Source organism: Streptomyces sp. NPDC028298 (assembly GCF_055565895.1).
In genome coordinates this window covers 55,986-112,947 of record NZ_JBVHTL010000012.1, presented here as the reverse complement: position 1 = coordinate 112,947, position 56,962 = coordinate 55,986, and the positions used below count along the sequence as shown (strand labels likewise).

At 71.3% G+C, this 56,962-nt stretch carries 47 protein-coding genes, 1 pseudogene and 1 riboswitch (1 of these 49 running past the window's edge); of the genes and pseudogenes, 25 read left to right on the top strand and 23 right to left on the bottom strand.

What is annotated here, in order from left to right:
• From ACZ4TO_RS38055 to ACZ4TO_RS38040, 4 genes are all read left to right on the top strand, one after another.
• Window positions 1–1,151, top strand: partial view of an AAA family ATPase gene (locus ACZ4TO_RS38055; protein WP_468026609.1) — the 3' end only. The gene continues 2,050 nt to the left of window position 1, outside the view; only the last 1,151 of its 3,201 coding nucleotides appear in the window; its start codon lies off the left edge, out of view; it ends in the stop codon at window positions 1,149–1,151.
• On the top strand, window positions 1,148–2,008 hold the full coding sequence (locus tag ACZ4TO_RS38050) for a S8 family peptidase (RefSeq protein ID WP_382778384.1): 861 nt from the start codon (window positions 1,148–1,150) through the stop codon (window positions 2,006–2,008). The genes ACZ4TO_RS38055 and ACZ4TO_RS38050 overlap by 4 nt, the downstream gene beginning before the upstream one ends.
• Window positions 2,005–2,616 carry a GAF domain-containing protein gene (locus tag ACZ4TO_RS38045; protein WP_382778385.1) on the top strand — a complete coding sequence of 204 codons (612 nt, stop codon included), beginning with the start codon at window positions 2,005–2,007 and terminating at the stop codon, window positions 2,614–2,616. The genes ACZ4TO_RS38050 and ACZ4TO_RS38045 overlap by 4 nt, the downstream gene beginning before the upstream one ends.
• 135 nt (window positions 2,617–2,751) lie before the next feature.
• Window positions 2,752–3,264 carry a GNAT family N-acetyltransferase gene (locus ACZ4TO_RS38040; protein WP_468026608.1) on the top strand — a complete coding sequence of 171 codons (513 nt, stop codon included), beginning with the start codon at window positions 2,752–2,754 and terminating at the stop codon, window positions 3,262–3,264.
• Here ACZ4TO_RS38040 and ACZ4TO_RS38035 read toward each other — a convergent pair.
• From ACZ4TO_RS38035 to ACZ4TO_RS38015, 5 genes are all read right to left on the bottom strand, one after another.
• On the bottom strand, window positions 3,250–4,371 hold the full coding sequence (locus ACZ4TO_RS38035; RefSeq protein WP_385041820.1) for a glycosyltransferase: 1,122 nt from the start codon (window positions 4,369–4,371) through the stop codon (window positions 3,250–3,252). The genes ACZ4TO_RS38040 and ACZ4TO_RS38035 overlap by 15 nt on opposite strands.
• A gap of 1 nt (window position 4,372) precedes the next feature.
• Window positions 4,373–6,517 (bottom strand): prolyl oligopeptidase family serine peptidase, encoded by a 2,145-nt coding sequence (locus ACZ4TO_RS38030; protein ID WP_468026607.1) that lies wholly within the window; start codon window positions 6,515–6,517, stop codon window positions 4,373–4,375.
• Between the two features lie 51 nt (window positions 6,518–6,568).
• A complete protein-coding gene (locus tag ACZ4TO_RS38025) occupies window positions 6,569–8,029 on the bottom strand; it encodes an MFS transporter (protein WP_468026606.1) in 1,461 nt (486 codons plus the stop codon).
• Window positions 8,026–9,222, bottom strand: coding sequence for a radical SAM protein (locus tag ACZ4TO_RS38020; protein ID WP_468026605.1), 1,197 nt, complete (start codon window positions 9,220–9,222; stop codon window positions 8,026–8,028). Before ACZ4TO_RS38020 ends, ACZ4TO_RS38025 begins: the two co-directional genes overlap by 4 nt.
• Window positions 9,223–9,326: 104 nt before the next feature.
• Window positions 9,327–9,605, bottom strand: a complete 279-nt coding sequence (locus tag ACZ4TO_RS38015) for a hypothetical protein (RefSeq protein WP_382778391.1) — start codon at window positions 9,603–9,605, stop codon at window positions 9,327–9,329.
• A gap of 368 nt (window positions 9,606–9,973) precedes the next feature.
• Between ACZ4TO_RS38015 and ACZ4TO_RS38010 the strand changes: the two genes are divergently transcribed.
• Both ACZ4TO_RS38010 and ACZ4TO_RS38005 read left to right on the top strand, forming a co-directional pair.
• On the top strand, window positions 9,974–11,236 hold the full coding sequence (locus ACZ4TO_RS38010) for a cytochrome P450 (RefSeq protein ID WP_468026604.1): 1,263 nt from the start codon (window positions 9,974–9,976) through the stop codon (window positions 11,234–11,236).
• Window positions 11,237–11,449: 213 nt separating this feature from the next.
• Entirely contained in the window at window positions 11,450–12,187 is a 738-nt protein-coding gene (locus ACZ4TO_RS38005; RefSeq protein WP_468026603.1) for a hypothetical protein, read from the top strand.
• Between the two features lie 32 nt (window positions 12,188–12,219).
• Here ACZ4TO_RS38005 and ACZ4TO_RS38000 read toward each other — a convergent pair whose 3' ends face one another.
• Window positions 12,220–13,296 carry an Lrp/AsnC family transcriptional regulator gene (locus tag ACZ4TO_RS38000; protein WP_385041807.1) on the bottom strand — a complete coding sequence of 359 codons (1,077 nt, stop codon included), beginning with the start codon at window positions 13,294–13,296 and terminating at the stop codon, window positions 12,220–12,222.
• A gap of 109 nt (window positions 13,297–13,405) precedes the next feature.
• On the opposite strand from ACZ4TO_RS38000, the gene ACZ4TO_RS37995 reads away from it, so the two are divergent.
• On the top strand, window positions 13,406–14,620 hold the full coding sequence (locus ACZ4TO_RS37995) for a M20 metallopeptidase family protein (protein ID WP_468026602.1): 1,215 nt from the start codon (window positions 13,406–13,408) through the stop codon (window positions 14,618–14,620).
• Complete coding sequence (locus ACZ4TO_RS37990) at window positions 14,617–16,152, top strand: MFS transporter (protein WP_468026601.1); 1,536 nt, start codon at window positions 14,617–14,619, stop codon at window positions 16,150–16,152. The genes ACZ4TO_RS37995 and ACZ4TO_RS37990 overlap by 4 nt, the downstream gene beginning before the upstream one ends.
• A gap of 234 nt (window positions 16,153–16,386) precedes the next feature.
• Here ACZ4TO_RS37990 and ACZ4TO_RS37985 read toward each other — a convergent pair whose 3' ends face one another.
• Together ACZ4TO_RS37985 and ACZ4TO_RS37980 are read right to left on the bottom strand one after the other, a co-directional pair.
• On the bottom strand, window positions 16,387–17,145 hold the full coding sequence (locus ACZ4TO_RS37985) for a hypothetical protein (RefSeq protein WP_451075563.1): 759 nt from the start codon (window positions 17,143–17,145) through the stop codon (window positions 16,387–16,389).
• A 278-nt stretch (window positions 17,146–17,423) separates the two neighbouring features.
• Window positions 17,424–18,362 (bottom strand): alpha/beta fold hydrolase, encoded by a 939-nt coding sequence (locus ACZ4TO_RS37980; protein WP_468026600.1) that lies wholly within the window; start codon window positions 18,360–18,362, stop codon window positions 17,424–17,426.
• Window positions 18,363–18,749: 387 nt separating this feature from the next.
• On the opposite strand from ACZ4TO_RS37980, the gene ACZ4TO_RS37975 reads away from it, so the two are divergent.
• Complete coding sequence (locus tag ACZ4TO_RS37975) at window positions 18,750–19,688, top strand: class I SAM-dependent methyltransferase (RefSeq protein WP_468026599.1); 939 nt, start codon at window positions 18,750–18,752, stop codon at window positions 19,686–19,688.
• Window positions 19,689–19,960: 272 nt separating this feature from the next.
• Here ACZ4TO_RS37975 and ACZ4TO_RS37970 read toward each other — a convergent pair whose 3' ends face one another.
• From ACZ4TO_RS37970 to ACZ4TO_RS37960, 3 genes and pseudogenes are all read right to left on the bottom strand, one after another.
• Entirely contained in the window at window positions 19,961–20,521 is a 561-nt protein-coding gene (locus ACZ4TO_RS37970) for an SMI1/KNR4 family protein (protein ID WP_468026683.1), read from the bottom strand.
• Window positions 20,522–20,563: 42 nt separating this feature from the next.
• Window positions 20,564–20,738, bottom strand: a pseudogene (locus tag ACZ4TO_RS37965) (transposase family protein); the annotation flags it as partial.
• Between the two features lie 66 nt (window positions 20,739–20,804).
• Window positions 20,805–21,017, bottom strand: coding sequence for a hypothetical protein (locus ACZ4TO_RS37960; RefSeq protein WP_468026598.1), 213 nt, complete (start codon window positions 21,015–21,017; stop codon window positions 20,805–20,807).
• Between the two features lie 554 nt (window positions 21,018–21,571).
• On the opposite strand from ACZ4TO_RS37960, the gene ACZ4TO_RS37955 reads away from it, so the two are divergent.
• The gene (locus ACZ4TO_RS37955) at window positions 21,572–22,390 is read left to right on the top strand and encodes a barstar family protein (RefSeq protein WP_468026597.1); all 819 of its coding nucleotides are present in this window, start codon (window positions 21,572–21,574) and stop codon (window positions 22,388–22,390) included.
• A gap of 22 nt (window positions 22,391–22,412) precedes the next feature.
• Window positions 22,413–23,180 carry a hypothetical protein gene (locus ACZ4TO_RS37950; protein ID WP_468026596.1) on the top strand — a complete coding sequence of 256 codons (768 nt, stop codon included), beginning with the start codon at window positions 22,413–22,415 and terminating at the stop codon, window positions 23,178–23,180.
• A 46-nt stretch (window positions 23,181–23,226) separates the two neighbouring features.
• On the opposite strand, the gene ACZ4TO_RS37945 is transcribed toward ACZ4TO_RS37950, so the two are convergent.
• The 6 genes from ACZ4TO_RS37945 to ACZ4TO_RS37920 form a co-directional block, all read right to left on the bottom strand.
• On the bottom strand, window positions 23,227–23,628 hold the full coding sequence (locus tag ACZ4TO_RS37945; protein WP_468026595.1) for a hypothetical protein: 402 nt from the start codon (window positions 23,626–23,628) through the stop codon (window positions 23,227–23,229).
• 348 nt (window positions 23,629–23,976) lie between these two features.
• Window positions 23,977–25,305, bottom strand: a complete 1,329-nt coding sequence (locus tag ACZ4TO_RS37940) for an LLM class flavin-dependent oxidoreductase (protein WP_468026594.1) — start codon at window positions 25,303–25,305, stop codon at window positions 23,977–23,979.
• A 37-nt stretch (window positions 25,306–25,342) separates the two neighbouring features.
• The gene (locus tag ACZ4TO_RS37935) at window positions 25,343–26,395 is read right to left on the bottom strand and encodes an aliphatic sulfonate ABC transporter substrate-binding protein (protein ID WP_468026593.1); all 1,053 of its coding nucleotides are present in this window, start codon (window positions 26,393–26,395) and stop codon (window positions 25,343–25,345) included.
• 109 nt (window positions 26,396–26,504) lie between these two features.
• Window positions 26,505–27,236 (bottom strand): ABC transporter ATP-binding protein, encoded by a 732-nt coding sequence (locus ACZ4TO_RS37930; protein ID WP_451075572.1) that lies wholly within the window; start codon window positions 27,234–27,236, stop codon window positions 26,505–26,507.
• Window positions 27,233–28,126: an ABC transporter permease gene (locus ACZ4TO_RS37925; protein ID WP_468026592.1), complete on the bottom strand. Its 894-nt coding sequence runs from the start codon at window positions 28,124–28,126 to the stop codon at window positions 27,233–27,235. Before ACZ4TO_RS37925 ends, ACZ4TO_RS37930 begins: the two co-directional genes overlap by 4 nt.
• Window positions 28,123–29,019, bottom strand: coding sequence for a TauD/TfdA dioxygenase family protein (locus tag ACZ4TO_RS37920; protein WP_468026591.1), 897 nt, complete (start codon window positions 29,017–29,019; stop codon window positions 28,123–28,125). The genes ACZ4TO_RS37925 and ACZ4TO_RS37920 overlap by 4 nt, the downstream gene beginning before the upstream one ends.
• A 1,230-nt stretch (window positions 29,020–30,249) precedes the next feature.
• Between ACZ4TO_RS37920 and ACZ4TO_RS37915 the strand changes: the two genes are divergently transcribed.
• The 5 genes from ACZ4TO_RS37915 to ACZ4TO_RS37895 all read left to right on the top strand — a co-directional run bounded on the left by ACZ4TO_RS37915 (window position 30,250) and on the right by ACZ4TO_RS37895 (window position 35,838).
• A complete protein-coding gene (locus ACZ4TO_RS37915) occupies window positions 30,250–31,611 on the top strand; it encodes a bifunctional o-acetylhomoserine/o-acetylserine sulfhydrylase (protein ID WP_385041785.1) in 1,362 nt (453 codons plus the stop codon).
• Complete coding sequence (metX, locus tag ACZ4TO_RS37910) at window positions 31,608–32,795, top strand: homoserine O-acetyltransferase MetX (RefSeq protein WP_468026682.1); 1,188 nt, start codon at window positions 31,608–31,610, stop codon at window positions 32,793–32,795. Before ACZ4TO_RS37915 ends, metX begins: the two co-directional genes overlap by 4 nt.
• A 229-nt stretch (window positions 32,796–33,024) precedes the next feature.
• Window positions 33,025–34,014 carry an Acg family FMN-binding oxidoreductase gene (locus ACZ4TO_RS37905; protein ID WP_468026590.1) on the top strand — a complete coding sequence of 330 codons (990 nt, stop codon included), beginning with the start codon at window positions 33,025–33,027 and terminating at the stop codon, window positions 34,012–34,014.
• Between the two features lie 262 nt (window positions 34,015–34,276).
• Window positions 34,277–35,152 (top strand): universal stress protein, encoded by an 876-nt coding sequence (locus ACZ4TO_RS37900; protein ID WP_382778420.1) that lies wholly within the window; start codon window positions 34,277–34,279, stop codon window positions 35,150–35,152.
• Between the two features lie 5 nt (window positions 35,153–35,157).
• Entirely contained in the window at window positions 35,158–35,838 is a 681-nt protein-coding gene (locus ACZ4TO_RS37895; protein WP_468026589.1) for a CBS domain-containing protein, read from the top strand.
• A 143-nt stretch (window positions 35,839–35,981) separates the two neighbouring features.
• Here ACZ4TO_RS37895 and ACZ4TO_RS37890 read toward each other — a convergent pair whose 3' ends face one another.
• Entirely contained in the window at window positions 35,982–36,905 is a 924-nt protein-coding gene (locus tag ACZ4TO_RS37890; protein WP_468026588.1) for a carbamate kinase, read from the bottom strand.
• 370 nt (window positions 36,906–37,275) lie between these two features.
• Here ACZ4TO_RS37890 and ppdK point away from each other — a divergent pair, with 370 nt between their 5' ends.
• Window positions 37,276–39,960 (top strand): pyruvate, phosphate dikinase, encoded by a 2,685-nt coding sequence (ppdK, locus tag ACZ4TO_RS37885; RefSeq protein WP_468026587.1) that lies wholly within the window; start codon window positions 37,276–37,278, stop codon window positions 39,958–39,960.
• A gap of 115 nt (window positions 39,961–40,075) precedes the next feature.
• On the opposite strand, the gene ACZ4TO_RS37880 is transcribed toward ppdK, so the two are convergent.
• The 5 genes from ACZ4TO_RS37880 to ACZ4TO_RS37860 all read right to left on the bottom strand — a co-directional run bounded on the left by ACZ4TO_RS37880 (window position 40,076) and on the right by ACZ4TO_RS37860 (window position 47,302).
• Window positions 40,076–41,146, bottom strand: a complete 1,071-nt coding sequence (locus tag ACZ4TO_RS37880; protein ID WP_468026586.1) for a zinc-dependent alcohol dehydrogenase family protein — start codon at window positions 41,144–41,146, stop codon at window positions 40,076–40,078.
• 169 nt (window positions 41,147–41,315) lie between these two features.
• Window positions 41,316–41,816: a flavodoxin domain-containing protein gene (locus ACZ4TO_RS37875; protein WP_468026585.1), complete on the bottom strand. Its 501-nt coding sequence runs from the start codon at window positions 41,814–41,816 to the stop codon at window positions 41,316–41,318.
• An 87-nt stretch (window positions 41,817–41,903) separates the two neighbouring features.
• Window positions 41,904–44,729: a bifunctional acetate--CoA ligase family protein/GNAT family N-acetyltransferase gene (locus ACZ4TO_RS37870; protein WP_468026584.1), complete on the bottom strand. Its 2,826-nt coding sequence runs from the start codon at window positions 44,727–44,729 to the stop codon at window positions 41,904–41,906.
• 195 nt (window positions 44,730–44,924) lie between these two features.
• Window positions 44,925–45,860, bottom strand: a complete 936-nt coding sequence (locus ACZ4TO_RS37865) for a universal stress protein (RefSeq protein ID WP_468026583.1) — start codon at window positions 45,858–45,860, stop codon at window positions 44,925–44,927.
• A 167-nt stretch (window positions 45,861–46,027) separates the two neighbouring features.
• Window positions 46,028–47,302: a sulfite oxidase gene (locus ACZ4TO_RS37860; RefSeq protein WP_451075584.1), complete on the bottom strand. Its 1,275-nt coding sequence runs from the start codon at window positions 47,300–47,302 to the stop codon at window positions 46,028–46,030.
• A gap of 470 nt (window positions 47,303–47,772) precedes the next feature.
• Here ACZ4TO_RS37860 and ACZ4TO_RS37855 point away from each other — a divergent pair, with 470 nt between their 5' ends.
• From ACZ4TO_RS37855 to ACZ4TO_RS37820, 8 genes are all read left to right on the top strand, one after another.
• The gene (locus tag ACZ4TO_RS37855; RefSeq protein ID WP_382778429.1) at window positions 47,773–48,696 is read left to right on the top strand and encodes an LLM class F420-dependent oxidoreductase; all 924 of its coding nucleotides are present in this window, start codon (window positions 47,773–47,775) and stop codon (window positions 48,694–48,696) included.
• Window positions 48,697–48,914: 218 nt separating this feature from the next.
• On the top strand, window positions 48,915–49,739 hold the full coding sequence (locus ACZ4TO_RS37850) for a DUF1684 domain-containing protein (RefSeq protein ID WP_468026582.1): 825 nt from the start codon (window positions 48,915–48,917) through the stop codon (window positions 49,737–49,739).
• A 94-nt stretch (window positions 49,740–49,833) separates the two neighbouring features.
• Window positions 49,834–49,947, top strand: a riboswitch (SAM riboswitch).
• A 34-nt stretch (window positions 49,948–49,981) separates the two neighbouring features.
• Window positions 49,982–50,098, top strand: coding sequence for a putative leader peptide (locus ACZ4TO_RS37845; RefSeq protein WP_382778431.1), 117 nt, complete (start codon window positions 49,982–49,984; stop codon window positions 50,096–50,098).
• A 455-nt stretch (window positions 50,099–50,553) separates the two neighbouring features.
• Window positions 50,554–52,107 carry an ABC transporter substrate-binding protein gene (locus ACZ4TO_RS37840; RefSeq protein ID WP_468026581.1) on the top strand — a complete coding sequence of 518 codons (1,554 nt, stop codon included), beginning with the start codon at window positions 50,554–50,556 and terminating at the stop codon, window positions 52,105–52,107.
• Window positions 52,108–52,110: 3 nt separating this feature from the next.
• Window positions 52,111–53,070 (top strand): ABC transporter permease, encoded by a 960-nt coding sequence (locus ACZ4TO_RS37835; protein ID WP_451075588.1) that lies wholly within the window; start codon window positions 52,111–52,113, stop codon window positions 53,068–53,070.
• The gene (locus ACZ4TO_RS37830) at window positions 53,067–53,990 is read left to right on the top strand and encodes an ABC transporter permease (protein WP_382778434.1); all 924 of its coding nucleotides are present in this window, start codon (window positions 53,067–53,069) and stop codon (window positions 53,988–53,990) included. The genes ACZ4TO_RS37835 and ACZ4TO_RS37830 overlap by 4 nt, the downstream gene beginning before the upstream one ends.
• Window positions 53,987–55,765, top strand: coding sequence for a dipeptide ABC transporter ATP-binding protein (locus tag ACZ4TO_RS37825; protein ID WP_468026580.1), 1,779 nt, complete (start codon window positions 53,987–53,989; stop codon window positions 55,763–55,765). The genes ACZ4TO_RS37830 and ACZ4TO_RS37825 overlap by 4 nt, the downstream gene beginning before the upstream one ends.
• Before the next feature lie 14 nt (window positions 55,766–55,779).
• Window positions 55,780–56,829, top strand: coding sequence for an LLM class flavin-dependent oxidoreductase (locus ACZ4TO_RS37820; protein ID WP_451075590.1), 1,050 nt, complete (start codon window positions 55,780–55,782; stop codon window positions 56,827–56,829).
• Window positions 56,830–56,962: the final 133 nt, after the last annotated feature.

Here is a 56,962-nt window from a genome sequence, read left to right as displayed (position 1 = left end):
TCGCCCGCGAGGCCGCCCGCCGACTCGGCGAGACGAAGGTCGCCCGCGGTGAGCCCGAACGCGGCCGGGAACTGCTGGCGGACGCGCTCGCCGCGGCGGACCGGGCCGGTGATCCGCTCGGCGCCGCCCACACCCGGCTCGCCCTCACGGCGCTCGACCCCCGCCACGGGTCCGCGGCCGAGGTGGCCGAGGCCGCGCTCCCCCTGTTCACCCGGGCGGGCGACGACCAGGGCATCGCCCGCGCCTGTGTCCGGATCGCCCAGGACCGTCAGCGGCGCGGACTGCACGGGGAGGCCGAGGAACTGCTCCACCGGGCCCTGGACCACGCCGACCGCGCCGACGCCGAGCCCGAACGCGCGCTGGCGCTCGGCGCGGTCGGCATCTCCCTGTGGCGCGGACCCACCCCGGTCGCGCGAGCCGTGGCCCGCTGCGAGGAACTGCTGACCGCCCACGGGTCCGGCCGGCCCACCGTCCGCGCCACGCTCGGCTGCCCGCTCGCCGTACTCCTGGCCCTGCAAGGCCGGCCCGAGGAGGCGCACGAACGGCTGGCCGAAGCGGCACGCCTGGCCCGCGGCCTCGGCTACGCGGAGAGCGCCCTGTTCATCCCGCTGTTCGCCGCGGAGGTCGAGGCGCTGACCGGTACACCGGCCCGGGGTCTGACGCTGCTCGACGAGGCGGCCCGCGCGGGCCGCGAACTCGGCGCCACGGGCGCTCTTCCCGGCATCGCCCGGGAGCGGGCGCGGATCCTGCTGGACCAGGGTGAACCGGCGGAGGCGGCGGCGCTCCCTGACCCCGAGGCGTCCGGCCTGCCTCCCGCCGAGTCCGCCGACGCGTACGGACTGCGAGCCCGCGCCCTGGCCCTCGCCGGTGAACAGGACCTCGCGCGCGCCTGCGCGGACCGGGCCGTCGCGGCGGCCGGCGAGACGGACTCCCCGCTCGTACGCGGCACGGCCGCCCTCGACCGGGCTCAGGTGGTGCGCGTGCTCGGTCCGACCGGCGAGGCGGCGCGGGAGGCGCACACGGCGCGGGAGTACTTCGCCGCCAAGGGACACCGGCCGGGCACGGACCGCGCGTCCGCGCTCGCCGACGAGATGACGGCCACGGTCCGGGACGCGCAACGCCCGGCCCGACGGGAAGGCGGGACCGCATGACCACAGGAACGGCGGCAGGGCTCACGTGGAGCCTGCGTGACCGCTCCCCCGAGGACCTCACGATGCTCGCCGACACGGTGCCCGATGTGCCCGCCGACCCCTCGGAGTGGTCGGACGGCGCCGGGGTGCGAGTGTGCGTGGTCGATACGGGAGTCGAGTGCGGCCATCCCTCGGTCGGCACCGTCCAGGGCTCCTACGAGGTGGCGCCCGCCCCCGACGGAGGCCTGCACGTCGTCGACAGCGGACGGCTGCCCGACGGCGCGGGCGACGGCTGCGGGCACGGAACCGCCTGCGCTGGCATCGTCCGGCGTGTGGCGCCCGCCTGCGAGCTGCACAGCGTGCGGGTGCTGGGCGAGGGCTTCACCGGCACGGGCGAGGCCCTGCTCACCGGGTTGCGGTGGGCCGTCGACCAGGGCTTCGACGTGGTCAACCTCAGTCTGTCCACGACCCGTCCGAAGTTCCTGGAAACGCTACGGGCCCTGGCCGACCAGGCGTTCTTCACCGGGACCACGCTGGTGGCCTCCGCCCACAACACCCCGGTGGAGAGCTTCCCCTGGCGGTTCTCCTCCGTCATCTCGGTCGGCACGCACCGCGAGGACGACTCCGGGCTCTTCCTCTACAACCCGGCGCCACCCGTCGAGTTCTTCGCCCCCGGCCAGAACGTGCAGGTGGCCTGGACGGGCGGCAAGACCATCCGCACCACGGGCAACAGTTTCGCCACCCCCTTCATCAGCGGGATGTGCGCACGCCTGCTCGGCACCCGCCCGAAGCTGACACCGTTCCAGATCAAGCACGCGCTCTACCTCTCGGCCGCGAACGTGCGCATCGGCGAACCAGGAACCCGAGGTGAATCATGACCCAGTCCCCCGGACTCGTCCCCGCCACCGGCGTGGACCCAGCGACGCGCGTCGGCAGCGCGGAGCACGATCTGCTGCAGTCCGTCGTCGACACCGCGCGGGCCATCTTCGGTGCCGCGGCCAGTTCCGTCCTGCTGCACGACCGGGAGACCGACGAACTGGTCTTCCAGGCCGTGGCCGGGGAGGGAGAGGAGTCCCTCGTGGGCTCGCGGTTCCCGGCAGGCCGGGGTCTGGCGGGCTGGGTGCTCGTCTCGGGTGAACCCATGATCGCGGACGACCTGCGGGAACAGAGCATGTTCGCCAAGGACGTCGCGAAGTCGACGGGGTACGTGCCCGACGCCCTCATGGCGGCACCCCTCGCCCATCGCGACCGGGTGCTCGGCGTGCTCGAAGTGCTCGACCCCGCCGAGCAGTCCCGGTCCAGCCTCTCCGAACTCGACCTTCTCGCGCTCTTCGCCCGTCAGGCCGCGGCGGCCCTCGCGGTCATCGACGACCGGCGCCACGAGGAGACTCCGTCGGCGGTCCGCGCGCGGGGCCTGGAGCTGGTGGCCGCGCTGCGGGACGTACTCCTGGAAGGGGTGCCGCCGCAGGGGGCACAGGAAGGGTGAGGCGAGGCGGGGGCTGCCGCACATCTCGTGCGGCAGCCCCTTCCTCACGTCCCGCCATGGCGCTGGGACGGGCGCAGTCCGGGCGGGCGAAAGTGGTTTGCGGGCTCGGATCGCGGGTGGGTAGCGTCACCGACCGTGACCCCGACCCTGCGCACCGAGCGGCTCCTGCTGGAGCCATACGTCCCCGAGGACGAGGACCACTTCGTCACCCTGTTCCAGGACTCCAGGGTGTCGCGGTGGATGGGGGACGGCCAATCCTCCGAGGCCGAGGACCGGGCCCTGTTCGGGCGGATCTTCACGAAGGTCTATGCCCAGGACCTCTTCGACGTCTGGGCCGTCCGCCGCGACGGACTCCTCGTCGGCCATGCCGAGATCAAGCCGACCGACACCGTCGCAGGCCACGAGATCATCTACGCTCTGGCGCCGGCGGCATGGGGGTCCGGTCTGGGTACCGAGCTGGCGGAGGCGATCGTCGCCCATGGCTTCGACACGCTCCAACTGGCCGAGGTGTACGCCACCGTGGCCGCTCCGAACCAGGCCTCGCTGGCCCTGCTGCGCCGGATCGGTTTCGAGCATGTACGGGACATCGAGGAGGAGGACGGGGGCACCACCCGCGTGCTGGCCCGCTCTCGGTCAGCGTGCCGCTGATTCCACGGCGTCGGCGGCACGCGTTTCGCTCTTGCCGTCGGTGAGTGCGGCGCCGATCTCCTCGGCGCGCGCCCGTAGTTGAAGGTCGTGAGCCGTCTCCTCGATGGCGGCCCGCAGCTCTGCGGCGGGGGTCCCGGGCTCCGGAAGCCTTCGGGCGACGCCGGCGCGCAGGCAGGCGGCCGCAAGGACCTGCTGCTCCGAGCCGTTGGGGGCGACGAGCAGAGGCTTGCCGTGGAGGAGGGCGGCGAGCACGGGCGCGGAGGTCGCGTTCGTCAGGACGAGGTCGGCCCGCTCGACGAGTCGGCCCATCCAGGGGCGGCGACCGACGATCAGGTCGGCGTCCGCGGCGGCTTCGGGGGCGCCCGAGCGTCCCAGTTCCACGACGGCCCGGTAAGTACCCTTGGTGAAGGCCGCGTTGAGTCGCGGCCACAGGGAGCCGCCGCCGAAGGTCCGGCCGAGATGGACGTAGGCCAGGGGCTTGGATTCGGGGAGCGGTTCGGCGGACGGGGGCTCCGGCTCCCACCAGCAGGGGCCGACATGTCGTACGACCGGGGGGAGTTCGGCGTCGGTCGGCTCCAGGACGGGGTGGCCGCGCAGCAGGAACCTCGTGCCGAGCAGCGGGGTGTCGGAGTGGCGGTCGTGTCGTGGCGCGAGGCCGGCCACCTCTCGTACCGCCCGATAGTGCTTCAGGGTCTCCGTCAGCCGCCACGAGCGGTCGTGCGTGTCCGCCGGGCCGGCTCCTCCGGAGCGGTAGGGCCACAGGTGTGCGGCGAGTCCGAGCACGACGACCGGCAGGCCGGCGGCCTCGGCTGCCACGAGCGCGCCGTGGTTGAGCACCGAGGTGAGCAGGACATCGGGCCGCAGCCGCCGGACCGCCCGGGAAGCCTCGGTGTACTGCTCGGAGCCGCGTATCGACCAGTGGGCCACGGACAGGGCCGCGTCGTCGGTGGCGGCGGACAGGTCCAGGCCTGCCTCGCTCACCACTGGCGCGGCTCGTGGCCCGGCGAGGACGTGCACCGTGTGGGAGCGGCGGCGCAGTTCGCGGCCCACCGCGAGTGCGGGATACAGGTAGCCCGGGTCGCCGAGCGGGCACAGGAGCACGTTCATGTCAGTGGTCTCCCGGCAGTCGAAGGCCCAGGTGGTGGGCGAAGAAGGCCATGACGTCCGCGTAGAGGCGGGCGCTGCGCGAGGAGGCGCGGGCGCCGTGTCCGACGCCGCGCTCGGTGCGCAGTACGACCGGTGCGTGACCGGTGGCGGCCCATTGCAGTGCGGCGCACATCTTGCGGGCGTGGGCGGGGTCGACTCGTGTGTCGCCTTCGAACACGGCGAGCAGGACGGCCGGGTAGGGCGCGCCCTCGCGTACCTGGTGGTAGGGCGAGTACGAGAGGAGGTGCGCGAACTGAGCGGGGTCCGCGGCGCTTCCGTACTCGTCGCGCCAACTCGGGCCCATGCCCGACCGTTCGTAGCGCACCATGTCGAGCAGGGGTGCCGCGCACACGACGGCGCCGTAGGTCTCCGGGCGGCGGGTCAGCGCCGCGGCGGCCAGCAGACCGCCGTTGGAGCTGCCGAGGACGCCGAGCCGGCCGGGCGCGGCCCATCCGTCGCGGAGCAGGTGGTCCGCCGCCGCGTCGAAGTCGTCGAAGGTGTTGTGCTTGTGCTCGCGGCGTCCGGCGCGGTGCCACTCCTCGCCCTCTTCTCCCCCGCCGCGCAGGCAGGCCACCGCGTACACGCCGCCCGCGCGCACCCAGGGAATGGCCTGGGGGGTGAATCCCGGGGTCATGGAGGCGCCGAAACCGCCGTAGCCGGTGAGGACGGCGGGGCGGGGTCGGTCGGGGCGGCCCGTGGGGGACATGACGAACACGCGCACTTCGGTTCCGTCGCGGGAGCGCACGACCTCCTGGGTGACGTGCACGCCTTCGACGGGGGCCGCTTCGGGAGAACCGCCGGGCCAGGGGCTCAGGTGTCCGGTCACGGCGTCGTAGTGGAGGACGACGGCGGGTGTCGTGTGGTCGGTGTAGGCGAACCACAGCTCGTGGCCTGGTTCTTGACGTGCGGTCAGTGACGTGATCGTTCCCCGTCCCGGCAGGGGTACGGTCCCGGTCCGGGCGCCGGTCCGGGCGTCGTGCAGCGTCACCTCGGCCACGGCGTGCCGGGTTCGTACGACGGCCAGGAGCGGCCGGTCCAGTGCCGGGCCGTCGAGGACCGCGAAGTCCTGCAGTACGGCGTCGGGTTGCTCGGCGACCAGGGTCCGCCAGTGGCGCGGAACGGACTCGCGCGGGTTCGTGGCGTCGCGAGGGACCGTGACGATCCGGCCGCGCGGGGCACCGGCCGTCGTCCTCAGTATCAGCGGTCCCCCACCCGGCCTCGGACGGACGGCGGTGTGGCCGTCGGCGGCGTGCTGAAGGCGGCGCAGCTCGGGCCGGTCGGGTCCGGGCCGGGTCAGGTCGGCGGTCCACAGGTCGGTGTGCGGGGAGGTGCCCTCACTGGCTCCGATGATCAGGAGCCGGCCGTCGGGGGTGGTGGCGACGGTGTAGTACTGGGTGTCGGATCGTCCGGCCCCGAAGACCTCCACGTCCTCCTCTGCCCGCGTGCCGACCTGGTGCAGATACACGCGGCGACGGGGTCCGGCCCCGGCAGGCCCGTCCCCGGGAGGCAGTCGGCGGACGTAGTAGAAGGCCCGGTCGCCCGGCAGCCAGGCCACGGGCGAACGGCGGACCCGGTCCACGGGTCCGTCAACCGTCTCGCGCGTCGCCGTGTCGAGCACACGCAGTACCGAGTGTTCCGTGCCGCCCGAGGAGAGCTGGACGGCCACGAGGTCGCCTTCCCAGGACGGTTCCCAGGTGTCGAGCACTGTCGTTCCGGCCGGATCGGCCACCAGCGGGTCGAACAGGATCCGCGTGCGGCCGGCTTCGCGGACCGCCAGTGCGGCGAGTTCGCGCCCGGGTTCCCTGAGCGTGTGGAACTCCCGTGCCCCGCGGGCCACCGGCGGACGGCTCCCGCCTCCGTCGAGCAGGGCGGTGATCTGCGCGAACAACGGGTCACGGGCCGGCCAGCGGGCCTCCTCCTCGGCGTAGAGCAGGTCCTGGGCGGCGCACCACGCGGTGGTGGCGGGGTTCCGCGGGTTCTCGAGCCAGCGGTAGGGGTCGGCCACCCGCTGTCCGTGGACGATCTCGACCGGACCGCCGCGTGGGGCCGGTGGGTAGGTGTACGGGGCGGGCGCCGGCCTGGCGTCGCGGGGCGGGGACTGGGTCATCGCGGCGCTCCAGGGGGACGGATCACGTCGGTCGCGTGCGGGGGGCGGGGCTCAGGCGTCACCCGTGCCGGGGCGTCGCGCGGGGGACGCCGGGGACGGGTCCTCGGGCTCGGGACCGCCGGGAGGAATCGGCTCGCCGTGCGCTTCGACGGCGGGCCGGCCGGCAGTGCCCGTGCCCGTTCCCGCCCCTGCGCCTGCGAGGGCCGGAGTGTCCGGAGGGGAGGAGGGACGGTGGGTGTCCTCGGACTCGGGCAGGTCCGCGGGACCGGCGGCGTCGGCGGGTCCGGAGGTGTCCTTCGCCTCGGCGGTAACGGCGTCGGGGCTCGTCTCGCGCAGCAGAGGTACCGACGAAATCAGGGTGACGACCGCCGCGGTGCCGGCGAGGGCCAGCCAGGTGTGGCTCGCCCCGAGGGAGTCCACGAAGGAGCCCGCGAGGAGCGGTCCGAGGGAGGCGAGGCCGGCCATCACCAGTCCGGTCGCGGTGCTGACCCTGCCGAGCAGGTCGCGTGGGGCGAGCACCAGCATGGCGCGGCCCACGACGATGCCGGCGGGCGGGCTGAAGAAGACGACCACGACCAGCACGGGACCGATCGTCCAGGGATGCGTGGTCGTGGAGAAGACGGCGAGACCGATCGCCCAGACCATGCCGATCAGCAGGAACAGACGGGCGGCGGGGATCCTCTTGATCAGTCGTGGGGCCGCGGCGGCGCCCAGCATGGCCCCGATGCCCGCGCAGCCCATGACCGCTCCGATCGCCGTCCCGCCCGCGCCACTCTGCCGCAGGGAGACCACCATGGTCGTCTGGGCCGCAGCCGAGACGACGTTGATGCCCGCGGCGAACAACAGCGCTGCCAGGAGCGTCCGTTGACGTGTCAGCCAGCGGAGTCCGGCCGTGAGCCGGTCGTCGCGGTCGGTGGCGGCGACCTGGTGAGGGGGTTTGGTGGCGATCCGCAGCAGCAGGACGGCGGACACGCCGTAGGAGAGGGCGTCGGCGGTGAACGGCAGCATCGGGTCCATCGTGTAGAGCCAGCCGCCGAGGAACGGGCCGATGAGCGAGCTCGTCGCGACGGCGGCCTGACTGCGGCTCAGTGCGTCGGTGAGGTCCTTCTCCGGGACGACGTCGCGGACGGCGATCGTGGCGGCGGGAGCGAAGAGCGCGGTGGCCGCGCCCTCGACCACCGCGACGCCGAGGAGGTGTGCCTGACCGAGGTCTCCCAGTGCCGACGCCAGGGGAATGCTGGCCAGCGCGACGAGCCGGATCAGGTCGGTCCCGACCATGATCATCCGCCGGTCGATCCGGTCGGCGAGCTGGCCCGCCGGAAGGCGCAGCAGGGTCCGGGTCACCAGCGAGAAGGTCGCGACCGTACCGGCCTGCGCCGCGCTGCCGCCGATGGACAGGACGAGCAACGGGAAGGCGAGCAGGGACAGTTGCGAGCCGAGCGTGGACAGCGTCGTACTGAGCCAGTAGCGGCGGAAGTCGGCGTTGGCACGCAGGATGCCGGCGCCCTTCATCGCAACCGCCCCACGGCGTGGAGGCTGTCCAGGACTCCGGCGTCGACCCGGTCCTGGAAGACGGCGCGGACAGCCGCCTCCTCGTCGTACTGGTAGTGGTCGTGGCAGCTCACCCAGCGGCCTTCGGTCTGCTCGGCGTCGAGGTAGCCGTCGGTGATGGTGCCGACCTCCATACCGGGCTTGCCCGCGGTCTCCCAGCAACTGGCCAGTACTCCGTCGGCGTTGACGACCGCGCCGTAGCGGCCGTCGGTGAAGGAGCAGGCCTGGCAGGGGACATGGGCGCGCGGTCGGGCCACCGTGAATCCGAGCTCCAGCGCGCGGGCGTGCCAGCGGACGAAGTCGTCGACGAGGCCGTTCTCGTGCATCAGGTTGTTGGCGTAGCCGACGCCGACGTCCCCGACGCGGGCGAAGTGGATGCCGCAGCGGGCGGGGTCGAGGTGGGCGCCGAGCCGTTCGACCAGGTCGTCGACGCCGTGGCGGTTCAGGTGGGAGACGTTGACGCGCAGCATCCAGCGCAGGGAGGTCTTCTCGATGGCGCGGGCGATGTTGGACACGATGACGTCGAAGGTGCCGCCTCCGGAGCGGCGTACCCGGATGGCGTCGTGGTCGGCGCGGTCGCCGTCGAAGGTCACCTGTACGGAGCCGAGGCCCGCCGCGTTGAGTTCCTTGGCGATCAGCGGTGTGAGCAGGGTGCCGTTGGAGGTCATCGACGCGGTGAGGTCGCCCAGTTCGGCGGCCCTGGTGAGCAGGTCGCGGCAGCCTCGCGGGTTGAGGAGCGGTTCGCCGCCGAAGAGCAGCAGCGACAACCTGTCCATGCCGGCCGCGGCCATGCGTTCGCGGGTGAAGTCCAGTACCTGACCGACGGCTTCGGGCGTCAGCCGGGCGTGCTGGATGCGCGGCGGACGGCTTCCTCCCTTGGGGTCCTGCGCGGTGTTCTGGAAGCAGTAGCCGCAGCCGAGGTTGCAGTCCGTGCTGGTCAGTACGGTCAGCGAGTACGAGTTGTACGGCTTGACGTCGTACAGTCCCGCCTCTCGGAGATAGTGTTCGGCGGAGGGCCGCAGGGTGCCGTCGGGCTCCACCTGGCCGGGGCGCATCAGCGCGTAGCCGCCGGCGCCCAGGAACCACCACCCCCTGCGGGACTGGATCAGACGGGCCCCGGCGGCGGGGACGGCGACGGACTGCGTACCGGGCACGGCAACCTCCGGAGCGAGGGCGGGAGTTGGAGGGCGGGCGCGGCCCGGCCGCGGCGGCGTCAGGCGCCACCGCGACCGGGAGGACCGCGCCGGTGGTGAGCCGATCAGGCGTTGTGCTCCTGGTGGACGACGCACCAGGGGGTGTCCTCCTCGTCCTCCTCGGAGTGGGCGATCACCTCGGGCTCGTCCACGGCGGACTCCTGGTGGACGCCGCACCACGCGACGTTCGACGCGGAGTGCGCGACCACTTCGGGCTCGTCGACGGCGGACTCCTGGTGCACCCCGCACCAGCCGACGTTCGACGCGGAGTGCGCGACGACCTCGGGAGTCTCCTCCGCGGGGGTCTCGGTGGTCTCCTCGTTGGGCTCGACGTTCTCGGCCATGTTGGTCCTCCATACGACGGGCGTTCGGGACGACGGACGGCAGCGGTTCGCCGACCGGCAGGAAGCTAGGAGGAGGGGGTTCGGCACCGGTTCATGGCTGGTTGGGCCGTGGTGAAATGCCTGGTGGGGACGGGGGACCCGGGGGTCCCTCCGCATCAGGACGTCTCTCACCAACTGGCCGGGCCGGCACGACCACATGAGGGCCTCACGCACGAACATCGCGGGGCCGCCGGGTCGTACGGGGCCCGGCGGCAAGGCGGGGCGCCGGCGGCCGCATACCGGAATCCCACCGGTTCCCAACCGGCGGGCAACCGGCCGTTCCTACGGTGGCCGCCGCACACTCCGCGACCGCGAGAGGACGCCTCCGTATGGACACCGAGCCCGTCGTCACGGCCGCGCCGTCCGCCCCGCCGGCACCCGCACCGGCACGGCGGCAGCGGCTGCCGGAGCCGCTGGGGGCAGGGTTCCTGGCCCGTCCGGAGGAGACGCTGGCGGAGATACGGGAGACGTGTCCCGTGGCGCGGATCAGGACGCCCGCCGGACGGCCGGCGTGGGTGGTGACCCGTGCGGAGGACGTACGGGCCGGATTCCTCGACCCCCGGCTCTCCTTGAGCGGCGGCCATGTCCCCGACCCCGACGTACGCCGACGCGCTCTGGACGTGACGCTGGTCAACTACGACCCGCCGGACCACACGCGGATCCGCCGCCTGGCGACACCGGCACTCACCCCGGCGCGCATGGCCGCCCACCGCGAACGCATCGAGCTCAACGCGCTGGAACTCCTCGACGCGGCGGACGCGGCGCGGGGGCGGGGACCGGTCGAGCTGATGGGCGCGTTCGCGCGGCCGTTCGCGTTCCGGTCGCTGTGTGAGGTCTTCGAGGTACGAGAGGAGGAACGGGCCTCGCTGTACGAGCCGGTGGCGCTCCTCGCGGACAAGGCGGGGTGCTCCGCCCGAGCCGTGGAGGAGAGCGTGGCCCGGATCGACGCGTTCGTCCGCGGCGAGATGGCCCGCCGCGAAGCCGCTCCGGGTGACGACGTCGTCTCCCGCGTCCTGGCCGCCTGGCACCAGCAGGGCGGCGCGACCGAGGACGAGGTCGCCTCCCTCCTGGCCATGCTGTTCCTGGCCGGGTTCGACAGCACCGTTCAGGCGATCGGCATGAGCCTGGTGGCGTTGCTCGGCCACCAAGACGTACAGGACTCGTTGCGCGACGAACCGTCGAGGATTCCGCGTGCGGTGGACGAGTTGCTGCGCTGGGACACCCCGGGCCCCTTCGGCACCAAGCGGGTGACGCTGGAGGACGTCCAATTCGGCGACACGGTCATTCCGGCGGGCAGCGGTGTCCTGCTCTCCGTGGCCTCGGCCAATCACGACCCGCGCTGCCACGCCGACCCCGGCACACTGAACCCGGACCGCACGACCGCCGCACGCCACCTGTCCTTCGGCCTGGGTCCGCACTACTGCCCCGGATCGGCCCTGGCCCGCCTCGAGCTGACGGTGGCCCTGACCGCGATCCTCGGCCGCTGGCGTCGCCTGGAGCCGGCGGTGCCGCTGGACGAACTGGCCTGGGGCGGCGGCTATCTGCACCGCCGACTGGCCGCGCTGCCGGTCCAGCCGGGCAGCCGGGCCTGAGGAGCGGCGGCCCTGGCCGACGTTCAGCTCCAGTCCACAAAGAGTTGCTGAGGCGCCCGCGAAGCCAAGGCCTTGCCATGTCGATGCGGCGCCCCGGCCTCGTACGTGAGTACTCCTACTCAGGACATCAGCCGTCGCCGACACCAGACTGAACCGGTGACGAGAACCGGTGCGGGTCATGGACGGCGCGGTGTTGTCGTGGGGTGTGTCGCCGTGGTGGCGAGCATGGCCTTCGGCCTCTACTGGATCAGCCCCTTGCACGACCCCGAGAACACCAGACGGGCACGGGCCGACGCGGGCCGTAGGGCGGCGACGGTGGAGGACGCGCTGCACGCCAACTTCAGCTCCCCGCTCGGGGGGTTCAGCCGCAGCAGTGAGCCCGTCCTCGATCGCGTGGCGGACCGCTTCGGCGGCACGTTGATCGACGTTCGATCCCATAGCAGCGGCCAGCGCCGGGACTTCGAGGTCCTGATGTCCGTTCCGGGCACCGCCGCCCCGAAGTTCAGCTTCGACGCCGAGGAGTCGACCACGGTCCTCGTCTGTTACGAGTTCTCCTGGCAGGGATACGTGTACACGATCGAGCACAAGGCCGTTGATTGCCCGAAGGAACTCCCGGCATCGTCCGACGCTCTCGGCTCGGGGGACGACTTGAACCGGCTCGCGTCGCGCATCATGGAGCACGGCTCCTCGGCGGCGGCCAACTCCCCCTCCGCCAGATCGGCCGTCGAAGACACACTGCGCGAGGCCGACGTCCCCTCCCGGACACACCGATCGATCACCATCAGGAACGACATGGCGGTCTTCGCCGTCGGCTCCACCCACGCGTGTGTCTTCGGCGTCCTGGCCTCCGAGGGGCTGTACGCCTGGCGGGCACCATGGGCGGCGCACTGCACCACGGACGGCGCGTACGAGGGGTACGCCCTCACGCAATGGCCGCCGATCGGCGGGTAGTGCCTCGAAGCCAGGGTCGTGGTGCGGGCGTCTCAGTCCGGCGGGCCCGGGGCGGTGGCGGGATTGCGCATCCGGTTCAGCAGTTCCCTCTCCGCGGCGCCCGCCTCCTGGTCGTCCCACAGGTCCGAGAACGGCACCGTCCGCAGCCGGCGCCCCTCCGGGTCCAGTACCTCTCCGGCGTGTTTGAGCTGCCAGAGCGTCATGGCCCGGTCCGCGATGGTGAGTTCGGGGAACCGCTGCGCCAGCGCGGCCTCGAACGACTGCACGTCGCCCATGGAGCGCAGCCACGCCGTGACCATGAGGTTGTGCGGGCCCGACAGCGTCGCGCACAGGCGGGTCTCCCGCATCCCCGAGAGCTGGGCCGTGATCCTCGCGGTCTCCGCGGCGGGAGCGATCCCCCACAGCGTGGTGCTCACCGGCCAGCCGGACACGGAACGGGCGGCCTCGCAGCGGTACGAGATCGCCCTGGCCGCGTCCAGCCGGTCGAGCCTGCGCCGGACCGTGGTCGGGCTCAGTCCGCTGCGCTCGGCCAGCCGGGCGACGCTCTGCCGGCAGTCCTGGGAGAGCAGCAGGATCAGGTCGAGGTCGGACTGGTTCAGGACCGCGCCCGTCGTCGGCCGGTCGCGGTCCGCTCGCAGAATGCCGCGGCGCTCCTCGGCCAGCCGGTCCAGTCGCCAGCGGCTGCCCTCCGTGTGGAGCGCCGTGGCCAGTTGGGTGCGCGTCGCGGCGATCCCGTCGAGCCCGCCCAGCCGAAAGCCCACGTAGCGGGCGAGCTGGGCCTGTGAGCGGAAGACGGCGGTGAGCATCAGGTCCCGCGCCCCGGTCGTGTGCTCGATGTTGAAGAGCGGAGCGTCGTCCAGGATCCGCTCGCACACCTGGTGGAGTTTCCCCGACACGCAGTCGACCTCGATGAACGCCACGATCAGTTCGCCGATGAGCGCGGGGCTGGGGTGACAGCCGAGCCAGGCGAGGCCGGAGTCGGTCAGCCGGGCCCAGCGACGGGCGGCCGTCGTCGCGTCCACGTCCAGCGCCGCGCCGATGCGCCGCCAGTCGGCCCGGGGCGCGTGCTGGAGGGCCGTGATCAGGAGATAGTCCAGCTCGTCCAGCATGTCCGGGGTCCTTTCCGTACGACGGCGGATTCCTGCAAATGATCATGGTTGAACGGCTGATGCCGTCGTTCCGGGACCGGTGCGTGTCCGCCCTCGCACGATACCGGCCATGTTCCAGCACTCAGACGCCGCCGCCCTCCTCGACGACCTCACCGACCTCCGCCGTCGGCTCCACCGCGATCCCGAGATCGGCCTGCACCTGCCACGCACCCAGGAGAAGGTCCTCGCGGCTCTGCAGGGGCTCCCCCTGGAGATCACCCTGGGCAAGGGCCTGTCCTCGGTCACGGCCGTGCTGCGGGGCGGCAGGCCGGGTCCAGCCGTACTGCTGCGCGGCGACATGGACGCTCTGCCCGTCCACGAGGACACCGGACTGTCGTACGCCTCCGAGAACCCCGGCCTGATGCATGCCTGCGGGCACGATCTGCACACGGCGGGCCTGGTGGGTGCGGCGAAGCTCCTCGCCGCCCACCGCGAGGAGCTCGCCGGGGACGTCGTGTTCATGTTCCAGCCCGGCGAGGAGGGCGACGGCGGCGCCCGGATCATGGTCGAGGAAGGCGTGCTGGACGCGGCCGGCGAACGGGTCGTGGCCGCGTACGGCCTGCACGTCTTCTCGACCCAGGTCCCCATGGGCGTCGTCGCCACCCGCCCCGGCACCATGCTGGCCGCGAGCGACACGTTCGACGTCACCGTGATCGGCCGGGGCGGACACGGTTCGATGCCGCACCTGACCCGGGATCCCGTGGCCGTCGCCGCCGAGATGGTGACCGCCCTGCAGACCCGGATCGCGCGCGAGATCGACGTCCAGGACCCGGCGGTGATCACCGTCGGCACCTTCCACGCGGGCACCGCCCGCAACGTGATCCCGGACACGGCCGAACTCGGGGCGACCGTGCGCACCTACTCCGAGCGGACCCGCGACCAGGTCCAGGGCATGGTCGAGCGCACCCTCCAGGGCATCGCGCGGGCCCACGATGTGGACATACGGCTCGACTACACCCGTCAGTACCCGGCCACCGTCAACTCCGCCGACCAGGCCGCCTTCGCCCTGGACACGGCGCTCGAACTGTTCGGCCCGCAAAGGGCGTTCGAGGCGCCGCGGCCGGTCTCCGGGTCCGAGGACTTCTCGTTCGTGCTCGACGCGGTACCCGGCGCCTTCCTCGCGGTGGGCGCGTGCCCACCCGACCGCGACCCCGCGACCGCGCCCGTCAACCACTCCCCGCAGGCGGTGTACGACGACCGGGTGCTCCCCGACCAGGCGCTGCTCCTCGCCACACTCGCCGTGCGCGCCCTCGGCCGCCACGCGACGGGGGGTCGGTCCGCATGACGGAAGCCTCCGCCTCCCGGGACGAGGCCCGCCTCGGGCCGGACCCGGCCGCGCCCGCCTCCGTCACTGCGGTCGTGGGACTGCTCGTCCTGTTCGAGCTGATGAGCGGGTTCGTCCAGACGGGGATCACCCCGCTCCTGCCGGAACTGGGCGAGTACCACGGGGTCGGCGACTCCGCGCTGAACTGGATCGTGTCGGTCCAGTTGCTGGCCGGAGCGGTGATGGTGCCGGTCTTCGGCCGACTCGGCGACCTGTACGGGCATCGCCGGATGCTGCGCGCGGCCATCGCCGCGGTGGCCGCCGGCACCCTGCTCGTCGCGCTCGCCCCGGCCTTCCCCGTCCTCCTGCTCGGGCGGGTCTTCCAGGGCGCGCTCGTGGCACTCCTCCCGCTGGAGATCGCCCTCATCCGCGACCGGCTCCCGGTCGAGCAGGCTCGCCGGGCGATCGCGAGACTCGTGGGCGCGCTGACGCTGGGCAGCCTGCTGGGCGCCGTGGTCATGGGCGCGGCGGCGAAGGCCGTGCACAGCGTCCAACTCGTCCTGCTCGTACCGGCGTTCTTCGCGCTGCTGTGTGTGCCGGTGAGCTTCCTGTTCATACCGGAGAGCGTCCAGAGGGCCGTCGGCCGGCTCGACCGGCCGGGTGCCGTTCTGCTCGGCCTCTCGCTGCTCTCTCTGCTCGGCGGTGTCTCCCGTGTGGACCACGACGGCTGGGTGTCGGCGGGTGTTCTCCTCCCGCTCGTCCTCTTCGCCGTCCTGATCTCGGTGTGGGTGCGTACGGAACTGCGGTGCGCGGCACCGCTGGTGGACCTCAGGGCCATGAGGGGCCGCGGCGTGGCACGGCTCTACCTGGTCTCCTTCTTCTTCGGCGTCATGTACTTCGGCAGCCAGTCGCCCAACGCGACCTTCCTGGCCGCCGATCCCGCGACGGACGGCTACGGGTTCGGACTCTCCGCGCTGGACATCTCACTGGTCGGTCTGCCCGGGGCCGTGGCCGCGCTGGTCACCTCCGGCTGCACCGCCCTGATCGCCCGGCACCTGGGCTACCGGACCACGCTCATGACCGCCTTCGGCCTGATGGCGGCCGGCTTCCTCGGCCTGGGCTTCCTGCACGACACCGTCGCGGAGATGGCGATCACCGTGGCGGTCTGCGGCGCCGGTGTCGGCGCCGCGCTGGGTGCCATGCCCACCGTCATCGTGGAGGCCACGGAGCCGGAACACACCGGTGTCGCCTCGGCCCTCTACAACAACGTGAAGACCGTCGGAGGAGCGGTCTCGGGCGGCCTCGTCGCCACGGTGCTGGCGGCACACACGAGGTCCGGCGGGACCACTCCGTACGAGGGCGGCTACACGACGGTCTGGCTGCTGTGCGCCGCGTGCGGCCTCGCCGCGATCGCGGCGGTGGCCGGGCACGCCAGGGGCGACGGGAGGGTCTCGGCACTCAACTTCCCCCGTCCGGGCCGGACGGGCCGGCGATCAGCGCCTGCAGCACGTCGTCGGGGATCGCCCGACTCCCCTGGGACGCCGACTGGGTGACCAGGCAGTAAAGCAGGTGCCGGCGATCCGTTCGGTCGGGGAGCGCGGTCCAGGTGGGGTGCAGGGCGGGGTCCTCGGCGGCGGCCCGCCCGCCCTTCTCGCCCCGGTTGGGTCACGGTGATCGCGGTGCCCGACCTCCGTACGGAGGCCAGTGGCCGTGTCATGGTCACCGGTCGGGGCGAACAGTGGCCGCGTCAGGTTCGCGGGGCGGGGTCGGTCCGAACGGTGGACGTGTCAGGCTCGCGGTGCCGGGTCGGTCCGGACAACGGACGCCTGGGAGAAGTTGGTGGCGGCCACGATCTCGGGTGGGCGCACATACCCGGCGACGCTCTCGACCCGCACGACGAGCGCGAGCGGGGCTCTCGTGTCGTACGCCTTCGCCAGCTTGCGTATCTCGGCGCGGGCGAAGAGTTGCGTCGCTCCCGATGTAGCCAGGGTGTCGCAGCCCGCGATCATGACGAGACGGCTTCCGGCCGCGAAGGGGTTGCGTGCCAGAAGGATGATCGCGTGGTCCACGAATGTAGTCGCCCCGCTCTCCGACCGCCCGTATTCCTCGCCATCTGTCACACCCACGATGCGGTAGTCGTCGGAGAACTGGCGGAAGGTGTACGGGGCGTTGAGCCGGTCGGCCATCAACTGCCAGACCCCGTTGTGCGCCGGCCCGCCGATCACGACCAGGTTCTCCTCGGCGTCCGACGCCATGGCGAAGGCCTTGGCCCTGACCGTGACGGCCTCGTGCAACCGCAGGTCCTGGGAGAGGAACTGCCGGAGATTCATGGCGGCGAGGGCATCCGCCTCATGGATCTTCGGATAGGCGGGCGAGGCCCGGCCGGACTCCCCCACGACCACCACCACGCGTCGGCCGCGGTCCAGCCGCCACACACGCGCGGCCGGGGCCCGCGTACGGGAGTAGTGCACCAGGGCGCGTCCCAGCCAGCCGACGGCGAACGCGAGCAGCGAGGCCACGAGGTTGACCGTCAGGTCCTCCCCCACGACCGCCCCCCCTACCGTCGCCCGCCTTCACTCCTGAGTCTCGACAAGCAGTCTGCACCACGGAAGTGGCCGAGGAGCAGGGATCGGCCATCCACGTTCACCGGCCGACCGACGCACGTCAGGTGTATCCGAACGACGGCCCCGGCCCCGCTTCCGGATCTCCGCCGGTGGCGGCGCCGGGACCTTCACAGTCCCACTGACCGGATGAACGGTTCGTGGCTGGCGCCCATCGGTCGGGGGCCTACTCATGCTCGCTGGGCGTTGTTCGAGTGCTGGGGTCAGTGCTGTGTGGCGACCATCCGTTCGATCTCCTTGAGCACGAGCTCGGGACGGTCCTTCGGGACGTCGTGGGAGCTGCCCTTCGCGGTGACGAGCGTCCGGTGAGGCCCGTCCTGGACGAACGAGGCTGCGGCGTCGCGCCAGCGCTGAGCGTCTTCGGGGGAGCCGTCGAACGGGGTCTTCTCCGAGACGATGACCGTTGCCGGCACCGCGTCCGGCCAAGTCACCTTGTGAAACGCCTTGTTCGTCGCGACGAAGCTCTCCGCAGTGGAGATGAGCTGGCGGTTCTGCGGCTTGTCAGGTGCCTTCTTCGCGGCGCTGACCTGGGGTCCGCTGAGTGCCACGAGGCGTGCGATCTCCTCATCCGTGAAGAGGGGCGGCAGGTTGGCGTCGACCAGGACCGCACCGGACAGTACCTGTGGGTTGTTCCTGGCGAAGTAGGTCGCGACCTCGCCGGCCTGGGAGTGGGACACCAAGGTCACGTTCTTGGTGACCCCCAACTGCCGAAGCCCCGTTTCAAGGTCACTGACGGCACTCTCGACGCTCCACGGACCGGGCACCACGTCACTCTTGCCAAGACCGGCCCGGTCGTACGTGATGACGGTGGCGCCGGTGGCGGCGTGCAGCCTGGGGACGAGGTCGTTCCAGTAGGAGGAGTCCTCGCCGCCGCCCGAGTCCAGGACGATGACGGAGCCGTGGCCCCGCGTCACATGGAAGGCCAGACGGTGACCGCCATTGTCGATCATGTGCAGGCCCGCCGCCGCGACCGCCTGGCCGGTCCCCGGAGAGGTGGACGAGATCGTGGACGGCGAGGCCGATCGCCGGGAAGCGGAGTCGTGGTCGCCGCAGGCCGTGACGGCGCCGGCGGTCAGTGCCGTCAGGGCCAGGACCGACAGGGCACGGTTCAGGGACCGGCGGCTGGACGTAGAGCGGGACATGCTGATCCTTCGGACGATGGGTGGTGGCGTCGATGGGTGGTGGGGCTGTGGCACCCATCATTCGGTGAATCGATTCATCAGAGAATCCGGCTGGCCCGCGTGTCGGTGATGCGGCTGACGAGAGGGAGAGCGGTGGGGTTAACCCCCGCAAGCGATCACCGGTCTGGTGGCACGCCGGGGCTGCCTGCCTGTCTGTCTGTCTGTCCGCCTGCCTGCCTGCCTGCCTGCCGCTGACGGCCAGGGATCGGCCCAGAGAGCAAGAGGGCCAGGCGTTCTCAAGTCTCGGTATGCCGCGCCGGACGGCTTCCTGACGTGACCACCGCGTGCCGACTCCTGGCGGCGCACCGCCTTCAAACGCGCGCGCAGGATCGGGTTGAATAGGGATCTGTGAGCGAGATCGAACGTGCGGCGAGTCGGACGGCGGTACTGGTCTGCCAGGGGCGGGCGGTGGCGGACGGGAGAGTCGCCGTCGGCCGGTTCTCGGATCCGGTGGCGGTGCGGATGCTGCGCGCCGAGGAACGTGTCCCCGTGGACGAGGTGCGGACGGGGGTGCCGCCCGAAGGCTGGCAGGCGCGCTCACGGTACGAGAGTGTCCGGGCGTGCGCCGAGGTGATGGTGCCGCGTACGGTCGCGATCGATGAGGCCCTGCGGTCGCGCGCGACCGGTCAACTCGTGATCCTCGGAGCCGGTCTGGACACGCGCGCGTGGCGTCTGGCCGAGCTTGCGCGGACGGACGTGTGGGAGGTCGACCATCCGGCCTCCCAGCGGGACAAGCGAGCCCGCCTCACCGAGGCCGCACAACAGGTCCTGGGGTCGGAGGAGAGCGCTCGCCCAGCGGTCGAACTGCCGCTGGCCGCTCGATCCGTGCGGTTCACGCCGGTCGACTTCGCCGTCGACGACCTCGGCACGGCGTTGGACGGCGCCGGGCACGACCCCTCCGTACCCACGACTTGGCTGTGGGAGGGCGTCGTCCCCTACCTCACGCGCGACGAGGTGCGCGCCACGGTGGCCGCGCTCGCCGCCCGGACAGCCCCCGGCAGCGTCCTCGTCGTCAACTACCAGACGCCCTCCGCGAGAGCATCCGTGGGCCGACTGCTGTCCCGAGTGATCGGCGGTTCCGTCACCTCCGGCGAACCGTGGCGCTCACTGTGGAAGCCACAACGGATGGCCGCTCTGCTCGCGGAGCACGGCCTGCGGGTGGTGTCCGACAACGACCTCCAAAGCCTCACAGAGGCTCTCGGCGAGGCGACGCGGGGGCGAACGTCATTGCGGTCGGGCCGCGTCGACGTTGCCTTGGCCGAGAGTGGGGCCGGCCACGAGGGCTGACGGGGCCGGAGGGTGCGTGGGGCGACGCCCGCCAGGGCTAGCCCTCTAAGGGCACCTCGCCACTGCCGCTTCAGTGAGCGTTCGTGTCACCCACCCTCCGGTCGCCGCTGGGCCGGTACGGCGGGACGTGCTTCGAGCGCCTCATACCGTCGGCCCCGTCGAGGGCAAGGCTCAGCTGGGCAGGCTGCCCCCTGAATGTTGTGATCGACCAACGTTCGTCCTGTGCAGCGGACCAGCTAGAGCAGACGGCAACGGTCGAATCGTCCGAGGCGTCACGCAGCGTCATGCCAGGGCTTGTTCTCTGCCCAGTGTCGGACCCAGCCTGCAAAGCCAGGCTCGGCGGTGGTGAAGCCGAACTGCGCGCCGAAGGGGAGAGCGCCGACGTCGCTGATCATCCAGATGTGCCCTCGGTGACGCCCGCTGACGATGAGGTGCCAATTCAACGCACAGCCATCGGTGCCGAGCACGATCGAGCCATGGTTGAAGACCTGTTCAAGAACCTCGTCGGTGTCCTCGTCAGGGTCCGAGTCGTCCTCCCACGTCCAGGCCTCCGCCAGGGGGAACGGCTTGCTCAGGTCACGTTCCTGTTCCTCGCCGCCCCAGTCGTTCGGCAGCTCCGCGACCGGCATGAGTCCGTACTCAGGCGGACCGGAGAGTGAGCCGTCGGATATCTCAGCAACAAAGGTCCGATACGGCTCGGGCAGCACGATCCCGTGCTCTGCCTCGAAGGCATGCACTGCCTCCCACCCAAGAGCCGAACCGCCTCCGTCGTCCACAGCGAACGCCGCACGCAGCGCCGCCAGCTCAGCAGGGTCGGCCTGATCAATGTTCATGCGGCATGGATACCACCCCGCACTGACAACCTCCTGCGCCCCTCTAGGGATGGCTGTGGGGTATCCGGCCGCACGGTCGATGATGCGGTCCGCTGCCGACCTGGAACCTCGAAGAGCGGGGCGAGCTGGCGCATCGTCAAGTTTGTTCGCCAGTAAGCCGCGACGGGTGGGACCCGGTCCACCTGCGGAAGCTCCATGGCCGAGCCTTTCGGGCGGCTTTGACGCCATGATCACACCAGAGACGGCAAGATCTCGCGCGTGACCAGCAGTGAAGAGGCGACACTTAGCAGTGGTAGCCGTCCGGGCACTCAGGGAACAGCACTCCGAAGAACAAGAAGCAGAGAATCGGCACACTGGACACGGTGGCCATGATCAGGAATCGTCCGCGTGCCTCTCGACGGTCCTTGACCTGAGCCACCACGAAGCCCGCGGTCGGTGCGACCGCGGCGGTGAACAGCGCCGTCAGGCCGAACATCCAGCCGATCTCTCGTCGCACGTCCGGTAGCCCCATCGCATACGCGATCGCCGGGGCGAACAGAAGGACGGGGGCAGATGCCCACCACCACGACAAAGCGCTGATGATCCGATCCGTTCGTGCATGCTCCAGGCCAGTCGATCCTCTTACCCCGTGACGGCTCTCCGGAGCGACCCCAGACGATGGCATGCCCACATCGTAGGCACCTCAGAGAAACACGTGGACGTCTTGAGCGGGGACCTTCTCGTCAACGGGGCTATCCAGCACGGCTCCAAAGCCGAGAGCACACCAGATGCTCCAAGCGGAGCTCCTCAAGGCCCGTGAGCGGCTCGTCCGGATCGAACAACTCGCGGAGCGCGTCAAAGAACCTGCGGTACAACTCAGGGAGGCCGAGCTCGGTACCAGGGACCACGCACACCCCTGCAACCCGACCTGCGTGCACACCTCGTGGAATGCAGGTTGCCGGGTGAAGCCTCAAGGCCAGCGAGAGTGCACCTGTCCGGGTCCTCAGCGTCGGTGACCGCCAGGCAATTCCGCAGAGCATCGTAAGATCAGCGCTCTCACGGGGGGGTGCAATGCGAATAGCGGGGCAGGACGGCGAGCGGCAGAAGTACGCGCTGACCTCGGACGAAGACGACAACGGCTTCTGGGGCCTGGCGTACGAAGCCGAGGGCCTTTTCACGCCGCTGCCGGACCAGAAGGGCGCACGCCGAGTGCGCCTAACAGGTCTCCTCCCACAAGGGGGCCTACTGAAAAGTGTCGGCCATGTCGGCAGTCGTCGCGCCCTGGCGGGGAACGCCTGGATCAACCTCCTTGATGGCGACGGTGTCACCATGGGGTCCTACTTCGTCGGCCAGGTCACCGTCGTCGATGTCGAGCCCTCCGCTCGCGGAGCCGGCCTGATCGACGTCACGGTGACACTGTGGTGCGAGGACGCGCTACCCGGGGCGGACGCGGCATGGGACTTGATCCGCGCCGGTCAGCTTGATCACACCGGCACGTGGCACGATCTTGCCTCCGAGGACAGACGCGCGTGGCTGTCGGTCGCGCTGTGGTCCCGGGGGTACCGGCAGCAGGGAAGGCCCGATGCTCCGACAGGGCAGGTGTTCACCATCGATGGCCAGTTCATCGTCGACGAGGACAGCTTCTACTGCGCGATCGGCGAGGCCATCAATGGGCCCGGCGGATACTTCGGCTGGAACCTGGACGCTCTGGATGACTGCCTGATCGGCGGATGGGGCGCCTCCACACCATTCACCCTGCTCTGGGGTTCCTCAGCCCAGGCTCGGGCGCGGTTGGCCGAGCGCGTGCCAGTGGGCGATCGGGACGTTTCGTTGTTCGACCTGCTCCTGGAAATCTTCGAGGGGCGGGGCGTGAGCGTCGTCCTTCGATAACAGGCTCGGAGAGAATCCCGGCATGGTGATGGCACGGCACTGGTACTCCTCGTCGCCCGTCGTGGACGGGTATCCACTCCTGGACGAGCCGGGCTTCTGGCCCGCGTACCTGGTGAACTTGTCCGAGGGGCGCCCACCGGAGGGCTTCGGGTCCCATGCGGGCGATGCCGCCGCCATGCTGAACCGGCTCCACGATCCTTCGGCCTGGCCGACGTTCACAGTGCCGCTGGCGGGCGGCTTCGCGGTCGTCGTGCATTTCAACAGCGGCGAGGAGTTCACGTCCACGGACTACTTCCTCACGCATCCCGAGTGGAGTCAGGATCTCGTCCTGGCCAGCGACGACGAGGACCCTATCGGTCCAGGGCTGTGCTGGCCCGAACTCGCCGCCCTGCTTGAGGCACCACCGGGTACGGCAGGTGTCACCGACCCACACGCCCGTCTCCTCCTTCTGCTGCCGGTTCTCGGCGACAAGGCCATTCCGGAGGATGCCGTGACGGCCGCGGTCGAGGCTCTGGTCGCTCAGGGTGCGCCTGCGGCGGGCGAGGCATTGGCCAGACAGCTCCTCCAAGGGCATCCCATGTGGGGTGCCCAGCACTGGTGGTTCGACGATGACGAACAGAGTTGGCTCTGCGAGGGCAGCCACAGTCCCCGCAAGACCCCCCTCGGTGACCATTTGCCGCCACACCAGCGAGCCGCACTCGAAGCCTGCCTCACTCTCCGCCAACCGTTTCACGCGACGGTGACGGCAACCTTGGCGACTGGGGCCTCGAAGGCCGGCAACTCGACCTAGGTCGTGCCCTGCTTGGGCGGTGTCTCGCTTGGTGATCGGGTTGCGTCTACAGGTCCCGCCACTCCCCCAGCTCGTAAGGTCTCCCCGTCCGGATGAAGTCGCGCACGAGGGCCCAGGCTCGATCGACGGAGAGGACGCAGTCGCCACTGAAGACAGCCAGGTCGTCCATGATCGGTACGTGCACGACTGCATCCGCCGCCGCCGTGCCATCGCCGACGAGGAGAGACGACCTCTCAGCGTTGCTGAACAGATGGATGACCGCTTGATCATCTTGAAAGCCCATGGTCAGCAGGGGAAACTCGCTGCCCGTCAGGCGGGCTTCCAGGTATCCGCGACCACGCGAGCGCAGTGCGGTGAAGTGGTCCGTCAGATCCGCAAGGTCGGAGCTTTGTTCGTTCGCTGACAGCCGTCGCGATTCCAGGTCCGTTGCCGTCCACGACACGTCCATCCCTGCCGCCTCCCTTCGCGTAGCCAATCTGCCCGGGACTTCAAGCATGCCTTGATCGGCATCGGCGCGGGCGGTGGATTGCTTCGGATCCAGGGCAGAACGAGGAGATTGCAGCCGAGCTGCGGGTGGGCGAGCGGGTCGGTGGAACGGTGGCGCCGAGCCCGGCGTGAACGGGGCTAGGCCGGTCCTGGCGAAAGTATCGCCGGGCCCTCCCCCGCTCACGAAGCCCGGACCGACACGAGGGTCACGTCGCCCCGTCCGCGCGCACGCACGTTCCGCACGAGGCAGGACCGTGCGTGCGCGCATCCCGGGAACCGGCATGGCGTACCGCCGATCAGGCTCGTACCGTCAGACCCGGAACTGGTTCTCCGGGACCGGAAGGCCGTAGTGCTCGCGCAGCGTCGTGCCTTCGTACTCCTCTCGGAACAGGCCCTTCCCGCGCAGGATCGGTAGCACGTGGTCCACGAACGCCGCGAGGCCCGACGGCAGGGCGGGGGCCATGATGTTGAAGCCGTCGGCGGCTCCGCCCTCGAACCAGGCGATGATCGTGTCGGCGACCTGTTCGGGTGTGCCGACGAACTCGAAGTGGCCTCGTCCGCCACCGAGTCGGGAGATGATCTGGCGGACCGTGAGCCGTTCGCATACGGCGAGGTCGATGATCAGGTCGGAACGGCTCTGGGCGCCCTCCAGCTTCGGTCTGGCCAGGATGAAGTCCGGGAGAGGCTTGTCGAGTTCGAAGACCGTGGGCTCGGTCTCGAACACGGCCGCCAACTGGCGCAGCCCGTACTCCGGGATACGCAGCTCGTCGAACTGCCGGGCCAGTGCGCGGGCTTCGGACTCGGTCGACCCGATGTACGGGACGATGCCGGGCAGCACGATCACGCCGTCCGGGGCGCGGCCCGCGGCCCCGGTCCGTGCCTTGATGTCCGAGTAGAAGGCTGCAGCTCGCTCGTAGGTCGTGTGGGCGGTGAAGATGGCCTCGGCGTGGCGGGCCGCGAAGTCCCTGCCGTCCTCCGACGAGCCGGCCTGGACGAGAAGCGGGTAACCCTGCGGCGGGCGCTGCACGTTGAGGGGGCCGGCCACCTTGAAGTGGCTGCCCTGATGGCCGAGCCGGTGCAGCCGTTCGGGGTCGGCGTAGCGTCCGGTGGCCTTGTCCGCGACGACGGCGTCGGACTCCCAACTGTCCCACAGGGCCTTGGCGACCTTGAGGAACTCGTCGGCGCGGGCGTAGCGCTCGGCGTGGCTGGGGCGGTCGTCGAGTCCGAAGTTGGCCGCCTCGTCCGCCCCCGCCGAGGTGACGATGTTCCAGCCGGCGCGGCCGCCGCTGACGTGGTCGACGGAGGCGAGCCGGCGGGCGAGGTTGTAGGGCTCGTTGTACGTCGACGAGACGGTCGCGATGAGGCCGATGCGGCTCGTCGCCTGGGACAGTGCGGTCAGCAGGGTCAGGGGTTCGAGCTGGCCCGGTGGCCGGAACTCGCCCGTTCCGATGAGGGCCGGGCCGTCCGCCAGGAACAGCGAGTCGAACTTGGCGCTCTCGGCGAGCTGCGCCAGCTCGATCCAGTGCCGCAGGTCGAAGTCCGCCCGGGGGTTGCTGTGCGGTAGCCGCCACGCCGCCTCGTGGTGGCCCGCTTCCATGAGAAAGGCGTTGAGGTGGAGCCGACGCTGTCGCTCGGTCACGGGTTGTCTCCTTCGTGTGTCGAGGTGGATGGCGGTGTCAGTTGAAGGTCAGCTTGGAGCTGTCGTAACCGGCCGGGAGGAGGTTGTCGGTGATGGAGTCGAGGTCGACCTTCTTGGTGATCTGGCCCGCTTCCAGGAAGGCGTCCGCGAGCTTCTGCTCCAGTTCGATGTCCGACTTCTCGACCGGCGTCACCCTGTTGGAGTAGGCGGCCAGGGAAGCCTTGGCGTCGGCCAGCGAGATGCCCTGTTCCTGTGCAAGCGCCTTCGCGTACTGATCCGGGTGCTTGATGGCCCAGGCGTACTCCCGGGACAGCCTCTTCAGAGCGTCCGTGAGCGCCGCGCGCCTGGTCTTGTCCTTCAGCGACGTGTCACTCGCGACGTAGTAGCTGCTCGTCTGGTCGATCGGCGGGAGGCCCTTGACCAGGATCCGCGCGCCGTTCTTGACCGCGATCGCCGACTGCGGGTTCCAGATCGACCAGGCGTCGACCTTGCCGGTGTTGAACGCCGTCGCGGCGGCTGCCGGGTCGAGGAAGACCAGCTTCGCGTCCTTGGGGCCGAGACCGACGCTCTTCAGCGCGTTCAGGGCCAGTCCGTGGGCGGAACTGCCCTGCGGGACCGCGATCCGCTTGCCCTTGAGGTCGGCGGCCGTCCTCAGCTTCGAGCCCTTCGGCACGATGATGTTCTCCACCGCCTGGTCGGGCGTGAGCGAGCGGTTCACCGCGACGATCTTGAAGCCGTACTCTTTCGCCGCGCCGGTGATCGGGGGCACGTCGCCGACGCTGCCCAGGTCTATGTCACCCGAGGCGGCGGCTTGCACGAGTGGTGGGCCGTAGGTGAAGCGCGCGAACTTCACCTTGTAGGGCGCGTTGTCGAAGACGCCGGTCAGTTTCGCCAGCGCCTCGCTGCCGTCACCGCCGTTGTCCCCGATCGTGAAGGTGTACTTGCTCCACTCGGGGTGCTTCTCGCTGCTCGCGTTGCCGGCGTTGCTCAGCGGTGCGGTGGTCTCGGAGGACGATCCGCAGGCGACGAGGGTGCTTGCGAGGGTGAGGGGAGCGACCGCGGCGACGAGTCGGGAGGTTGTCTTGCGCATGGGATGTCCTGGGCTTTCTGTGATCGGTACGAGCGTTGGCGGTCGTGCCTTTGCTCGAACGGGCAGTCGTGCACTTACTGGAATCGGTGTTGGTGTTGGGATCTGGGGGTCAGTGCTGTCCGGCCAGGCCGAGGTCTTCCAGGAGCCGGGCGCGGAGTTCCTCGCGGGCCACACTCGCCTCGCGGTCCGCGGCGGAGAGGTGAACCGCGTGTGCGGCACCGATGCGTCCGTCGCTCATGACGAGGATGCGGTCCGCCAGAGCGATCGCCTCGTCGATGTCGTGGGTGACCAGCAGCATCGCGGCCTGGTGTCGGGTGCGCAGGGCGCGTACGAGGTCGTGCATGCGCAGCCGCGTGATGGCGTCGAGGGCGGCGAACGGCTCGTCGAGCAGCACGAGTTCGGGCTCCGAGACCAACGCCCGCGCCAGGGAGACGCGTTGAGCCTCTCCACCGGAGAGCTCTTTGGGCCATGCCTTCTCGCGGCCCGCGAGCCCGACCTCGGCGAGCACGTCACGGGCCCGCTGGTCCGCGTCGGCTCCGTGCAGGCCGAGTGTGATGTTGCGCTGGACGCGCTGCCACGGCAGCAGCCGGTCGGCCTGGAAGACGACGGCCCGCTTCGCGGGGACCTCGACGCGGCCTCCGTCGGGCCGGTCAAGTCCGGCGAGCAGCCGCAGGAGCGTGCTCTTCCCGCAGCCCGAGGGACCGAGCAGGATCACCAACTCGCCGTCTTCGATGGTGAGATCGAGCCGGTCGAGGACGACCCGGTCGCCGAACTGCCGGACGACCCGTTCCACGACGACGCCGGTCCGGCGGCGGAGGTCGGTCGCGACTGTGCTGCTCATGACGCCTCATAACTCGGGCGCCACCGCAGCAGCACCCGTTCGAGAACCCGGACGAACTGGTCGGCGAGCAGGCCGAGGAGCGAGTAGATCACCAGCCCCACGAAGACCTGGTTGGTCTGGAGATAGGTCTGTCCCTGTGTGATGAGGAATCCGAGTCCCTTGTCGGCGTTGACCGTCTCCGCGGCGACGAGGCCGAGGACGCTGTACGCGAGGGAGAAGCGGAGACCCACCAGGAAACCCGGCAGCGATCCAGGAACCAGGACCCTGGTCACCAGGCGCCACCTGCCGGCTCCGGTCGTGCGGGCCATCTCGATGAGGCGCTGGTCGACGCCGCGGATCGCGGCGAACAGGTTGAGGTACATCGGCACGCTGGCACCGAAGGAGATCAGCAGCACCTTCGTGAGCTCGTCGATGCCGAACCACACGATCATCAGGGGCAGTACGGCGAGCAGGGGGATCGTGTTGAGGACCTGTACGAGGCCGTTGAACAGATACTCGCCGCTGCGCAGCAGCCCGCCGAGCACGCCGGTGACGATGCCGACGGACAGGCCGATCGCGAGACCGATACCGGCCCGCTGGAGCGAGACGGCCACGTCCGGGCCGAGCACGCCCTGCTGCCACAGGTCGACGGCGGACCGCACGATCGAGGTCGGCGCCGGAGCGTAGGTCTTCGTGACCACGCCGGCCCGGGCGAGCAGTTCCCAGAGCAGGAGGATCGCGACCGGGGTCGTGTAGATGCCCAGCGGCCAGCGCAGCCGGTCACGAAGTGTCGCGAGCGCCGTCCGGCGGCGCGCGTCGCGGGGAAGGAAGACCTCGCGTTCCCGTACGGCGTCGGTCGCGGCGTCCGGGCCCTTGAGAACGGCCGGCGCCGGGATGCGGACCTCCGTCATGCCGCCACCGCCAGGACGCTGGTGTAGTGCGAGGCGTCGCCCACGAGTTGTTCGCTGCGGCGTCCGTCGACGCCGACCGGGACCTCTCCCGCGACGGTCACCCGGTTCAGCAGTCGCGGGTGGTCGTCGTAGTTGTCGACCGCGTAGTGCTGGGTGATCCGGTTGTCGAAGATCAGGAGCTGCCCGGGAGACCAGGTCCAGCGCAGGATGTTCTCCGGACGCGTCACGTACGACTGGAGGATGCGCAGCAGATCCGCCGAGTCGCTGTTCGGCAGACCGACGATCCTCTTGGCGAACCCGCCGATGAACAGGCCCCGTTCGCCGGTCAGCGGATGGACGCGTACGACCGGGTGCTCGGCCTCGTACGGCGTCGAGACGAAGATCCTGTCGTACTCCCGCTGTTCCGCCGTGGCGGCCGCGGGGCGCGCGTAGTCGTACTGGTTGGTGTGCACGACGCGCAGTGAGTCAGCGAGGTCGCGGAGCGGCCGGGGCAGATCGCGGTAGGCAGCGGCGGCGTTGGCGATGAGTGTCTCGCCCCCGTAGGGCGTGGTCACCAGGGACCTCAGGGTGGCGACCTGGGGCGGGTTGACCACGAAGGTGACGTCGGTGTGCCACTCGTTGGCCTTGGAGGTCTCGCTGTCGACGGCCAGCACGTTGGTCGTGCCGTCGGCGGCCGCCACGTTCGGGTGGGCGGTGGTGAGTTCGCCGAACCAGCGGGCCACGCGCTCCTGTCCGGAGTTGTCGAGACCGGCCTGGTCGAAGACGAGCGCCTTGTGCTCGTTGAGGGCGTCTCGGAGTGCCTTGGGCGTGGAGTCGGCCGCTGGAGCGGCGAGGTCGACGCCTTCGACCAACGCGCCTATGCGGCCGGTGAGTTTACGGATGGACACGGGCATGAGGTGGTCCTTCTCGGGGAGGTGGCACGCCGCCGGGTGTGATGGGGCACGCCACCGGGTGTTGGGGCATGGAAGACGGCAGCGACGGATCGCCTCACGGACCGAACGGCCGGAGACCGAGCAGATGTCGTGGTGGCGACACAGGGGCCGACGGCCTTTGGTCACGCGGGAAGGCCGGCCGTGCGAGCCGTTCGAGGGGGCTGACGTCAGTTCGCCGGACCGGGGCCGCCCTCCTCACCGACCGTGGTCGGTGTGACGGCTCACCCGCTCTCCGGAGACTGGGACGACTGCCGACCGTCCGCGCGGCCTCCCCCGCTCATGCGGGTCCCGCACGGCGGACAGCTCAGCCCGCAGCCGGGAAGGGGAAGCGCAAGGTGAGGTCGTGGAAGCAGTCGCTCAGACGTCGGAGGCGACGATCCCGCGCGGCAGCGGCGCGGCACAGGCGGTTCGGTACCGCCTCGGTCAGACGCGCACCGTCGGTGCGAGCCGACGGCCGCCGGGGACGATCAGCCGGGTCAGCGACAACAGAACGTACTGGCGACGTGCGCCAGATCGATGTGGCGCCGCCGGGTGAGGTCCACGCGCGGATTCATGAGACGGGAGTTCAGCAGACGGTCACCACGGCGGTCAAGGAAATCAGGGCGGGTCTTGCATGGCGGACACGGAGGGTTTCTCCGGTTGTCCGGGCACGACGTCGTGCCGGGCGGTGCTTGCCCTTGACGCGTACGGCAGGACTTGGCGTGTGCGAGGCCGCCTGGCACAACGGACCGGTCAGGTCTGAGCCTTCGCACGCCCGGAGCGAGCCGGTCCGGCACGCCCTCGAACGCATGAAACACCGCCGTCTGGCTGGTTCCTGACGACGCCGTGTGGTTACCTGGGCTCATGACCGTGCTCGTGACCCGCCGCCACGTCGATTACGTGCGTGTCACCACCACTGGTTGTCCGGCCGCGAGCTGACATCCCGCTCAGGCCTCTGACCAGCACCTTCTTCACCGCCCAGCGCTGACCGCTGCCGACGTACCGGCCGTGGTCGATACGCCGTGGGTCCTTCACCGGTCCTCGACGGCGTAGGTCCTTGGCCCGTCCTCGGCGCCGTGGCTCCTCCTCCATCGTCATCGCCGACGCGGTTCATCCATACGTCCCCGGCGACGTGGTTCCTCACGTCCCCACGGCGCCGTGCGCCCCCGCGCGCACCTTCCCGTTCCCACCCTCCGTACAGGGAGCAGCACCATGACCCAGCCCATCGATTCCGTCACCGCCGGCCACACCCCCGAAGAGTCTCCCGGGGGACCTGACACCTCGGCATGGTCCTTCGAGACCAGGCAGATCCACGCCGGAGCCGCGCCCGACCCGACGACCGGCGCCCGGGCGACACCGATCTACCAGACGACGTCGTTCGTGTTCCGTGACACCCAGCACGCGGCCGACCTCTTCTCGCTGGCCGAACCCGGCAACATCTACACCCGCATCCACAACCCCACCCAAGACGTGTTCGAGCAGCGGATCGCCGCGCTGGAGGGCGGTGTCGCGGCCGTCGCACTGTCCTCCGGACAGGCCGCGGAGACCCTGGCGATCCTGACGCTCGCCCGTGCGGGCGACCACATCGTCTCCAGTACCTCGCTGTACGGCGGTACGTACAACCTCTTCCGCCACACGCTCCCCCGGCTGGGCATCGACGTGTCCTTCGTCGACGACCCCGACGACGTCGAGGCGTGGCGGGCGGCGATCCGGCCGAACACGAAGGCGCTGTTCGCCGAGACGCTGGGCAACCCGCGCGGCAACGTGCTGGACGTACGGGCCGTCGCCGACGTGGCCCACGCCGGAGGCGTGCCGCTGATCGTGGACAACACGGTCCCGACTCCCTATCTGCTGCGGCCACTTGAGCACGGCGCGGACATCGTCGTGCATTCCGCCACCAAGTTCCTGGGAGGGCACGGCACCACCATCGCGGGGGTGGTCGTCGACGGCGGCACGTTCGACTTCGGCGCCCACGCGGACCGGTTCCCGGACTTCACCGAGCCGGACCCGAGCTACCACGGCCTCCAGTACTGGCCCGCACTCGGCCCGGGCGCCTTCGCCGTCAAGCTTCGGGTGCAGTTGCTGCGCGACCTCGGCCCGGCGCTGTCCCCGCACTCCGCCTTCCTGCTGCTGCAGGGTGTGGAGACGCTGAGTCTGCGCATCGAACGGCACTCGGCCAACGCCCAGGCTCTCGCCGAGTGGCTGGAGGGCCGCGACGAGGTCGCCGCCGTCCACTACCCGGGGCTGGAGTCCAGCAGGTGGTACGACGCCGGGCAGAAGTATCTGCCGCGCGGTGCCGGTGCCGTGGTCTCCTTCGAGCTGCGGGACGGGGTGGAGGCGGGCAAACGGTTCGTGGACGCGGTCGAGTTGTTCAGCCATCTCGCCAACATCGGCGACGTACGGAGCCTGATCATCCACCCGGCGTCCACCACCCACAGCCAGCTCGACGACGAGCAGCTCACGGCCACCGGCACCTCGCCCGGTCTCGTGCGCCTGTCGGTCGGCATCGAGAACCTCGCCGACCTGAAGGCGGACTTGGAGGCAGGCTTCCGCGCCGCCAAGGAAGCGTCCTGAAACCCGTATTGACGTCCCATCAGGAGCCCCTCCCTCCGGCCACCGGTGCCTGGCGGGAGGGGGACCCGCCGGGGCGGCGCCAGTGGTTCACCCGGGAGAAACCTCTCGCGCTAGAGGCCGGCGGTGAACTGCCGGGTGTGCGGCTGGCGTTCGAGACGTGGGGACGGCTCGCGCCGGACGCCTCCAACGCCGTTCTCGTGCTGCACGCCCTCACCGGGGACAGTCACGTGGCCGGACCGGCCGGACCCGGGCATCCCACCCCCGGCTGGTGGGACGGTCTCGTCGGACCGGGCCGCGCCCTGGACCCGGACCGCTGGTTCGTCGTGGCCCCGAACGTCCTCGGCGGCTGTCAGGGAAGCACCGGGCCGTCCTCGCTCACACCGGACGGACGACGCTGGGGCGGGGACTTTCCGTTTCTGACACAGCGCGACCAGGTGGCGGCCGAGGCCGGTCTGGCCGACGCGCTCGGCATCGAACGCTGGGCCCTGGTGGTCGGCGGATCGATGGGTGGTATGCGGGCGCTGGAATGGGCCGTGTCGTATCCCGAGCGGACCGGTGCGCTCCTGGTCCTCGCCACGACCGCCGCGGCGAGCGCCGAGCAGATCGCCTGGGCCGACGTCCAACTGCGCGCCATCCGTTCCGACCCGAACTGGCGGGGAGGCCATTACCACGACAGCGGCCCGGGCCCGGACACCGGACTCGGGCTGGCCCGCCGGATCGCCCACGTCACCTACCGCAGCGAGCCGGAGCTCCGCGTCCGCTTCGGCCGTACGCCGCAGGGCACGGAGGATCCCTGGAACGGGGGCCGGTACCAGGTCGAGTCCTACCTCGGACATCACGCGGCCAAGCTGGTGAGACGCTTCGACGCGGGCAGCTATGTCGTGCTCTCGGAGGCCATGGACAGTCACGACCTCGGCCGGGGCCGCGGCGGCGTGCGCGCGGCCCTGCGCCGGGTGACGGCCCCGACGCTCGTGGCCGGAGTCGACTCGGACCGCCTCTACCCACCGGCGCAGCAGGCGGAGCTGGCGGCCGGTATCTCCACCGCGGACGGTCTCCGGCTGATCGCGTCCGATCACGGCCACGACGGCTTCCTCATCGAGGTGGAGCAGGTCGCCGCGCTGGTCGACGAACTCGTTGCGCGGAAACCCGTCGGGCAGGAGGGGGCGGGGCGACAGAGGCCCTGACCGATGGGTGCATGAGGCCCGACCGGGCCCTCTTCAGGGACCGATGGCCCCTGCCGGACCGCCGCCTTGAGGGACCAATGGCCCCTGCCCGGCCGACCCCGCGCGAGCCTTCCATGGAAGGGGCGGAGGGTATTCCTCCGCTGCACCGCCACCGCGGGGAGGCGAGACACGTGTGCACGCTCGCCCAGGCCGAAGGGGCGGATGGGACGTCACGCGGAAGGTGAGCACCGTGAACGCAGCACCTCTTGACGCGAACACCATCGAGGAACTCGTGGCGGACGCCACCGCCGCGCCCTCGCTGCACAACGCGCAGCCATGGGCGTTCCGCTTCCTGCGGGACTCGGGCGTCCTGCGGCTCTACGCCGATCCGGACCGCGCGCTTCCGCACACCGATCCGGAGAACCGCGGCCTGCACATGGGGTGCGGCGCCGCGTTGCTCAACCTGCGCGTGGCCGCCGCTGCGGGCGGGCGGGCGCCGGACGTCCGGCTGCTCCCCGATCCCGCCGACCCCAGGCTCCTCGCCGAGGTGGGTCTGATCGGCACGGGACCGCCCGACAGCGCGCTCGCCCGGCTGGCCCCGGCGATCCTGCGCCGTCACTCGAGCCGCTTCCCCTTCCGCGACGAGGAGATCCCCGTACCCACGCGAGAACGGCTGTCCGAGGCGGCCCGTCTCGAAGGCGCGGACCTGTTCTTCCCCGACCCTTGGCATGTGCGGTCGATCCTCGAACTGGTCCAGGACGCCGAGGCCACGGAGGCGTTCGCCCCGGGAGTGCACGAGGAGACGATTCGATGGACGCGGCCTGAGCCGTCGACCGGCGACAAAGCGTCGGACGGTATCCCCGGCGAGGCGTTCGGTCCGCTGCAGCGCGGCACGTCGGTCCCCGTACGGGACTTCGCCCTCGGCCGTCCAGTGCCCGGGCGGGGCTGGGCGGCCTTCGAGAAGAACCCGAAGATCGCTCTGCTCGGGACGGCCCGTGACAAGCCCCGGGACTGGCTGTGCGCCGGTCAGGCACTGGAGCGGGTCCTGCTCCAGGCCACCGCGGACGGACTGGTCGCCTCCCTCACCTCCCAGCCGACGGAGTGGCCGGACATCCGGTGGGCCGTCCGCGACCCCGCCTCCGCCATGGCGAACGTCCAGATGGTGATCCGGCTCGGCCACGGTCCGCAGGGCGCGGCAAGCCCACGCCGGCCCGTGACCGACGTGCTCGACGTCCGCTGACGCCACCCACTCCAGTACACGCAACCCTCGCGCGCCCTCCCCATAACTCGGCGCTCAGCACGCAGCACGCGGAGACGTGTTCGTCCATGCATCCCGCCTCAGCCGTGTCCGTGACCCGACAGGGCCGAATGTCGCAGGTGAGGGCTGAACGGCCCCTGCCGTCACGCATCCGTCGGGACGACCGTGAAAGTGACCCTTGAACCGCGGATTCGCGGCCGAGTGAACCGCGGGTTCACGGCCAAGACGGAAGGCGGTGGAGACAATGACACTCCCCCTCGTCGTGGGTGTCGACGGATCGGACGGCAGCCTGCTGGCCCTCGACTGGGCGATGGACCTGGCCGCACGCGGTCGGCTTCCGCTGCGGGTGGTCCACGCGTCCGCATGGGAGCGCTACGAGGCAGCGCTGCCGGCGCTGAGCCGCGAACGCTCCTCCGGCCAGGTGCTGGCGGAGCACATCGTCGCTTCGGCGGCGGAACGGGTCCACCGGCACAACCCCGACCTGGACGTCTCGACGGAAGTGACACCGGCGGAAGCCGTTTCCGCGCTCCTGGCGGAAGCCCGGAACGCCACGGCCCTGATCACCGGTTCACGCGGCCGCGGAGAGCTCAAGGGGGCCCTGCTCGGTTCCGTCGGACTGTCGGTCGCGGCCCGCGCCGACTGCCCTGTCATCGTGGTCCGGGGCGACAAGGCGGCTCTCGCCGGATCCCATGGCCGCATCCTGCTCGGCGTCGGCGACCCCGCCCTGTGCCGTGAGGCGGCCCGCTTCGCGTTCCGGGAAGCCGAGGCGCGTGGATGTGAGCTGGACATCGTCCGCGCCTGGCGGTGCCCGGCCGGCGAAGGGGCCGACGCCGCCGGACCGGCCGAGGATCCGGCGCACCGGCACGAGCGACAGGCCGCTCAGCTCATCGAGGACCTCGTCGCCGACGCGTCCGTCGCCCGTCCCGACGTCCGGTTGCGCCGGACGACCGTGGAGGGCGAGGCACGCAAGGCGCTGGTCCACCGGTCGGCCGCGGCCGACCTCGTGGTCGTCGGGGCGCGTCGCAGGTCCGGTCACTTCGGACTGCAACTCGGACGCGTGGCCCACACCTTGCTTCACCACGCCGCCTGCCCCGTGGCGGTCGTACCGGAAGGGGACTGATCTCCATGACCGGCACTCCGCACATCGTGAGTGATGTGATGACTCATACGGTCGTGGCCGTGGGGCGCGACGCTCCGTTCAAGGAGATCGTGCGGACCCTGGAGCAGTGGAAGGTCAGCGCCATGCCCGTGCTGGAGGGCGAGGGGCGTGTCATCGGTGTCGTCTCCGAGGCCGACCTGCTGCCCAAGGAGGAGTTCCGCTACGAGGAACAGGACCTCTCCCGGCAGCGACAGCGCCTGCACGACACGGCCAAGGCCGGTGCGACCAGGGCGGCGGAACTCATGAGTACCCCGGCCGTCACGGTCCACGCGGACGCCACGCTCGCTCAGGCGGCCAGGATCATGGCCGTCCGCCACGTCAAACGGCTGCCCGTGGTCGACGAGATCGGCATGCTCGTCGGCATCGTCAGTCGCGCCGATCTGCTCAAGGTGTTCCTGCGGTCCGACGACGAGATAGCCGAGGAGGTCCGCCGCACGGTCGTGTCGTGCCTCTTCCCGAGCTTCAGCCACGCCATCCACGTGAGCGTGAGCGAGGGAGTCGTCACCCTGCGCGGCCACTTCCACGACACCTCGCTGATCTCCGTCGCGGTGCGCCTCGTACGCGCTGTCGAGGGCGTCGTGGACGTCGAACCCCGGCTCACCGGTGAGTCGGAGGCCGTCGGCGGACCGCGGACGAGCGGTTCCTGAACCGCGGGCTGTGCCGACGGCCCCCAGCCGCTGCCGTTCGGGCCGCCGACGGCCCGAACGGTCCCCGTGGGACGCTCACACCATCGGAAGCACGGCCTTCGTAGGACGCTCACACCACCGGAAGCACTGTCCCCGTGGGACGCTCACACCACCGGAAGCTCGGGGCGGACGAGCGTGCCCGAGGTCCCGTGGACGATCTCGTACGCGGCGTCCAGTGCACCGATGGCGGCCAGTCCCCCGGTGCGTTCGACGAACCGGGCCGCCGCCTCCGCCTTGGGGCCCATCGAGCCCTCGGGAAAGCCTCCGCCACGCAGTTCGGCGGGCGTGGCGCCGAGTACGGGCCGCTGACCGGCCGTGCCGTAGTCGGTGTAGACGCAGGGCACGTCGGTGAGGATGAGCAGGAAGTCGGCCTTCAGGTCCTCGGCGAGCAGGGCCGCCGTGAGGTCTTTGTCGACGACGGCCTCCACCCCGGTGAGCGCTCCGGTGTCGAGGTCGGCGGTGACGGGGACGCCTCCGCCGCCCGCGCAGACGACGATCGACCCGCCGGCGAGAAGTTCGTGGACGGTCTCGGTCTCCAGGACCCCTTCGGGTGCCGGTGAGGGAACGACGCGGCGCCAGCCGGTGGTGTCGGCGGCGATGTGCCAGCCGCGCCTACGGGCGAGGGCGCTCGCGATGTCGTACGGATACACCTGGCCGATGAACTTCGTGGGGTGCTCGAAGGCCGGGTCGTCGGCCCGGACGAGGGTGTGGGTGACCAGTGCGACGGTCCGGCGTCCGGGCAGGGCGTCGTGCAGGCCGCGCACCAGAAGGGAGCCGATCATGCCCTGGGTCTGCGCGCCGAGCAGGTCCAGCGGGTAGGGGGCGCTCAGGGCCGGATCGGCTGCGCTCTCGCCGGCGAGCAGGCCGATCTGGGGGCCGTTGCCGTGCGTGACGACGATCTCGTGATCGTGGGCGAGGGCGGCGATCGCGCCGACGACGCGGTCGATGTTGGCCACCTGGACCGCCGCGTCGGGGTGTTCGCCGCGGCGCAGCAGGGCGTTGCCGCCGAGAGCGATGACGATGCGCATGCCTCAGTCCTCCAAGGTGGCGATCAGGACGGCCTCGGCGAGCGGGCGGTCGGTCCTGCGCCCGGTCGCTCCGGGTGAGTCGGTCCGGACACGATCCTTCGCGACGGCGGTGTTCGAGGCCAGTGGCCGAACCTCCCTGACAGGGGCCGATGGTCCCGACTTTCCTGTCCCGGTCCGCCCACCGGCACGGCGCGTCACCGGCCGGCATCCGCCCGCCGCCGGAACTGTGTCACGGTGGTGGTAGCACGCTCGCGAAGGTGGGCCGACCGGCCCCGCGAAGAGGCCCGACAGCACCTGCCCCTCCGTCCGCGCCGGTCGGAGGCTGGAGTCGCACACTCCAGCCCGCAACCCGACAGAGGAGACCGGCGACATGGTCCGCTACGTGTACGACTTCGCCGAGGGCGGCCGCGACCAGGCCGCCCTGCTGGGCGGCAAGGGAGCCAACCTTGCCGAGATGACACGGCTGGGGCTGCCCGTCCCGCCGGGCTTCACCGTGACCACGGACGCGTGCCGGGCCTTCCTCACCACCGGAAGCGAGCCGGACGGCCTGATGCGGGAGATCTCCGACCGGCTCACGGTCCTGGAGGAGGCGGCCGGCAGGCGACTGGGGCAGCCGGACGATCCGCTGTTGCTGTCCGTGCGCTCCGGGGCGCGCTTCTCCATGCCCGGGATGATGGAGACGATCCTCGACGTCGGGCTCAACGACGAGTCCGTCCTCGGTCTGGCGAAGGTCTCCGGAAACGAGCGCTTCGCCTGGGACTCCTATCGCCGCCTCGTGCAGATGTTCGGCAGCACGGTCATGGGTGTCGACAGCGCTCTCTTCGAGGGTGTCCTCGCCGACCTCAAGAAGGCGCGGGGCGCGGCGAGCGACGTGGACCTGACGGCGGCGGACCTGGCGGGGCTCGTCGAGTCGTACCAGAACCTCGTCCGGCAGGAGACCGGTGAGTACTTCCCGCAGTCACCCGCCGAGCAGCTCCGGCAGGCGGTCCTCGCCGTGTTCGAGTCCTGGAACGGCGAGCGCGCCGGGATCTACCGCCGCCGTGAGCACATCCCCGACGACCTGGGCACCGCGGTCAACGTGCAGACCATGGTCTTCGGCAACCTCGGCGCCGACTCCGGCAGCGGTGTCGCGTTCACGCGGGATCCGGCCACGGGACGGCCCGGCCTGTACGGCGACTATCTCGCGAACGCTCAGGGCGAGGACGTCGTGGCGGGCATCCGCAACACCGTACCGCTGACGGCTCTCGCGGACCTGGACCCGCTGTCGTACGAACAACTCCGCTCCCACATGCGGACGTTGGAGTCGCACTACCGGGATCTGTGCGACATCGAGTTCACGATCGAGCGCGGCCGGCTGTGGATGCTGCAGACCCGGGTCGGCAAGCGCACCGCGGAGGCCGCGTTCGCCATCGCCAAGGAGCTGGCCGAGGAGGGTCTGATCACTCCGGACGCGGCGCTGGCCCGGGTCAGCGGGGAAGGTCTCGCCCGGCTGATGTTCCCCCGGTTCGACACCTCGGCCGTCGGCGAGGCACTGGCGCACGGTCTGCCGGCCTCCCCGGGCGCGGCCGTGGGCGCCGCCGTGTTCGACTCCGCCGAGGCGGTACGACGGGCCGCGGCCGGCGAGAAGGTCGTCCTGGTCCGTCAGGAGACCACCCCGGACGATCTGCCCGGCATGATCGCCGCACAGGCGGTACTGACCAGCCGCGGGGGCAAGACCAGCCACGCGGCCGTCGTCGCCCGCGGCATGGGCAAGGTCTGCGTGTGCGGGGCCGAGGAGATCACCGTGGACACCGCGGCGCGCCGGTTCACGGTCGGGGACACCGTCGTCGAGGAGGGCACGGTCGTCTCCGTCGACGGTTCCGAGGGTGCCGTGTACCTGGGCGCGGCCCCGTTGGCCGACTCCGCGGTCATGCGGTACTTCGAGACGGGCGAGCGGTCCGACGCGCTGGTCGAGGCCGTCGCCGGCGCCATGGAACAGGCGGACGGCATGCGGCGCCTGGAGGTCCGCGCGAACGCCGACACCCCCGAGGACGCGGCCCGCGCACGGCGGTTCGGCGCCCAGGGAGTCGGCCTGTGCCGCACCGAGCACATGTTCCTCGGCGAGCGCCGCAGGCTGGTCGAGGCGATGATCCTGGCCCGTGACGAGCGTGAGCGCGAGCGGGCCCTGGCCGCGCTACTGCCCCTCCAGCGGGACGACTTCATCGGCATCCTGGAGGCGATGGACGCGCTGCCGGTCACCATCAGGCTCATCGATCCGCCCCTGCACGAGTTCCTGCCCGACCACACCGGGCTCGCCGTGCGGATCGCCGCCGCCGAGGCCCGGGGCGAGCGGCCGGACCCGCACGACACCGAACTGCTCGACGCGGTGAACCGGATGCACGAGGAGAACCCGATGCTCGGGCTGCGCGGCGTTCGGCTGGGACTGGTCGTCCCGGGGCTGGTCGCCATGCAGGTCCGCGCGATCGCCGAGGCGGTCGTGGAGCGCACCCGGGTCGGAGGGCAGCCGCGGGCGGAGATCATGGTGCCGCTGGTGGGCGCCGTCGAGGAACTGCGCATCGAGCGGGCGGAGGTGGAACGGGTCCTGGCCGAGGTCTCCGAGGAGTCGGGCATCCCCGTGCACTGCCCGGTCGGCACCATGATCGAGCTCCCGCGCGCCGCGCTCACGGCCGGCCGCATCGCCGAGGAGGCGGAGTTCTTCTCCTTCGGCACCAACGACCTCACCCAGACAACCTGGGGCTTCTCCCGCGACGACGTCGAGGCCGCGTTCTTCTCGGCCTACCTCGACAAGGGCATCTTCGCCACCTCGCCGTTCGAGACCCTGGACCGCGACGGCGTGGGCCGACTGGTCCGCATCGCCGTGGCCGAGGGCCGCGCCACACGACCCGAGCTGAAGATCGGTGTCTGCGGCGAGCACGGCGGGGACCCCGAGTCCGTTCACTTCTTCCACGCGGCCGGGCTGGACTACGTGTCCTGTTCGCCGTTCCGCGTTCCCGTGGCGCGCCTGGAGGCCGGACGTGCGGCGCTCTCCGCGACGCGGACGAGCGACAGCAGGTGAGGACGGCGAGCGGGGCGGGTGGGTTCCGCGGGAACTCGTGATCCGCAGGACCGTGTGAGTCCGCAAAAACAGCGGCCCGGTCGGTGCGTGCACCGACCGGGCCGCCCGGCGTGGCTCAGGCCGCGGGAACGGCGAGGTCCTCGTGCGACGGTGCGCCGAGCACCACCTTCAGGGCGCCGGTGTCGGCGGCGCGGGAGAAGACGTCGTAGGCCTTCTCCATGTCGTCCAGCGGGAAGGTGTGGGTGACGAGGTCCGCGGTGGGCAGCCGGCCGGCAGCGGCCATGCGGAGCAGGGTCGGGGTGGAGTGGGTGTCCACCAGACCGGTCGTGATGGTCACGTTCTTGATCCACAGGTCTTCCAGGTGCAGCGTCGCGGGCTTGCCGTGGACGCCGATGTTGGCGACGTGGCCGCCGGGCCGCACCATGCGTGTGCACAGCTCGAAGCTCTCCGGCACCCCGACCGCCTCGATGACCACGTCGGCGCCGAGACCGTCGGTGAGGTCGGCGATGAGCTGCTCCGGGTCCTCCCCCGCGTCGGCCACCGCGTCGGCGCCCAGCCGACGGGCCGCCTCCAGCCGGGACGCGGCCAGGTCGACGGCGACGATCCGCTCGGGCGAGTAGAGCCGCGCCGTGGCGATCGCCGCGAGACCGATGGGTCCGGCTCCCACGACGGCGACGGTGTCGCCGGGGCGCACGTGCCCGTTGAGAACACCGACCTCGTACGACGTCGGGAAGATGTCCGCGAGCAGGACGGCGTCCTTGCTCTCCAGGGCTCCGGGCAGCGCGTGCACCGACAGGTCGGCGTAGGGGACGCGCACGTACTCGGCCTGGGTGCCGTCGATCAGATGGCCGAGGACCCAGCCTCCGCCACCCCGGCACTGCCCGTACATGCCCTCCCGGCAGAAGCGGCAGCGGCCGCAGGAGCTGATGCAGGAGATCAGCACCCGGTCGCCCGGACGCACGGTCCGTACGTCACTGCCGACCTCCACGATCTCGCCGACCGCCTCGTGCCCGAGGACCGTTCCGGGACGCACTTCGGGGACATCACCTTTGAGAATGTGCAGGTCCGTGCCGCAGATGGTGACGGCGCCGACCCGCACGATGGCGTCGGTGGGTTCCTTGACCGCCGGGTCCGGGACATCCTCCCAGGCGGACTGCCCGGGGCCGTGGAAGACGTAACCCTTCATGATCGCCCTCACCCTTCCCTGTCCGGTACGAGATGATCTCTTGAGTCCAGCTTGTTCCGGTACGCCGCGTTCCGCTTGGGCCCTCCGGCCCTCGATCCCCGCCGCCCGGCCCATCGCACTCGGGCACAGGACCGGCTCACCGGAGGAGCCGTCGCAGCCGACGTGAGAGCTACCGCACGCGGGCGAGCGAGGCCGCGATGCCCTTCGCCCATTCCTCTATGACCCCGAAGTCCCGGAAGTCTCCGCCCTTTCCGGAGCTGATGATCATCTTGGCGATACGCCCCTTGGCTCCTTCCTTCAGGCACCCGCCGAAGGTGATGTGGCCCTGGACGTCCAGCTTGTTCATGGTCCGCTGGACGCCCCGCACCGGCGGGATGTCCCGGTCGGCGGCGGAGCTGTCGAGCGGTCCGCTGCTGAAGAGCCACACCGGACGGTGCGCGAGGTCCGCGCGATGCCGGCGGACGAACCCTCGTGCGTCCTTGTGCCAACGTCCCGCGTAGAGACCCCCGCCGACCACGACGGCGTCGTAGTGCGCCAGGCTGGTGACCGACCGGGCCGGCAGGGCCCGGGCCGTCAACCCGCCCTCGCGCAGGGTTTCCGCGACCGTTTCGGCGATCTCCGCCGTCGATCCGTTCGTCGTTCCATAGGCGACCAGCACGGTCTCGGCCATGACGGTCCGCCTCCTTTCACGTCCGCGTCGCTCGGTTCGCGTTCGGCTCTCGACGTCGGCGCAGCCAGTCCTCGGTCACGACGTTCCTCAGCGCAGCCTGCGCAGATACGGGTCCTGGGGGTGACGGGGCAGCAGACGCACCCGTGCGTCGAGCACGGTGATGCCTCCCGCCGTCGCCAGTACGGGGTTGAGGTCGGCCTCGGCGAGCTGCGGCAGGTCCGCGGCCATCCGGGACAACCGCTGGAGCAGTTGCTCCAGTCCTTCGAGGTCGACGGGGGTGTTGCCGTTCGCGCCCAGCAGCAGCGGGGCGCACCGCGGCGAGGTGATCAGTTCGTGGACGTCCCGGTCGGTGAGCGGGGCCAGGCGGGCGGCGTGATCGGCCAGCACTTCGGTGGCCGTGCCACCGAGTCCGAACAGGACGAGCGGTCCGAAGACCTCGTCCTGGACGACGCCCGCCAGGAGTTCGGTGCCGCGGTCGGCGAGGGGTTGCAGGACCACGCCGGTCATGAGGCCGGCGAAGCGGGTCTCCAGGTCGCGGAACGCGGCGCGGATCTGGGCGTCCCCGCGCAGGTCGAGGTGGACGGCCCGCTGCTGGGTCTTGTGCAGGAGGCCCGGCCAGTGGGCCTTCATGACCACCCGGCCGTCGAAGCCGCGCAGCCGGTCGGCGGCGAGCACGGCGTCGTCCTCGGTCTCGGCCCAGGCCCACGGGATCTGCGGGACGCCGTAGCAGGCGAGCAGTTCGGCGCAGGTGCGCGGGTCGAGCCAGCCTCCGTCGGGGTGGGCGGTGAGGTGGTCCTCGACGACCGTGCGGGCCCGCCGGGACTCGACGCCGGCGGGGTCGGGGACGGTCCCTTCCGGCCGGGCCAGCCAGGCGGAGCGCCGGGCCGCGTGCGCCAAGGCGCGGGCCGCGGCCTGCGGTTCGGCGTAGGAGGGGATCGTGCCGCCGTCCCCGGCGGCGAGCAGCAGCACGGACCGGTCCTGCTCCAGACGTACCGCGATCACCGGCCGCGCCCTTCGGCCGGGCGCCGCGGTCACGGCCCGCACCAGGTCGTCGCCGGTGGCCGCGGCGACCGCCGTGGGCACCAGGGCCACGACGACCGCGTCGATACCGGAGCAGCGGGTGAGGCGGTCCACGCACGCGGTGAGCTGTTCCTCGGACACGGCGGCCGTGGCGTCGACGGGGTTGCCGACGGCGGCGCCGTCCGGCAGCACGGCCAGGAGTTCGTCGATCACGGCGGGGGTGAACGGAGGGAGGACGAGCCCGGCCTCCGCGCAGGCGTCGGCGGTGAGCACCCCGGCGCCGCCCGCGTTGGTGACGATCGCGACGCGGCTGCCCTCCGGCAGCGGCTGGGAGTGGAACAGGGCCGCGGTTTCGAGGAGTTCGCCGACCGAGCGGGTCGCGGTGATGCCCGCCTGGGTGAACAGGGCCTCGCGGGTCATGGTGCGGGTGGCGGCGGCCGCCGTGTGGGAGGCCGCGGCCTTACGGCCGGCGGTGGTACGGCCGGCGTCGACCGTCAGCACCGGGATGCGGCGGGTCACCCGCCGGGCTGTACGGGAGAAGGCGCGCGGGTTGCCGAAGGACTCCAGGTGCAGCAGGGCGAGGCCGGTGCGGCCGTCGCTCTCCCACCACTGGAGCATGTCGTTGCCGCTGACGTCGAACTTGTCGCCCAGCGAGGCGAACGTGGAGACGCCGATGCCCAGCCGGGACAGTCCGTCGAGCAGGGCGATGCCCACACCGCCGGACTGCACGGCGATACCGGCGGTCCCGGGACGCGGGTGATCGGCGGCGAAGGTCGCGTCGAGACGGAGATCCGGGGCGGTGTTCGACACGCCGAGGCAGTTGGGCCCGACCAGCCGCATGCCGTGGGTGCGGCAGGCGGTCAGCAGCGCCTGCGCCTGCGCGTGGTCGAGGCCCGCGGTGACCACGACGAGCGCGCGGACCCCGGACTCGCCGCACTCCTCGGCGACGGCCGGCACCGCGGCGGCCGGTACGGCGACGACCACGAGATCGGGCGTCTTCGGCAGGGCCGCGACCGACGGATGACACGGCACCCTGAGCACCGATTCGACACCCGGATTCACGGCGAAGAGACGACCGGTGAAGCCGCCCGTGCGCAGGTGGTTGAGCACCGCCCGGCCCACCGAGCCCGGCGTGCGTCCCGCCCCGACGACGGCCACCACCTCGGGTCGCAGCAGCGGCAGCAGACTGGCCACGTCGGCGGCCCGCCCGCGAGCCTCGACCGCCGCCAGATAGGCGTCGTCCTGGTCGAGGCGGATGACGCAGCGCACTTCCGGCCCCTCGAAACGGCGGGTCATGCGCAGCCCCAGGTCGGCGAAGAGACGCAGCACCGCGTGGTTCTCGCTGAGCGCGTCGGCGGTGAAGGTGGTGATCCCCTCGGACCGGGCGGCCGAGACCAGATGCTCGACGAGCAGGGTGCCGACGCCTCGGTGGTGCAGTCCGTCGGCGACGGCGATGGAGATCTCGGCGCCCCTCCCCTGCGCTGCACCGTCCGGACCCGTGGCTGCCTGGTCCGCCCCCGTGGCTGCGCCGTCGGGCCCTGTGGCTGCCCCCTCGGCCACCGCGTCCCCGCTCTTCGCGGCCACGTCCGGCCCGGTCGGCCCGCACTCCTCCCCACCGGTGTCGTACTCGGCGAGGCCGACCACGCGGCCGTCCGTCTCTGCCACGAGGGCGCGGTAGCCGGAATGGGCGGGGCGGCAGGCCCGGTCGGCGGCGAGTTCGGCCGAGCGCCCGCCGAGCGAGAAGAACCTCAGGCGCAGGTTCTCCGGCGACATCTCCTCGTAGAAGCCACGCAGCCGGTCGTGGTCGCCCGGGAGCGCCGGCCGGATGCGTACGGTGGTGCCGTCGGCGAGCAGGGCGTGGACAGGGTGCCGTTCGAGCAGGTCGTCCGTCATCGCGGGCCTCCTCCATGCTTCGGTATCTCGATCGTCCGTCGGTGCGGAGAGGGTGCACAGGGGCTGGACGGGCCGCCCCGGGGCCGGTCGGCCCCGCCGCCCCCGCCGACCGGCCCACCCCTGGTGAGCTCATCGGACCGGACCGGGCCGGGCCAGACCAGGCCAGGAGCGGTCGCGCGGCCAGGCCGTTCCGGCTCACGCCGGTTCGGGGACCACCGCGACCGGGCAGGCGGCGTGGTGCAGGACTCCGTGAGCGACACGGCCGAGCTGGAGCCCGAGACGGCCGGGATGGCGCCGGGCACCGACCACCAGCAGGCCGGCGTCGTGGGACGCGTCCAGGAGGACATGGCGCGTCGGTCCCTCGACGGTGCGGCGCCGCAGGTCGATGTCGGCCGGCACGTCCTCCAGTGCCTCGCCGAGCGCCTTGACGGCCCGCTCCTCGTGCAACCGTGCGGGCTCACCGGTGAGCAGCGGGTGGTCCACGCTCTCGTACGCGGGGCAACGCCAGGCGCGTACGGCGTCCAGGGGCACCCGGCGCAGCCGCGCCTCTTCGGCGGCGAAGCGCAGCGCCGCCGAGCCCTTGCCCGTCCCTCCGACACCCACGACCACGCGGCGCGCGGGTGTGGCACCGACCTGGTTGTCGTGGGAGCCGCGCAGCACGATGACCGGGCAGTCGGCGTACGCGGCCACCGCAAGGCTGACGGAGCCGAGCAGCATCTCGACGAAGTCGCTGCGGCCGCGAGTGCCGAGGACCAGCGCGGCGGCGTCTCGTCCTTCCCGGACCAAGGCGTACTCGGGCTCCTCGGCCAGGATCTCGGCCGACACGTCGAGGTCCGGGTGACGCCTCAGGGCCCGGCGGAGGCCGACCGCCACGATGTCCTCGGCTCGGACCTCTTCGAAGGGCTTGTGCTCCGCGGCGAGTGCCGTGCCCTCGTAGCGCTCCCAGAGGGAGGCGTACACCACGCGCAGGGGGACGCCGCGCAGGGCGGCCTCGTCCGCCGCCCAGTCCGCGGCCCGCAGGCTCGGCTCGGACCCGTCCACGCCGACGACCAGTGGCGCCTCGCGGAAGGCTCCGCGCAAGGAGCCCGGACGGAGCCCGGAGTTCTGGTTCTGGTGTTCGTGTACGGCCATGGCGGGAACCCCTTCGGGACGGTCGGGTCAGTGCCTGACCCGTCTCACCTTCGTCCCGTAACAAGCTCGGCGCCCGATGCCGAAGGGCCGGTGCCGTGGAGCCGAACAGCCCTGCGTTCCAGGCCTGTTGGCATCCGTTCCGTCGTCCCGGCCCAAGGCGCCGTCCGTCACACCACGCTCACCGGATGGCGCACCACCGCGCCGAACAGGTACCCCTGTGTGTTCGGCACCGCGGTGTCCGGCTGGGTTCGGCCGGCCGTGTCCGTGGCACGGGCCAGCAGGTGCGTGGCACCGGGTGTGTCGGGCTGCCAAGGAAGGGACCATCGGGTCCAGGTGCCGGAGCGGGGCCGGTCGTGCAGCCGGGCGCGCCGCCAGTTGGCCCCTCCGTCCGTGCTGACGTCGACCTTGGCGACACCTCCCGCACCCGACCACGACCGTCCGTGCAGCACGTGCCGGTGTCCGGCTGCGAACGAGGCACCGCTCGCCAGCTCGAAGGCGCTCTTCGTGGTCTGCCGGGTGAGCGGCGCGCTGCCATCCTCGGGGTAGCCGGCGCCGAACAGCCGGTAGAAGGTGGTGTTCCAGGGCGAGTAGAGCGGCTGCGCGGACACCTCGATGTCGCCGACCCACTTGATCGAGGCGATCCCCACCCAGGAGGGCACCAGCACCCGTACCGGATGGCCGTGGTCGTACGGCAGGCGCTCACCGTTCATCTCGTACGCGAGCAGGACGTCGTCCAGGGCCTTGGCGAGCGGCAGCGGACGGCGTACGCGTCCCAGGCTCTCCCCGCCGCTGACGTACTCGGCGTCCAGACCGCGCGGCTGGACGTCCACGGCCCGCGAGGACAGACCTGCCCTGCGCAGCACGTCCGCGAGCCGCACCCCGCGCCAGCGCGCGACGCCGACGGCTCCCAGGGTCCAGGCGGTGCCGGTGACCGTGTCGCCCTGTTGGGTCGTGTAGTAGGAGCGGCCGTTCCCGGCGCATTCGACGAACGCGGTGCGGGTGACGGCGGGCAGCGCGCGCAGGTCGTCGTACCCGAACTCCACCGGCCGGTCCTCGCCGGGGTTCCCGCGTAATCCGCTCCCCCACAGCCGCAGGCGCCAGTCGTCGGCGTTCAGGACGGGGGTCGCGGTGTGGTTGCGTACGAAGAACCGTTCGTTGGGCGTGTGGTGGCCGGTGCCGCTCAGTGCCTCCCAGCGGGTTTCGGCGTTGGTGCCGCGCTGGATGAACCACTCGGCGGGCAGCGGCTTGACGATGGGACTGTCGATGGCGTGGGCGGGCCGTACGCCGCCGAGCGCGGTTCCGGCGGCGGTCGCGGCGAGCAGGGTGAGCAGCCGACGGCGGGTGACCCCGTCGGCCCTGGCCTCACCCGCGAGCCACTGGCGCAGTCTGCGGCGGTCGTATTCGGTTTCGTGGCGTCGGCCCGCGGACGTGGGTGAAGGCATGGCGGCTCCTCGTCATGCCGGCGCGAGAGGGGCGGGAGGGGCGGGAGGGGCGGGAGATACGAGAGGCTCGGCGCGAGTCAGTGTCGTTCTGCGGGAGCGATGGACCGCGTTGCTCTCAACCGGCTTGTGCGGAGCAGGAGTTCACTGACGCGCAGAGGCGCCGGAAGGCACGTGATCAGCCGGTCGTCCGACACAGCGCGGCGGCCACGCGGACGAGGTCCACGGCGCGGCGGCGGGTCAGAGGCTCCGGTGTCGGCATGGCGGGATGTAAGCACGTGGGGCGGGAGGCGTCAACGGAGCACGCGTGTCGGCGAATCCGGCCTCCTGGCCTGTTGGCCGACGTGGACGTGGGGAGAGATCGTCCCTCGAACGCGAGGGCCGGACCGGTCGCCGCCGTGCGTCACAAGACTGACATGCAGCCGTCACACTCGAACGGAATGCGCGCTCACCGGGCGCCCGTTCCACCTGACATGACTGTTGGAGTAGCACTCAACGCATCCGACGCGGAGAACCAGGTCGACGCCAGTGTGCGTCTGGCCGAGGAAGCGGCGGCGGCCGGTCTGCGGTCGGTCTGGTTCGGCCAGACCTTCGGCGCGGACTCACCCCAACTCGCCGCGCTCGTCGGGCGGGCGGTCCCGGAACTCCACGTGGGCACGTCCGCGATCCCCGTCTTCGGCCGCCATCCGCTGATCGTCTCCAGTCAGGCGCAGACCGCCCAGGCCGCGACCCACGGCCGCTACCACCTCGGCCTGGCCCTGGGCACGAAGCTGATCACGGAGACCGGCTTCGGCCTGCCCTTCGAGCGTCCCATCGCCAGGCTGCGCGAATTCCTCACCGTGCTGCGCCAGTTGACCGAGACCGGCACGGCCGACTTCCGCGGTGAGCTGCTCTCCGCCACGACTCCCCTGTCCGCTCGCGTACCGGGCGCCGAGTCGGGCGTTCCGCTGCTGGTCGCCGCCATGGGCCCGCAGGCGCTCCGGGTCAGCGGTGAGCTTGCGGACGGGATCCTGCCCTACCTCGCAGGACCTCGCGCCCTCGCGGAGCACATCGTGCCCGCGCTCACCGCCGCGGCCGAGGCCGCCGGACGGCCCGCGCCCAGGATCGTGGCGCTGGTGCCCGGCGTGGTCACGGACGACGTGGACGCGGTACGGGCCAAGGCCACCGAGACGCTCTCGTTCTACGAACAGATCCCGTCCTACGCCCGGGTCATCGAACTGTCCGGCGGTCGCCGAGCCGCGGACCTGGCCGTGATCGGCGACGAGAAGACGGTCGAGGCCGAGGTACGGCGTTACCGCGACGCGGGCGCCACCGAGGTCGTGTTCTCGGGCACCGAGATCGCGGGAGCGGCGGACCGGCGCCGAACTTGGGCGCTCCTCGGCGAACTCGCGGCCTGAGCCCAGCGCCTCACCGACCCACCGGTCCACGGACCTCCGACTCCACCGACCCGCCTTTGGCCGACCCTCAACGGCCGACCTACCGACCCGCCGACCCGCTTACCGAAGCGACGATTCCCCGACTCACCTCCTCACCGACAGCGACCGCGACCGCGACAAAGAACCCCGCACCCCCGCAAGAGGGCGACCCTCACGCGGCTTGTAGCGAAGGAGAATTCATGACCAGCGAGGCGACCACCACAGACCTGCACGCCTTCACCGAGCAGTGGCTGGACTGGTACCGCGGACAGGAGGCCCGGCTCGCCGCCCCCCACGGCTTCCTGGCGATCACCGGCCTCCACTGGCTCGACGACCGCCCGCAGCGCTTCCCCGACGCGCCCGGCGCATGGCACACCGGCCCCGACGGGGTCGTCGTCACCCTCGACGACGGTGAGGAACTCGTCGTCGACGGGACACCGGTACGCGGTGAGCACCACTTCGGCGTGCTGCCCGAACGCGGTGGTGTCGAGGCGGTCTGGAAGGACGCCGTCATCGAGGTCGCCAAGCGGGGCGGCCACGACATCGTGCGCCCCCGGCACCCGGACGCCCCGCTGCTCAAGTCCTTCACCGGAACGCCCGCCTACGCCCCCGACCCGCGCTGGGCCGTGACGGGCCGTTACGTCCCCTTCGACGAGCCGCGTCCCACCACCGTGGGCGCCGCGGTCGAGGGCTTGGAGCACGTGTATGACGCCCCGGGCAGGATCGAGTTCGAGTTGGACGGACGTCCTCTGTCGCTGACGGTGTTCCCCGGTCATGTCCCGGGCGGGCTGTCGGTTCTCTTCACCGACGCGACCTCCGGGGTCACGACCTACGCCGCCAACCGGAGCCTGTCCGTCGAGGCACCCGACTCCGAGGGGACGGTCGTCCTCGACTTCAACCGCGCCACGAACCTGCCGTGCGCCTACACCGACCTGGCCACCTGCCCTCTGCCCCCGGCGGAGAACCGGCTGCCGGTGTCCATCGAGGCGGGTCAGAAGATCCCGCGCGAACGCGGCGGTGCCTGAACCTGGCTCGCTCCACCGGACTCGGGCGGTTCGCTCCGCCGGAGTCCGGTGCCGCCATTGACGTAGAAGAGAACCGCTCCGTACGATCACGAACGGCATTGAGTGTCAGCGTCAAGCCCTGGCTCGCTGACCGGCAACCCTCCCGCGCGGTGGGGTGCTCCAGGTGAAAGCCCGGCGGGATCAGCGACGATCACCGCAAGCGCGTGGCCCCACGACCGGGGCCGGACCTGTGGAGGAACCTTATGCGGCACGGTGGTGGCTCCGACGCCTCCTTCGCCGTCGCCGTGGTGTTCTCCCGGCTGGCGCGCCGACGTCACATCGACCTGAAGCGCTCGACGAGCTGCTTCTGTCAGGCCTGACGGCCCCTTCCGCAGCCGGGCGCCGACGCCTCCCTTCGGCGGTGCACCTCGGTGAGGCCCACCCGCGTCGACGTCGATGAGATGCGCGGGCTGTCGACGCCCATGAGGCCTGCCGACAGCCGGCATCCGTGACCAGCCGTCACGGCACGCGTCCGCACCCGGCGCCCCCTTCCCCCGATCTCTCTGATCTCTCCAATCCGCTTCCGCTTTCCGCTTTCCGCTTTCCGCTTTCCGCTTTCCGCCCGGCCCCTGTCCGCAGGTCATCGCCCGTCACCGGCATCGAGCCGACGGGCCCGCGTTCCCGTGCGCGGTCGTGCCTCGTACGACGCCCGTGCCCGGCGACACCAAGAGGAGACTCCTCCGTGAGAGCACGTCCGGAATTCACATCTCCCCGATCTCCCCGGTCCACCCGTTCTCCCCGATGGGCAAGGCTCACCGCCCTTCTCAGCACCAGCGTGCTGCTGGCCGCCTGCGGCGCCGGCACCGACGGCTCCGGAACCGGGAGCGGCAAGCCGCGTTCCGGCGGGACGCTGACCTTCGCCGTGGGTTCCGACGCCGGTTGCGTGGATCCCCAGCAGGTCGGCAGCAACGACACGATCTACTCGGTGCGCCAGATCGTCGACTCCCTGACGGACCAGGACCCCAAGACCGGCAAGATCGTGCCGTGGCTGGCGAAGAGCTGGGACATCAGCACCGACGCGACCGCCTTCACCTTCCACCTGCGCTCGGGTGTCACCTTCAGCGACGGGTCCCCGCTGACCGCCCAGGTGGTCAAGGACAACTTCGACGCGGTGCCGAGACTCGGCGTCCTGGGAACCCTCGCCGAGGGGTACCTGAGCGGCGCGAAGAGCACCACGGTGGTGGACCCGCTCACGGTCAAGGTGACCTTCCAGCAGCCCAACGCCCAGTTCCTGCAGGCGACTTCGACCCACTCGCTGGGTATCGAGTCGTCCGCGAGCGTGAAGCGGTCACCTCAGCAGAAGTGCAGTGACGGGGTCGTCGGTTCCGGGCCCTTCGTGCTGAAGCGCTATGTGCAGAACCAGTCGGTCACGCTGGCCAAACGCCCCGGCTACGCCTGGGGTTCCTCCCGGTGGGGCAAGAAGGGCGAGGCCTACCTGGACAAGCTGGTGTTCAAGGTCGTGCCGGAGGCGGGCGTACGGGCCGGCAGTCTGCGCTCCGGACAGGTGGACGCGATCGGCAGCGTGGGCAGGGCCGACGAAGCGGCACTCAAGGGCGGTCAGGTCGCCTTCCAGCGGCGGGCCAATCCCGGGATCACCTTCGGACTCGGCTTCAACAACGCCCAGCCGGCCCTGAAGGACGCCAGGGTCCGCCGGGCCATCCTGGCCGCCATCGACCGGAAGCAGATCGCCGACACCGTCTTCCCCACCGGTACCCGGCCGGCCACCAGTGTCCTCGCGCACACCACACCGGACTACACCAGCCTCGCCTCCGACCTGACCCTCGACACGGCCAAGGCGAAGTCCCTGCTGGACGAGGCCGGTTGGAAGGCGGGCGCCGACGGCACCCGCGTCAAGGACGGCAAGAAGCTGAGCCTGACCATCGACTGGGTTCCCAACGCGGCGACGAACCAGCCCGCGTTGGAGCTGGTGCAACAGCAACTGAAGTCCGTCGGCGTTCAGGTGACCCTCAAGCAGCTCCAGCTCCCCCAGCTCACGCCGATCCAGCAGGCGGGCTCGTACGAAGCGATCTGGGGCAACATCACCCGCGCCGACCCCGACATCCTGCGCAGTTCCTTCTCCACGAAGCTGGCCAACTTCTACCGTGTGCCGGCGAGCGGTCTGGACACGACACTCTCCGCCCAGGCCGCCACCACCGACCCGACCGAGCGCGGTCGACTGGTGGCCCAGGCACAGCGGTCGATCGTACGGGACGCCTACAACGTGCCGGTGGTGGAGCTGCAGACGCAGCTCGGCGTGTCCACGAAGGTGCACGGTCTCGCCTTCGACGCCTCCAGCCGGATCCAGTTGCACGACACCTGGATCGGCTGACCCGTGCGCGGCTATGTGATCAAGCGGCTAGCCCAGGCGGCCGGCGTGCTGTGGGCGGCGTACACCGTGTCGTTCCTGGTCCTCGACTTCCTCCCGGGCGACCCGGTCACGGCGATGGCCGGTGCCGGTATGGAGTCGGGGCAGGTCGATCCCCGGCAGATCGCGGCTCTGCGGCACGAGTACGGCTTCGACAAGCCGGTGCTCGTGCAGTACGTCGAGTACCTCGGCCGGGCGGTGCAGGGGGACTTCGGCGACTCGGTGGCCACCGGCCGTCCCGTCGCCTCGACGCTGGCCGACGCTCTGCCCCAGACCCTCCAACTCACATCGACGGCCCTGCTGTTGGCGGTGGTGCTCGGCGGCGGCCTCGCTGTGGCGGCGACGTACACCACGCGGCGGTGGCTGCGGCAGCTCCTGCTGTCGCTGCCGCCGCTGGGGGTGTCCGTCCCGACGTTCTGGGTGGGGTTGCTGCTGGTCGAGGCGTTCTCCTTCCGGCTCCGCTGGTTCCCCGCGTTCGGCAACGACGGGCTGCGCGGGCTGGTGCTGCCCGCGCTGACACTCGCGATACCGACCGGCGCCCAGATCGCCCAGGTGCTGGCGAAGAGCCTGCTCACCGCGCTCGACCAGGCGTACGTGGAGACGGCCCGCGCGAAGGGCGCGGGCCGGTGGCGGGTCCATCTGCGACACGCGCTGCGCAACGCGTCCCTGCCGGCCCTGACGGTCGTCGGCCTGCTGGTGGGACAACTGATCGCCGGTTCGGTCGTCGTCGAGACGGTGTTCTCGCGTGACGGCCTGGGGCGCGTGACCGCGGCGGCCGTCACGGCCCAGGACATCCCGGTGGTCCAGGGGGTGGTGGCGTTCGGCGCGCTGATCTTCGTGACGACGAATCTGGTCGTCGACCTGGTGTATCCGCTGCTGGACCCGCGGATCGTGGTGGCCTCGGGCGGAAGGGCGGGCGTCGCATGAGTCAGAGCCTTGTCGACGACCCGGCCGAGGCCGCGCTCGGCCTCGCCCGGCCTCTCGCCACGGAGCCCGAACCCGTACCGGGAGGTCGTACCGGCGTCGGGCGGGTGCTGCGGTTCCTGGCCCGTCGGCCCGGGCTGCTGGTGTCGGTCGTCGTGCTCGTCCTGGTGGTGCTGGCCTCCTTCCAGCCCCGGCTGTTCACTTCGCGGGACCCGCTGAAGGGGGTGCCGACGGAGAACTTCCGCGGACCGAGCGGCGCGCACTGGTTCGGCACGGACGAGCTGGGCCGCGATGTCTTCGCCCGGGTGGTCCATGGAGCGCAGTTGTCCCTGAAGGCCACCCTGATCGCGGTGCTGGTGGCGTTCGTGGTGGGTGGCCTGCTCGGTCTGGTCGCGGGGTTCGTGGGCCGCTGGGTGGACGACGCCCTGATGCGCTTCGTCGACGTCCTGCTGTCCATCCCCGCGCTGTTCCTGTCGCTGGCGCTGGTGACGGCGCTGGGATACGGGACGGTGAAGGTGGCCGTCGCGGTGGGCATCGCCAGCGTCGCCTCCTTCGCCCGGGTCACGCGCGCCGAGGTGCTGCGGGTGCGCCAGGCCGTGTTCGTGGAGGCGTCGCGCTCCTGCGGGGCCCGCTGGTACTCGGTGCTGGGCCGGCATGTGCTGCCCAACGCCGCCGGCCCGGTGATCGTCCTGGCCACCCTCGACTTCGGCGCCTCCATCCTGGCCGTCTCGGCGCTGAGCTTCCTCGGCTACGGCGCTCCCCCGCCGGCCCCGGAATGGGGCACGTTGATCTCCGAGGGCCGCAACTACTTGGCCAACGCCTGGTGGCTGACCGCGCTGCCCGGTCTGGCGATCGCCGCGACCGTCCTGGCGACCAACCGCGTCGCGAGGGCGCTGGACGGCGAATGGACCCGGCAGCGATGACCGACGCACAAGAGAACGGCGAAGACGTGACCACATCCGTGCCGAAGAGCCGCCCTCTGCTGGAGATCCGGGGCCTGTCCGTCTCGTACCGCACCCGCGGCGGCACCGTGGCTGCGGTCCGGGGCGTGGACCTCGACGTCCGGCCGGGCGAGGTGACCGCGGTGGTCGGTGAGTCCGGCTCCGGCAAGAGCACGACCGCGCACGCGATCACGCGGCTGCTGCCGGAGAACGCGGCCATCGACAGCGGCACGGTCCGCTTCGGCCGGCACGACCTGGCCACGCTGTCGGAAGGCGAACTGCGTACCGTACGCGGGGCACGGATCGGGCTCGTCCCCCAGGACCCGACCGTGTCGCTCAATCCGGTGAAGCGGATCGGTGAGCAGGTCGCCGAGGTGCTGCGCATCCATGGTCTGGCGACCCGCCGGTCGGCCGCCGCCGAGGCCATCGCCGTGCTGGACCGCGCGGGGCTGCCCGACGCCCCCGTACGGGCCCGGCAGTATCCGCACGAACTCTCCGGCGGTATGCGGCAACGCGCCCTGATCGCCGTCGCGATCGCCGCCCGGCCCGAGCTGATCATCGCCGACGAGCCGACCAGCGCGCTCGACGTCACCGTGCAGAAGGTCATCCTCGACCATCTCCAGCATCTGGCCGAGGAGTCGGGCACCGCGGTCCTGCTGGTGACCCACGACCTCGGGGTCGCCGCCGACCGGTCGCAGCGGCTGGTGGTCATGTCACAAGGGCGTGTGGTGGAGGCGGGGCCCACCCGTGACGTCCTCGCCGACCCTCAGGACGCGTACACGCGGCGTCTGCTGGCGAGCGCGCCGAGCATGACCACCGCGCGGCGCCGCCCACCCGTAGCCGCGCACGCATCCGTACCCGCGCGCGCATCCGGACCCGCGCACGCACCCGTACCCGCCCCCGTACTCACGCACGTGCCCGCGCCTGCGCCCGCGGCGGAGACATCACCCCTGCTGGAGGCGCGCAACCTGGTCAAGGAGTTCCGGCTCCCCCGCACCGCCGAAGGGCCTCGCACCCTGCGCGCGGTCGACGACGTCAGCTTCACCCTGCGCCGCGGACAGACCCTGGCCCTGGTGGGCGAGTCGGGCTCGGGCAAGTCCACCACCGCCCGGCTGGTGCTCCGGCTCGCCGACGCCACCTCCGGGCAGATCCTGCTCGACGGCACCGACGTCACCACCGCCCGAGGTGCCCGTGCCCGGGAGCTGCGCCGACGCGCCCAGTTCGTCTACCAGAACCCGTACGCCTCCCTCGATCCGCGCTTCTCCGTGGGTGAGGTGATCACCGAACCGCTGCGTGCCTTCAAGGTCGGCGACCGTGCCGCCCGGCTCGCCCGCGCCCGCGAGCTTCTCGACCGCGTGGCGCTGCCCTCGGCCACGCTGGCGCGCCGCCCGGCGGAGCTGTCCGGCGGCCAGCGTCAGCGCGTCGCGATCGCCCGGGCGCTCGCCCTCTCCCCGGACCTGGTGGTGTGCGACGAGCCGGTGTCGGCGCTCGACGTGTCGGTCCAGGCCCAAGTGCTGGAGCTGTTGGCCGAGTTGCAGGCCGGCACAGGGGTGGCCTACCTCTTCATCTCCCATGACCTGGCCGTCGTACGGCAGATCGCGGACCAGGTCGCGGTCATGCGGGCGGGCCGCGTCGTGGAGACGGGCCCTCCGGAGGACCTCTTCACCCGGCCCCGTCACGCGTACACCCGCGAGCTGCTCGCGGCGATCCCCGGCGGGCGGGTGGCCTCCCCCGCCTCCGAGACCATCACCAACTGAAGGGCCGGCGTCCCATGAGCACTCCCACCATCACCTCCCTGGCCTTTCTCACCCCGGGCAACTTCGCCGACGACGACCCGTACACCGGTCTGGAGGAGACGCTCCAACTCTTCGAGTACGGCGAGCGGTTGGACTTCGACGGCGCCTGGATCCGGCAGCGGCACCTCGAACACGGGGTCGCCTCCGCGGCCGTGTTCCTCGCCGCGGCCGGCCAGCGCACCGAGCGGATCGAACTCGGCACCGCCGTCATCCCGATCGGCTACGAGAGTCCCTTCCGCCTCGCCGAGGACCTGGCGCTGGCCGACGTACTGTCCCGGGGCCGGCTCCAGATCGGCTTCAGCACCGGCATGCCGCACGCCGACCTGCTCGGCGACCTCGTGTACGACGGGGACTGGCGCGCCTTCGACCTGTCGTACGGCAGGATCGCCCGCGTCCTGGACAACCTGCGCGGCGACCACATCGGCGGACCGGACACGGTCATCCACTCGCCGGGGAACACCCAGCGCCCCAGGCTGCAGCCGCACAGTCCCGGGCTGGCGCGCCGCATCTGGTACGGCGGCGGGAGCCTGCGCTCGGTGCGCTGGGCCGCGGAGAACGGCCTGGGTCTGCTGTCCGGCAACATCGTCTCGGGTGAGGGGACCGACGATTTCACGACAGCCCAGCTCAATCTGCTGGCCGCCTATCGCGATACGCCGTCCGTACGAGCCACGGAGCGACCGGGGCGGGTGGCGCTCGGCCGGGTGATCGTGCCGTTCGACAGCGCGGACGCGGCCGGCCGGGCCCGCTACCGCGCCTACGCGGCCGGCCGTCACGCCCGCACCCTGGCACCCCAGGGCCCGAAGCGAACGCTGTTCGCGCCCGACGTGGTGGGCACCGCGGAGCAGATCCTCGAACAGCTCACCGCCGACCCGGTCCTCGCGCAGGTGTCGGAACTGCGCCTTGAACTGCCGTACGAGTTCCACCGGGAGGAGTACGAACAGATCCTGCACGACACCCGGCACCTGATCGCACCCGAACTGGGCTGGCGCCCGGCATCCCTGACGGTGCGGCAGACCGTCGGCTGAATCCACTCCCGGAACCGGGAAGAGCCGGCGGCCCCCGACTCGCGCGAAGGCTTAGGGGCGTTTTGCGCACCCGGGTGGGGATATACATTCGAAGGGTGTCAACCTCTGACCCACCCGGCGTTTCTGGTCCCAC

Excerpts from the sequence above, each read along its gene's own strand:
- ACZ4TO_RS37865 (WP_468026583.1), bottom strand. The coding sequence starts at position 45,860 with ATGGCCGTACACGAACACCAGAACCAGAACTCCGGGCTCCGTCCGGGC.
- ACZ4TO_RS37945 (WP_468026595.1), bottom strand. The coding sequence starts at position 23,628 with ATGGACGTGTCGTGGACGGCAACGGACCTGGAATCGCGACGGCTGTCA.
- ACZ4TO_RS37830 (WP_382778434.1), top strand. The coding sequence starts at position 53,067 with ATGAGTCAGAGCCTTGTCGACGACCCGGCCGAGGCCGCGCTCGGCCTC.
- ACZ4TO_RS38000 (WP_385041807.1), bottom strand. The coding sequence starts at position 13,296 with ATGCTGGACGAGCTGGACTATCTCCTGATCACGGCCCTCCAGCACGCG.
- ACZ4TO_RS37820 (WP_451075590.1), top strand. The coding sequence starts at position 55,780 with ATGAGCACTCCCACCATCACCTCCCTGGCCTTTCTCACCCCGGGCAAC.
- ACZ4TO_RS38050 (WP_382778384.1), top strand. The coding sequence starts at position 1,148 with ATGACCACAGGAACGGCGGCAGGGCTCACGTGGAGCCTGCGTGACCGC.
- ACZ4TO_RS37930 (WP_451075572.1), bottom strand. The coding sequence starts at position 27,236 with ATGAGCAGCACAGTCGCGACCGACCTCCGCCGCCGGACCGGCGTCGTC.
- ACZ4TO_RS37990 (WP_468026601.1), top strand. The coding sequence starts at position 14,617 with ATGACGGAAGCCTCCGCCTCCCGGGACGAGGCCCGCCTCGGGCCGGAC.
- ACZ4TO_RS37925 (WP_468026592.1), bottom strand. The coding sequence starts at position 28,126 with ATGACGGAGGTCCGCATCCCGGCGCCGGCCGTTCTCAAGGGCCCGGAC.
- ACZ4TO_RS37955 (WP_468026597.1), top strand. The coding sequence starts at position 21,572 with ATGCGAATAGCGGGGCAGGACGGCGAGCGGCAGAAGTACGCGCTGACC.
- ppdK (WP_468026587.1), top strand. The coding sequence starts at position 37,276 with ATGGTCCGCTACGTGTACGACTTCGCCGAGGGCGGCCGCGACCAGGCC.
- ACZ4TO_RS37890 (WP_468026588.1), bottom strand. The coding sequence starts at position 36,905 with ATGCGCATCGTCATCGCTCTCGGCGGCAACGCCCTGCTGCGCCGCGGC.
- ACZ4TO_RS37950 (WP_468026596.1), top strand. The coding sequence starts at position 22,413 with ATGGTGATGGCACGGCACTGGTACTCCTCGTCGCCCGTCGTGGACGGG.
- ACZ4TO_RS37880 (WP_468026586.1), bottom strand. The coding sequence starts at position 41,146 with ATGAAGGGTTACGTCTTCCACGGCCCCGGGCAGTCCGCCTGGGAGGAT.
- ACZ4TO_RS37920 (WP_468026591.1), bottom strand. The coding sequence starts at position 29,019 with ATGCCCGTGTCCATCCGTAAACTCACCGGCCGCATAGGCGCGTTGGTC.
- ACZ4TO_RS37995 (WP_468026602.1), top strand. The coding sequence starts at position 13,406 with ATGTTCCAGCACTCAGACGCCGCCGCCCTCCTCGACGACCTCACCGAC.
- ACZ4TO_RS38045 (WP_382778385.1), top strand. The coding sequence starts at position 2,005 with ATGACCCAGTCCCCCGGACTCGTCCCCGCCACCGGCGTGGACCCAGCG.
- ACZ4TO_RS37860 (WP_451075584.1), bottom strand. The coding sequence starts at position 47,302 with ATGCCTTCACCCACGTCCGCGGGCCGACGCCACGAAACCGAATACGAC.
- ACZ4TO_RS37825 (WP_468026580.1), top strand. The coding sequence starts at position 53,987 with ATGACCGACGCACAAGAGAACGGCGAAGACGTGACCACATCCGTGCCG.
- ACZ4TO_RS37875 (WP_468026585.1), bottom strand. The coding sequence starts at position 41,816 with ATGGCCGAGACCGTGCTGGTCGCCTATGGAACGACGAACGGATCGACG.
- ACZ4TO_RS38025 (WP_468026606.1), bottom strand. The coding sequence starts at position 8,029 with ATGAAGGGCGCCGGCATCCTGCGTGCCAACGCCGACTTCCGCCGCTAC.
- ACZ4TO_RS37895 (WP_468026589.1), top strand. The coding sequence starts at position 35,158 with ATGACCGGCACTCCGCACATCGTGAGTGATGTGATGACTCATACGGTC.
- ACZ4TO_RS38015 (WP_382778391.1), bottom strand. The coding sequence starts at position 9,605 with ATGGCCGAGAACGTCGAGCCCAACGAGGAGACCACCGAGACCCCCGCG.
- ACZ4TO_RS37970 (WP_468026683.1), bottom strand. The coding sequence starts at position 20,521 with ATGAACATTGATCAGGCCGACCCTGCTGAGCTGGCGGCGCTGCGTGCG.
- ACZ4TO_RS37850 (WP_468026582.1), top strand. The coding sequence starts at position 48,915 with ATGACCAGCGAGGCGACCACCACAGACCTGCACGCCTTCACCGAGCAG.
- ACZ4TO_RS38010 (WP_468026604.1), top strand. The coding sequence starts at position 9,974 with ATGGACACCGAGCCCGTCGTCACGGCCGCGCCGTCCGCCCCGCCGGCA.
- ACZ4TO_RS37855 (WP_382778429.1), top strand. The coding sequence starts at position 47,773 with ATGACTGTTGGAGTAGCACTCAACGCATCCGACGCGGAGAACCAGGTC.
- ACZ4TO_RS37915 (WP_385041785.1), top strand. The coding sequence starts at position 30,250 with ATGACCCAGCCCATCGATTCCGTCACCGCCGGCCACACCCCCGAAGAG.
- ACZ4TO_RS37900 (WP_382778420.1), top strand. The coding sequence starts at position 34,277 with ATGACACTCCCCCTCGTCGTGGGTGTCGACGGATCGGACGGCAGCCTG.
- ACZ4TO_RS37935 (WP_468026593.1), bottom strand. The coding sequence starts at position 26,395 with ATGCGCAAGACAACCTCCCGACTCGTCGCCGCGGTCGCTCCCCTCACC.
- ACZ4TO_RS37980 (WP_468026600.1), bottom strand. The coding sequence starts at position 18,362 with ATGTCCCGCTCTACGTCCAGCCGCCGGTCCCTGAACCGTGCCCTGTCG.
- ACZ4TO_RS38030 (WP_468026607.1), bottom strand. The coding sequence starts at position 6,517 with ATGACCCAGTCCCCGCCCCGCGACGCCAGGCCGGCGCCCGCCCCGTAC.
- ACZ4TO_RS37845 (WP_382778431.1), top strand. The coding sequence starts at position 49,982 with ATGCGGCACGGTGGTGGCTCCGACGCCTCCTTCGCCGTCGCCGTGGTG.
- ACZ4TO_RS38035 (WP_385041820.1), bottom strand. The coding sequence starts at position 4,371 with ATGAACGTGCTCCTGTGCCCGCTCGGCGACCCGGGCTACCTGTATCCC.
- ACZ4TO_RS37870 (WP_468026584.1), bottom strand. The coding sequence starts at position 44,729 with ATGACGGACGACCTGCTCGAACGGCACCCTGTCCACGCCCTGCTCGCC.